47 protein-coding genes and 2 pseudogenes (1 of these 49 cut by a window edge) are annotated in these 57,671 nt (G+C 70.1%); 24 read left to right on the top strand and 25 right to left on the bottom strand.

All coding sequences use genetic code 11. The features are described 5' to 3' along the window. The 3 genes from KY469_02075 to KY469_02065 form a co-directional block, all read right to left on the bottom strand. Positions 1-271 carry the start of a 3'-5' exonuclease gene (locus KY469_02075; protein MBW3661859.1) on the bottom strand. It extends 437 nt beyond the left edge of the window, so only the first 271 of its 708 coding nucleotides appear in the window; its start codon is at positions 269-271; its stop codon lies beyond the left edge, outside the window. A 32-nt stretch (positions 272-303) separates the two neighbouring features. Next, positions 304-2,664: a transglycosylase domain-containing protein gene (locus tag KY469_02070; protein MBW3661858.1), complete on the bottom strand. Its 2,361-nt coding sequence runs from the start codon at positions 2,662-2,664 to the stop codon at positions 304-306. A 167-nt stretch (positions 2,665-2,831) separates the two neighbouring features. Beyond that, the gene (locus KY469_02065; GenBank protein ID MBW3661857.1) at positions 2,832-3,146 is read right to left on the bottom strand and encodes a hypothetical protein; all 315 of its coding nucleotides are present in this window, start codon (positions 3,144-3,146) and stop codon (positions 2,832-2,834) included. A gap of 365 nt (positions 3,147-3,511) precedes the next feature. On the opposite strand from KY469_02065, the gene KY469_02060 reads away from it, so the two are divergent. The 7 genes from KY469_02060 to KY469_02030 all read left to right on the top strand — a co-directional run bounded on the left by KY469_02060 (position 3,512) and on the right by KY469_02030 (position 12,078). Further along, positions 3,512-6,973: an intein-containing recombinase RecA gene (locus KY469_02060; GenBank protein MBW3661856.1), complete on the top strand. Its 3,462-nt coding sequence runs from the start codon at positions 3,512-3,514 to the stop codon at positions 6,971-6,973. 3 nt (positions 6,974-6,976) lie between these two features. After that, entirely contained in the window at positions 6,977-7,723 is a 747-nt protein-coding gene (locus KY469_02055; GenBank protein MBW3661855.1) for a recombination regulator RecX, read from the top strand. 103 nt (positions 7,724-7,826) lie between these two features. Beyond that, positions 7,827-8,126 carry a hypothetical protein gene (locus KY469_02050; GenBank protein ID MBW3661854.1) on the top strand — a complete coding sequence of 100 codons (300 nt, stop codon included), beginning with the start codon at positions 7,827-7,829 and terminating at the stop codon, positions 8,124-8,126. A 66-nt stretch (positions 8,127-8,192) separates the two neighbouring features. Continuing rightward, positions 8,193-9,671 carry a tRNA (N6-isopentenyl adenosine(37)-C2)-methylthiotransferase MiaB gene (gene miaB / locus KY469_02045; GenBank protein MBW3661853.1) on the top strand — a complete coding sequence of 493 codons (1,479 nt, stop codon included), beginning with the start codon at positions 8,193-8,195 and terminating at the stop codon, positions 9,669-9,671. Positions 9,672-9,721: 50 nt separating this feature from the next. Continuing rightward, the gene (locus KY469_02040) at positions 9,722-10,456 is read left to right on the top strand and encodes a hypothetical protein (protein ID MBW3661852.1); all 735 of its coding nucleotides are present in this window, start codon (positions 9,722-9,724) and stop codon (positions 10,454-10,456) included. Then, the gene (gene miaA / locus KY469_02035; GenBank protein ID MBW3661851.1) at positions 10,453-11,343 is read left to right on the top strand and encodes a tRNA (adenosine(37)-N6)-dimethylallyltransferase MiaA; all 891 of its coding nucleotides are present in this window, start codon (positions 10,453-10,455) and stop codon (positions 11,341-11,343) included. Before KY469_02040 ends, miaA begins: the two co-directional genes overlap by 4 nt. Positions 11,344-11,484: 141 nt before the next feature. Then, positions 11,485-12,078 (top strand): sortase, encoded by a 594-nt coding sequence (locus KY469_02030; GenBank protein MBW3661850.1) that lies wholly within the window; start codon positions 11,485-11,487, stop codon positions 12,076-12,078. Between the two features lie 20 nt (positions 12,079-12,098). Here the strand turns inward: KY469_02030 and KY469_02025 are convergent, their stop codons facing one another. After that, positions 12,099-12,455, bottom strand: a complete 357-nt coding sequence (locus tag KY469_02025; protein ID MBW3661849.1) for a hypothetical protein — start codon at positions 12,453-12,455, stop codon at positions 12,099-12,101. 84 nt (positions 12,456-12,539) lie between these two features. After that, entirely contained in the window at positions 12,540-14,447 is a 1,908-nt protein-coding gene (locus tag KY469_02020; GenBank protein ID MBW3661848.1) for a DUF4012 domain-containing protein, read from the bottom strand. A 317-nt stretch (positions 14,448-14,764) separates the two neighbouring features. On the opposite strand from KY469_02020, the gene KY469_02015 reads away from it, so the two are divergent. Next, the gene (locus KY469_02015) at positions 14,765-15,427 is read left to right on the top strand and encodes a sugar transferase (GenBank protein ID MBW3661847.1); all 663 of its coding nucleotides are present in this window, start codon (positions 14,765-14,767) and stop codon (positions 15,425-15,427) included. Here the strand turns inward: KY469_02015 and KY469_02010 are convergent. The 7 genes from KY469_02010 to KY469_01980 are packed head-to-tail and all read right to left on the bottom strand — an operon-like array spanning position 15,417 to position 21,643. Continuing rightward, on the bottom strand, positions 15,417-16,700 hold the full coding sequence (locus KY469_02010; GenBank protein MBW3661846.1) for a Gfo/Idh/MocA family oxidoreductase: 1,284 nt from the start codon (positions 16,698-16,700) through the stop codon (positions 15,417-15,419). The two genes, KY469_02015 and KY469_02010, sit on opposite strands and share 11 nt — an antisense overlap. Beyond that, the gene (locus tag KY469_02005) at positions 16,697-17,263 is read right to left on the bottom strand and encodes a dTDP-4-dehydrorhamnose 3,5-epimerase family protein (protein ID MBW3661845.1); all 567 of its coding nucleotides are present in this window, start codon (positions 17,261-17,263) and stop codon (positions 16,697-16,699) included. Before KY469_02005 ends, KY469_02010 begins: the two co-directional genes overlap by 4 nt. Positions 17,264-17,266: 3 nt before the next feature. Next, entirely contained in the window at positions 17,267-18,280 is a 1,014-nt protein-coding gene (locus KY469_02000) for a GHMP kinase (GenBank protein ID MBW3661844.1), read from the bottom strand. Continuing rightward, complete coding sequence (locus tag KY469_01995) at positions 18,273-18,734, bottom strand: dTDP-4-dehydrorhamnose 3,5-epimerase family protein (protein ID MBW3661843.1); 462 nt, start codon at positions 18,732-18,734, stop codon at positions 18,273-18,275. Before KY469_01995 ends, KY469_02000 begins: the two co-directional genes overlap by 8 nt. Beyond that, positions 18,731-19,774 carry an SDR family oxidoreductase gene (locus KY469_01990; GenBank protein MBW3661842.1) on the bottom strand — a complete coding sequence of 348 codons (1,044 nt, stop codon included), beginning with the start codon at positions 19,772-19,774 and terminating at the stop codon, positions 18,731-18,733. Before KY469_01990 ends, KY469_01995 begins: the two co-directional genes overlap by 4 nt. Positions 19,775-19,820: 46 nt before the next feature. Then, a complete protein-coding gene (locus KY469_01985) occupies positions 19,821-21,056 on the bottom strand; it encodes an HAD-IIIA family hydrolase (protein MBW3661841.1) in 1,236 nt (411 codons plus the stop codon). Beyond that, positions 21,053-21,643 (bottom strand): SIS domain-containing protein, encoded by a 591-nt coding sequence (locus KY469_01980; GenBank protein MBW3661840.1) that lies wholly within the window; start codon positions 21,641-21,643, stop codon positions 21,053-21,055. Before KY469_01980 ends, KY469_01985 begins: the two co-directional genes overlap by 4 nt. Before the next feature lie 175 nt (positions 21,644-21,818). On the opposite strand from KY469_01980, the gene KY469_01975 reads away from it, so the two are divergent. The 3 genes from KY469_01975 to KY469_01965 all read left to right on the top strand — a co-directional run bounded on the left by KY469_01975 (position 21,819) and on the right by KY469_01965 (position 24,091). Continuing rightward, a complete protein-coding gene (locus tag KY469_01975; protein ID MBW3661839.1) occupies positions 21,819-22,448 on the top strand; it encodes a hypothetical protein in 630 nt (209 codons plus the stop codon). A 125-nt stretch (positions 22,449-22,573) separates the two neighbouring features. After that, complete coding sequence (locus KY469_01970) at positions 22,574-23,641, top strand: glycosyltransferase (protein MBW3661838.1); 1,068 nt, start codon at positions 22,574-22,576, stop codon at positions 23,639-23,641. A 99-nt stretch (positions 23,642-23,740) separates the two neighbouring features. Continuing rightward, complete coding sequence (locus KY469_01965) at positions 23,741-24,091, top strand: serine acetyltransferase (protein ID MBW3661837.1); 351 nt, start codon at positions 23,741-23,743, stop codon at positions 24,089-24,091. Between the two features lie 17 nt (positions 24,092-24,108). Here KY469_01965 and KY469_01960 read toward each other — a convergent pair whose 3' ends face one another. Both KY469_01960 and KY469_01955 read right to left on the bottom strand, forming a co-directional pair. Next, entirely contained in the window at positions 24,109-25,674 is a 1,566-nt protein-coding gene (locus KY469_01960) for a lipopolysaccharide biosynthesis protein (GenBank protein MBW3661836.1), read from the bottom strand. Positions 25,675-25,716: 42 nt separating this feature from the next. Continuing rightward, positions 25,717-26,739 (bottom strand): sulfotransferase, encoded by a 1,023-nt coding sequence (locus KY469_01955; GenBank protein ID MBW3661835.1) that lies wholly within the window; start codon positions 26,737-26,739, stop codon positions 25,717-25,719. 96 nt (positions 26,740-26,835) lie between these two features. Between KY469_01955 and KY469_01950 the strand changes: the two genes are divergently transcribed. The 3 genes from KY469_01950 to KY469_01940 are packed head-to-tail and all read left to right on the top strand — an operon-like array spanning position 26,836 to position 31,332. Then, complete coding sequence (locus KY469_01950) at positions 26,836-29,277, top strand: cell wall-binding repeat-containing protein (protein ID MBW3661834.1); 2,442 nt, start codon at positions 26,836-26,838, stop codon at positions 29,275-29,277. A gap of 13 nt (positions 29,278-29,290) precedes the next feature. After that, positions 29,291-30,421 (top strand): glycosyltransferase, encoded by a 1,131-nt coding sequence (locus KY469_01945; GenBank protein MBW3661833.1) that lies wholly within the window; start codon positions 29,291-29,293, stop codon positions 30,419-30,421. Next, the gene (locus KY469_01940; GenBank protein MBW3661832.1) at positions 30,418-31,332 is read left to right on the top strand and encodes a sulfotransferase; all 915 of its coding nucleotides are present in this window, start codon (positions 30,418-30,420) and stop codon (positions 31,330-31,332) included. Before KY469_01945 ends, KY469_01940 begins: the two co-directional genes overlap by 4 nt. Before the next feature lie 9 nt (positions 31,333-31,341). Here the strand turns inward: KY469_01940 and KY469_01935 are convergent, their stop codons facing one another. Then, positions 31,342-32,262: a glycosyltransferase gene (locus KY469_01935; GenBank protein ID MBW3661831.1), complete on the bottom strand. Its 921-nt coding sequence runs from the start codon at positions 32,260-32,262 to the stop codon at positions 31,342-31,344. Positions 32,263-32,328: 66 nt separating this feature from the next. Here KY469_01935 and KY469_01930 point away from each other — a divergent pair, with 66 nt between their 5' ends. Continuing rightward, entirely contained in the window at positions 32,329-33,222 is an 894-nt protein-coding gene (locus tag KY469_01930; protein ID MBW3661830.1) for a hypothetical protein, read from the top strand. On the opposite strand, the gene KY469_01925 is transcribed toward KY469_01930, so the two are convergent. The 6 genes from KY469_01925 to KY469_01900 are packed head-to-tail and all read right to left on the bottom strand — an operon-like array spanning position 33,204 to position 41,390. Then, positions 33,204-34,799 carry a right-handed parallel beta-helix repeat-containing protein gene (locus KY469_01925; protein ID MBW3661829.1) on the bottom strand — a complete coding sequence of 532 codons (1,596 nt, stop codon included), beginning with the start codon at positions 34,797-34,799 and terminating at the stop codon, positions 33,204-33,206. The genes KY469_01930 and KY469_01925 overlap by 19 nt on opposite strands. Continuing rightward, a complete protein-coding gene (locus tag KY469_01920; GenBank protein MBW3661828.1) occupies positions 34,799-36,052 on the bottom strand; it encodes a glycosyltransferase family 4 protein in 1,254 nt (417 codons plus the stop codon). Before KY469_01920 ends, KY469_01925 begins: the two co-directional genes overlap by 1 nt. Beyond that, a complete protein-coding gene (locus tag KY469_01915) occupies positions 36,033-37,358 on the bottom strand; it encodes a hypothetical protein (protein MBW3661827.1) in 1,326 nt (441 codons plus the stop codon). The genes KY469_01920 and KY469_01915 overlap by 20 nt, the downstream gene beginning before the upstream one ends. Continuing rightward, entirely contained in the window at positions 37,358-38,926 is a 1,569-nt protein-coding gene (locus KY469_01910; protein MBW3661826.1) for a lipopolysaccharide biosynthesis protein, read from the bottom strand. Before KY469_01910 ends, KY469_01915 begins: the two co-directional genes overlap by 1 nt. Next, positions 38,923-39,705: a WecB/TagA/CpsF family glycosyltransferase gene (locus KY469_01905; GenBank protein MBW3661825.1), complete on the bottom strand. Its 783-nt coding sequence runs from the start codon at positions 39,703-39,705 to the stop codon at positions 38,923-38,925. Before KY469_01905 ends, KY469_01910 begins: the two co-directional genes overlap by 4 nt. After that, a complete protein-coding gene (locus KY469_01900) occupies positions 39,702-41,390 on the bottom strand; it encodes a hypothetical protein (GenBank protein ID MBW3661824.1) in 1,689 nt (562 codons plus the stop codon). Before KY469_01900 ends, KY469_01905 begins: the two co-directional genes overlap by 4 nt. Positions 41,391-41,491: 101 nt before the next feature. Here KY469_01900 and KY469_01895 point away from each other — a divergent pair, with 101 nt between their 5' ends. The 3 genes from KY469_01895 to hflX are packed head-to-tail and all read left to right on the top strand — an operon-like array spanning position 41,492 to position 46,241. Next, the gene (locus tag KY469_01895) at positions 41,492-43,918 is read left to right on the top strand and encodes a hypothetical protein (protein MBW3661823.1); all 2,427 of its coding nucleotides are present in this window, start codon (positions 41,492-41,494) and stop codon (positions 43,916-43,918) included. Positions 43,919-43,960: 42 nt separating this feature from the next. After that, entirely contained in the window at positions 43,961-44,830 is an 870-nt protein-coding gene (dapF, locus tag KY469_01890; protein MBW3661822.1) for a diaminopimelate epimerase, read from the top strand. Next, on the top strand, positions 44,796-46,241 hold the full coding sequence (gene hflX, locus KY469_01885) for a GTPase HflX (protein ID MBW3661821.1): 1,446 nt from the start codon (positions 44,796-44,798) through the stop codon (positions 46,239-46,241). Before dapF ends, hflX begins: the two co-directional genes overlap by 35 nt. Positions 46,242-46,250: 9 nt before the next feature. On the opposite strand, the gene KY469_01880 is transcribed toward hflX, so the two are convergent. Both KY469_01880 and lexA read right to left on the bottom strand, forming a co-directional pair. Then, on the bottom strand, positions 46,251-47,144 hold the full coding sequence (locus KY469_01880; GenBank protein MBW3661820.1) for a PQQ-like beta-propeller repeat protein: 894 nt from the start codon (positions 47,142-47,144) through the stop codon (positions 46,251-46,253). A 350-nt stretch (positions 47,145-47,494) separates the two neighbouring features. Further along, entirely contained in the window at positions 47,495-48,160 is a 666-nt protein-coding gene (lexA, locus tag KY469_01875; protein MBW3661819.1) for a transcriptional repressor LexA, read from the bottom strand. Between the two features lie 370 nt (positions 48,161-48,530). On the opposite strand from lexA, the gene KY469_01870 reads away from it, so the two are divergent. Further along, positions 48,531-48,965 carry a hypothetical protein gene (locus KY469_01870; GenBank protein MBW3661818.1) on the top strand — a complete coding sequence of 145 codons (435 nt, stop codon included), beginning with the start codon at positions 48,531-48,533 and terminating at the stop codon, positions 48,963-48,965. Between the two features lie 104 nt (positions 48,966-49,069). Here the strand turns inward: KY469_01870 and nrdR are convergent, their stop codons facing one another. Both nrdR and KY469_01860 read right to left on the bottom strand, forming a co-directional pair. Then, entirely contained in the window at positions 49,070-49,519 is a 450-nt protein-coding gene (gene nrdR / locus KY469_01865) for a transcriptional regulator NrdR (protein ID MBW3661817.1), read from the bottom strand. Between the two features lie 131 nt (positions 49,520-49,650). Beyond that, on the bottom strand, positions 49,651-50,526 hold the full coding sequence (locus KY469_01860) for a GNAT family N-acetyltransferase (GenBank protein MBW3661816.1): 876 nt from the start codon (positions 50,524-50,526) through the stop codon (positions 49,651-49,653). On the opposite strand from KY469_01860, the gene KY469_01855 reads away from it, so the two are divergent. From KY469_01855 to KY469_01835, 5 genes and pseudogenes are all read left to right on the top strand, one after another. Then, on the top strand, positions 50,495-51,958 hold the full coding sequence (locus KY469_01855; GenBank protein MBW3661815.1) for an amidase: 1,464 nt from the start codon (positions 50,495-50,497) through the stop codon (positions 51,956-51,958). The two genes, KY469_01860 and KY469_01855, sit on opposite strands and share 32 nt — an antisense overlap. An 11-nt stretch (positions 51,959-51,969) precedes the next feature. Beyond that, the gene (locus KY469_01850) at positions 51,970-52,674 is read left to right on the top strand and encodes a DUF998 domain-containing protein (GenBank protein MBW3661814.1); all 705 of its coding nucleotides are present in this window, start codon (positions 51,970-51,972) and stop codon (positions 52,672-52,674) included. 299 nt (positions 52,675-52,973) lie between these two features. Then, positions 52,974-54,128: pseudogene (locus KY469_01845) on the top strand (vitamin B12-dependent ribonucleotide reductase). Positions 54,129-55,580: 1,452 nt separating this feature from the next. Then, positions 55,581-56,099, top strand: a pseudogene (locus KY469_01840) (ribonucleoside-diphosphate reductase). 138 nt (positions 56,100-56,237) lie between these two features. Continuing rightward, positions 56,238-57,548 carry a hypothetical protein gene (locus KY469_01835; GenBank protein ID MBW3661813.1) on the top strand — a complete coding sequence of 437 codons (1,311 nt, stop codon included), beginning with the start codon at positions 56,238-56,240 and terminating at the stop codon, positions 57,546-57,548. Positions 57,549-57,671: the final 123 nt, after the last annotated feature.

The following is a 57,671-nucleotide window of genomic DNA, read 5'->3' as shown; positions in this document are numbered from 1 at the left end:
CGTCGGCATCCTCGAGGAACTGCGGCAGCCACTGCGACATCGGGGTGCGCGGTTGGTCCGCGATGCGTTCGTGGTAACCGGTGAGCTCCAGCGCGTCGTCGTCCGCACCGTCGAGGGTGTGGTCGGGGAAGTACTGGCGTTGCACCTCGGAACCGTCCTCGAACCGCACGATCCACGCCACCTCGGTCAGCTCATGCCGGTCGAGGTCGAGGCCGGTCGCCTCGGTGTCAAGGAACACGAACCGGGTCCCCTTCGGGGTGTCGTCAGCCACCGTCGCTCCTGTCCGCGTCCACGGTAGCGTCGTCAACTGCCCTGACGCCGCGGGGCGAACCCGATGAGCGCGAACATCGCTGAGGATGCTCCCTCGGTGGGACTCGGCGAGGGCGAGGGTTCCGTGGCCTCCGCCTCCTCGGTGGGGCTCGGTGAGGGCGAGGGTTCCTCGGTGGGGCTGGGTTCGGGTGAGGGCGAGGGATCGTCGGTCGGCTCGGGGAGCGGATCGTCGGGGATCGGTTCGGGATCCGGCTCCGGCGATGGCGATGGGCTCGGCTGGGGCGATGGGCTCGGGCTCGGCTGCGGCGATGGCTCCTCGGGGCGCGTGTCGGTCGGCTCGGGCTCCGGCGCGTCCGTCGGCGGCGGTGGTGGTGACAGCGGGAGGAGCGTCGGCGTGGGTGCCGGGGATGGGGATTCGAGCTCCTCGGGAGGGCCATCGGCCCGTTCGAGCGTCACGCTCGGCAGCGGTAGCGGCTCGACGTCCTCGAGCGCGGCGAGCATCACGTCGTGCCAGATGGCTGCGGGCGCGGTACCGCCGGCGACGCGCCGGTACCCCAGGACCCCGATCATCGGCTCGGGCTGCTCGTAGCCGACCCAGACCGCGGTCGTGAGCTGGGGCACGTAGCCGACGAACCACGCGTCACGCCAGTCGTCCGTGGTCCCCGTCTTGCCGGCGGCGGGGCGACCGATGTCGGCCGCGGTCCCGGTTCCCCCCTCGATCACCCGAGTCAGCATCGTGGTGATCGCATCGGCGTTCTGCGGCTGCAGGACCGGGCGGCAGTCGGGCGCGTTGCGCAGGAGCACCTCGCCGTCCTGGTCCGCGATCGACTCGACGGCGAACGGCTCACACCGTTCGCCCCCGTTGGCGAACGTCGTGTACGCGCTGGCGAGGTCGATCGGGAAGATGTCCGCTGATCCGAGACCGAGCGAGCAGACCGCCGGAAGGTCGCCCCGGATCCCGAGCTGGTGGGCCATGTCGACGACTCGCTCGGGGCCAAGATCGGCAGCCAGGCGTGCGTGGTAGACGTTGTTGGAAACACGGATGGCCTCCGGCATGTCCATCCAGGCGCGCGAGGTCGGGGCGTAGTTCTCCGGCTCCCAGGGCTCGCCGTCGGTCTCGCAGCGCTCGCCCCCGACCTCCTGTCCACCGCGCGTGCGGAACGCGGTGTCCGTCCCGCGGCCGTGCTCCAGCGCGGTCGCGAGGACGACCGGCTTGAACGACGACCCCGCCTGGCGACCCGAGCCACCGGAGCCGGGAACCAGGGGGTTGACGTTGGTCTCCAGGCACGGTTCCTCACCGTCCTCGCACTCGCCGAAGGGCTTCGGGGCGACCGCCATCGCGGCGATGCGGCCGGTACCGGGCTCGATCGAGACCACCCCTCCGAGGGGGTCGGCGAGCGGATCGTCGATGTGGGCGAGCAGTCCCTGCACGGCCGCGCTCTGGACCTTCGGTTGCAGGGTCGTGCTGATGGTCAAGCCGCCGCTGAAGAGCCGACGCGCCCGGTCCTCCCGGGTCTCCCCGAGCCGGTCGTCATCGAGGAGCCGCTGCTTGACGTACTCGACGAAGAACGGTTCGCGGGGCGGCGGGGGAGGTGTGACGGTCAGAGCGAGGGGGGCGCTGGCGAGCCGGTCGGCTTCCTCACGACCGATGACGTCGTAGCGCGCCATCAGGTCGAGCACCACGTTGCGGCGCTCGGTCGCCCGTTCGGGGTGCTCGATCGGGTCGGTCCGTTCCGGGCTCGAGATGAGGCCGGCGAGCAGCGCCGCTTCCTGCGGTTCGAGCTCCTCCAAGGACTTGTCGAAGTAGAACCGTGTCGCGGTGCCGACGCCGTACACGCCGTTGCCGAGGTACACCGCGTTGAGGTAGCGCTCGAGGATCTGCTCCTTCGACAGCCGCCGTTCCAGCTCGACGGCGGTGATGGCCTCGCGGACCTTCCGCGCCACGGTCTGGCGGGCATCGAGGAACAGGTTCTTGACGAGCTGTTGGGTGATGGTCGAACCACCCTGTTGGATCTCGCCGCCGCGCACGTTGGCCGCGAACGCCCGTGCGATGGCGCGGTGATCGACACCGTTGTGGGACTGGAAGTCGCGGTCCTCGGTGACGAGCACGGCGTCGATCAGGATCTGGGGAACCGCCTCGAGCTCGACCCGGACGCGGTGCTCGGCTCCGATGAACAGCCCGAGTCGCGAGCCGTCCGCTGCCAGGACCTCGGACCGCAGCGCCGGTTCCGGGACCTCGTCGGGCAGTTCGATCGGGGCGAGCAGCTGCTCGTCGACCTGATCGGCGATGTCGGAGATGCTCGTCAGGCCGGGGTACGCGAGCGCGCCGACGAAGAGCGGGAAGACGAACACGAACGACAGCAGACGCAGGGCGGGACGGACTCGTTCGGCCACGATCTACGCGGGACCTCTCGGTGGCGGCACCTCCATGGTGCGGTGATGCGGCGGAGTGCGCGTGTGCGGAGCGGGGCCGTTCGGTCAGCGGTCGTCGCGCTGCGTGAGCGTGGCCCGGTCGAACGCGGGGAGCGCCGCGCCGGCGAGGTCACCGCGGGAGTCGCGCGTCAGCGGTGCAGGTCGCGTTGCAGGGAGGCCACCCGGCCCTCGATCTCCTCGGCCGCGTGGGGATCACGCTCGAGGTCGAGACGCATCAGCTCGGCGCGGACGGATTCGACCTGGTCGGCGAACGCCGGATCGATCGGGACGACGCCCGGTACCTCGCGCTCCTGCCCAGCGCTGGTCATGGTGGTCGTCAGGTCCGCGACGAGCGTGCCGCAGGTCACAGCCAGCCGACCGTACGCGTCGTCGGGACGCTCGGATCGGCGCGCGGCCAGCGCCGCGGTGTTCTTCAACGACTGGACGAAGTCCACGGTCCGCATCACCATCCTCGTTCCCCTCGTTCCCAACGCAACACCACACATGCAGGTTGTACTACCGCTTCGCTACTTGAGTACTCAAGGATGCGCCGCTCGAGGGGGTGACAGCCGCAGGTGACCCCTGCCGTTCGTCCGTGGCGCCGTCGGTCGTCGAGGGTGTTCGACTCCGAACACCTGTTCGCGTAGCCTCCCGCCGACGTCCCGTCGGCGCGGTGTCCACAGGCGGCGGGGCGCGGGTCCTGGGAGCTGTCACACCCCGGCCGTAGGGTCCCGACCGAGCACCACGCACCAGCGCCAGATGCACACCCGCCAGATGCACGAAGACCGACGAGCCGCAACAGCGGTACCGCTACCCGGAGGCAGCAGCCGTGTCAGACGTCGACAAGAAGAAGGCCCTCGAGGTCGCCCTCGGCCAGATCGAGAAGCAGTTCGGCAAGGGCTCGCTCATGAAGCTGGGCGACGACGCCGCCATCCCGGTCGCGGCCATCCCCACCGGGGCGCTGGCGCTCGACCTCGCTCTCGGCATCGGCGGCCTCCCGCGCGGCCGCGTGGTCGAGATATACGGACCGGAGAGCAGTGGAAAGTGCATTCCGGCTGGCACCTACGTGTGGAGCGACCACGGCCTCGAGACCATCGAGGAGCTGTTCGCGCGCGTCGGCCAGCCCACCAGTTGCACGTCGCGGGTGACCGACGTGTCGGACCACGGTGTCCGCCTCGTCAACGAGGAGGGCGAACTCGAGCCCATGGCAGCGGTCACGCACAACGACCGTCAGCCGGTCTGGCGTGTCCAACTCCAGTCAGGTCGTCACGTCATGGCGACTGCGAACCACCCTCTTCGTCTCATGAACGAACGTGGGCAGATCGTCTGGCGGACGGTTGAGGAGTTGCAGCTTGGCGACGTATTGGTATCTGCGCTCTTCGGAGCCGATGAATCACCGGGAACGAGCCGGTTGACCGAGGACGAAGCGCTGCTGCTCGGCTACCTCGTCGCTGAGGGCTCTCTCGGCGAGAGCAGTCGCCATGTGGTGGAGTTCATCAACGCCCACGACCCCGATGTATCGGCGGAGTACATCCGTCTTCTGAGAGATGTGTTCGGGGTCGAACGGGATCGGGTCACCATCCAAGGCGGCACTCATCATCGTGTCTTCGATACCCGTCTGCGGCGGCGTCTGCACGACGAGTACGGGCTCGATTTCACCAAATCCGCCGGGAAGACGATCCCGCACCGGGTGCGGACCGGTGGGCCGAAGATCCAGCGGGCGTTCCTGTCGGCGCTGTACGAGGGCGACGGTTGGATCGAGAAGGGTCCCGAGGTCGGCCTGACGACCGCGTCCCGGGAACTCGCCGAGCAGGTCCAGCTCCTGCTCTACGGCTTGGGCATCCCCGCGAGCCTCAACGCCAAGTTCAACAGGAACTACGAGCGGGATTACCACACCGTCCTCGTCTCTCCAGGTGCGGTGCTGCGCTTCCTCGATCTCGTCGGCTTCCGGTCGAAGCGGCGTGAGGAGCAGGTCCGTCGGTACCTCCGTCAGCCGCGTGACTTCACCCAGTTCGAGAACGTGCCCCACGTCGCGGACCTCGTGCGCGATCTGCGTGACGCGATGGGTGGGGACCGCGAGTTCGATCGGCTCGCGGGTGACCTGTTCCGCCGGAACCTGACATCGCGACCCGACGGCGCCATCGACTGCTCGCCCACGCGTCTCGACGCGATCGTGGACTGGGCCGAACGCCGCTTCGTGCCCGGACCCGCCCTGCCCATCCTCGCCCAGCTCCGGGAGCTTCTCCGTCACCGCTACACGTACGAGCGGATCGTCGCCATCGAGGAGGCGGGCGAACAACCCACCTTCGATGTCGTGGTTCCGAAGACCCACAGCTTCCTCGCCAACGGGGTGCTGTCGCACAACACCTCGGTCGCGTTGCACGTGATCGCCGAGGCACAGAAGCTGGGCGGCATCGCGGCGTTCATCGACGCCGAGCACGCCCTCGACCCCGTCTACGCCCGCGCCATCGGCGTCGACATCGACGAGATGCTGGTCAGCCAACCCGACACCGGGGAACAGGCGCTCGAGATCACCGACATGCTCGTGCGGTCCGGGGCGGTCGACATCATCGTGGTTGACTCGGTGGCCGCGCTCGTGCCCCGCGCCGAGATCGAAGGCGAGATGGGCGACACCCACGTCGGCCTCCAGGCGCGCCTCATGAGCCAGGCCCTGCGCAAGCTCGCCGGCTCCATCAAGAAGTCCAACACCTGCACCGTCTTCATCAACCAGCTCCGCGAGAAGGTAGGCGTGATGTTCGGGTGCGCAAGCGGCTCGACCCGGGTCAGCCTGGCCGACGGCTCCCACCTACCCATCGCTGAGATCGTCAAGCAGCAGCTCGACGTCGAGGTGTTGTCCTACGACGACGAGGCTGGCGCGATAGTCCCCAGGCGCGTCACCGGCTGGTTCGACAACGGTCCCACCACGACGTTCCTGCACTTCGCTGTGGAGCGTGCGGGCGGGGGCGTCGGCCACTACGAGTCGCACCTGGAGTTCACGCCGAACCACCTGATCATGACGCCGGAGGGTTGGCTCGAAGCGCAGGAGCTGCAGGTCGGCGATCAGGTCATCCAGGCGGTGCCACACCACCTGTCCGACCAGCAGTGGGAGGTCGTCCTCGGCACCCTGATGGGCGACGGTGCGCTCTCCCCATCACAGTCGGGGCGAGCGGCGCGGCTCCGTTGGGGCCACGGTGCGGCGCAGGCCGAGTACGCGGACTGGAAGGCGTCCCTGTTCGGCAACATCAACGTGAGCCGCAGCACGAACGCGAAGGGTGCGGTCTTCTACGACGGCCAACCGCTCGCGGAACTCGCGGACCTGCGTGACGCCGTCTACTTCGGCAACGGGAAGGTCCTCAGCCACGACTACCTCAAGCGGCTGACTCCGCTGTCTCTGGCGCTGTGGTACATGGACGACGCCACGTTCACGCTGCGATCGAAGGGCATCCAGGGACGGACACGAGGTGGTTCCGGGAGGGTCGAGATCTGCGTCCAGGCCATCGAGGCGACCTCGCGCGTCAGGCTCCAGGAGTACCTGCGCGACACGTGGGGCATCGAGGCCAAGCTGACCCGCCGAGGTAAGCGCCAGATGCACTACCTCGTCTTCTCTCGTGATGAGACCGACAAGCTCCAGGAGCTGGTCGCGCCGTACATCCATCCGTCGATGGACTACAAGCTCCTGCCCCGGTTCCGAGGGCGTTTCGAGGTGGAGTCCGTCTTCGTGCCTGTCCGGTTCGTTCCCACGCCGATGCAGATCCTGCGGATCGATGAGCGAGGGACGCCTCGTGACGATGACCACCGCTACGACATCGAGGTCGAGGGGACGCACAACTACTTCGCTGACGGCGTGATGGTGCACAACAGCCCCGAGACCACGCCGGGTGGGCGGGCGTTGAAGTTCTACTCGTCGGTGCGGCTCGACGTGCGGCGCATCGAGACGCTCAAAGACGGCACCGACGCGGTCGGCAACCGGGTGCGCGTGAAGGTCGTGAAGAACAAGGTGGCGTCTCCCTTCAAGCTCGCCGAGTTCGACATCCTGTACGGCGAGGGGATCTCGCGCGAAGGGTCGCTGCTCGACGTCGGCGTGGACACCGCGATCATCCGCAAGGCAGGTGCTTGGTACACCTACGAGGGCGAGCAGCTCGGCCAGGGCCGCGAGAACGCGCGCACCTTCCTCAAGGAGAACCCAGACATCGCCAACGAGATCGCCAAGCGTGTCCGCGACGAGCTCGGCATCGATCCCATCATCTCCGTCGAGGAGGCCGAGGCCGTCGCCGACGCGGACGAGGAGTAGGCGATGCCGGGCGACGCCGAGACCCCGTTCCGTGACGCGGAGGCGTGGCTGGCGGCTCGCGGGATCGAACGCGAGCCGATCCACGTCGCCCCGCCGCCCCGCCCCAGCGACGAGGAGGCGGGTGACGGACGTGCCCCGGTCAGCGCGACAGAAGCCGTGCGCCTCGCCACCGAGGCCCCCCCACCCGCCGACGGCATCACCGAGACACCGCTGGATGCCGCGCCCGAAGGCCCCGTCGAAGACGTCGTGCGGCGACAACTCAGCGACGAGGTGGCCGAGGCGGTGGCCTACGCCCGCCGCGCCACCGCGAACACGCCCCGCTCCGAGGCTCGCCTACGCGAGGGGATGGAGCGCAAGGGCTTCACCGGCGTGGTCGCCGACCTCGCGATGGAGCGCGCCGTCAAGGAACGCCTCGTCGACGACGCCGCCTTCGCTGTCGCGCTGGTCAGCGAGGGGCGACGCAAGGGCCACGGCCCGTCGCGGCTGCGGCAGACGCTCGCCAAGCGCGGCCTGCCCGACGCCGTGATCGACGCGGCCGTGGCCGAGGCGGAGGACGAGGACCAGGAGGCCGCGGCGTTCGCGGTCGCCAGGCAGCGCGCGGAGCGGCTCCGCAACGTCGACCCCGAGGCGGCCTACCGCCGCCTCGTCGGGTTCGTCTCCCGCCGCGGGTACCCCGAGGCCCTGGCGCGCAAGGTCGCTCGCGACGCCCTCTGGACCGATCGCGAGGGCCAGCGCAGCGCCGAGCGCTAGCGCAGCGATGCTGTGGTTGACACGGGATACCGCGTCAACCAGACATCGATCGAGCGGACGCGGCTCAGCTAGCCTCCGCGGGACCCGGACGGTGAGGACCCGCGTGGACGTGCTGCAGGCCTGGCTCGTGGTCGGCATCCCCGGGCTCGTCGTCGTCGGCTCGCTGTTCGCCGGGCGTTCACCGACCCGCACCGCCATCGGCTACTTCGTGCTCGCGGCGCTGCTCGTGTTCTTCCTCCTCGTCCCCGGCGACACCATCTCCGCGGTGATCGTGGGGACCGCGGGGGTGCTGCTCCTCGCGGTCGGGCGGGGTGGTCCGGTCGAGTCCGAACCCGACCACCACCAACGCCGTCGCGACCTCCAGCACGCCCACACCGAGGACGTCCCCCGCGGCCGACCCTGAGCGGGAGCGGAAGCCCGCGCCTGGCGCAGAGAACTGCTCCCACTCGGGTTGTAGCCTGTCCGCCTCATGTCACGCTCCTACTTCATCCGCACCTACGGGTGCCAGATGAACGTCCACGACTCCGAGCGCGCCGCCGGCCTGCTCGAGACGCTGGGCTACCGGCCGGCTCGGGACGAGCACGCGGCCGACCTCGTGCTGCTCAACACCTGCGCCGTCCGCGAGAACGCCGACAACAAGCTCTACGGGGCGCTGGGGTGGCTGAAGAAGGCCAAGGAGGACCGCCACCGAGAGGGCCGTGACCTCACCATCGCGGTCGGCGGGTGCCTGGCACAGAAGGACGGCGGGGCGATCGCCGAGCGCGCTCCGTGGGTCGACGTCGTCTACGGGACCCACAACCTGGCGGAGCTGCCGACCCTGCTGGCGCAGGCCGACAGCCAGGCCGTTCCGGTCGTCGAGCTGGTCGAGGCCATCGAGGTGTTCCCCTCGGCGCTGCCCGCCAAGCGCGAGGTGCGCCACCACGCCTGGGTGTCGATCAGCGTGGGCTGCAACAACGCCTGCACGTTCTGCATCGTGCCCTCGCTGCGCGGCCCCGAGCAGTCCCGCCGCGTCGGCGACATCGTCACCGAGGTGCGCGCCCTGGTCGCCGACACCGTGCTCGAGGTCACGCTGCTGGGCCAGAACGTCAACAGCTACGGCCGCGACCTCGACGGGCGCTCGCACTTCGCCGAGCTGCTCCGTGAGCTCGGCACGGTCGACGGACTCGAGCGGGTGCGCTTCACCAGCCCCCACCCGCGCGACTTCACCGAGGACGTGCTCCACGCCATGGCCGAGACGCCCAACGTGTGCGAGCACCTGCACCTGCCGCTGCAGTCGGGATCGGACCGGGTCCTGCGGGCCATGCGGCGCAGCTACCGCCAGCGCCGCTACCTCGACCTGATCGAGCGCACCCGCGACCTGCTCCCCGGCGCGGCTCTCACGACCGACATCATCGTTGGCTTCCCGGGCGAGACCGACGCCGACTTCGAGCAGACCCTCGCGGTCGTCGAGCAGGTCGGCTTCGACCAGGCCTACACCTTCCAGTACTCGCCCCGCCCCGGCACACCGGCGGCCGAGCTCACCGACGAGTTCGTTCCCGACGAGGTCGTGCGCGAGCGCTACCTCCTGCTCGAGGAGGTGGTCCGCCGCCACTCCACCGATGCGCACGAGCGCTTGGTCGGCGCCACGCCCGAGCTCCTCGTCGAGTGCCCATCGAAGACCGACCCCACGATGCTGTCGGCGCGCACCCGCGGCAACCACCTCGTGCACCTTCCCGTTGGCAAGGGCTACGCCCCGGGCGATCTCGTGGACGCGACGATCACCGAGGCGCACACGAACTACGCCATCGCCGCCGTCCCGACCTCGATCCGGCGCACCCCCGCCGGCATGGCGACCGAGGAGGCCTGGCGCGCGACGGGGGAGTGGCGGCTGACCGAGCACGCCCCGACCCCCGGCGACCCCAACGCGGTCGCGGCAGGGTCGGGGCGCTCACTGCCGCTCGTCGTCTAGGAGGGTCGTGCGTAACGTGGTGCACCACAGCTGCGCGCGGACCTCCTAACGTGCCGCGCGCCGTCGCAACGGTGTCGGCGTCGCCGCTGCTGCTGCCGGCCCTGACGCCCAACCTCCCCCACGACATCGCCGCGGACATCGCGCGCCTGCGGGCCGCGGCGGCCGACGCGTTGCGCGTCCTCGGTAGCGGCCCGGTGATCGTCCTCGCGCCTGGCGAGCCCGGGATCGCCGACGCGCCCCGCACGGCCTTAGGCGGGTTCGGGCTCGCCGGACTCGACGTCGAGCTGCCCGGCGCGCCTGACCTCGCCTCGACGCTGCGGGGCGCAACAACACCGGACGCGAACCACACCTCGACGCAGCTCGCCACGCTCGACGTGGATGCCAGCGTCCTGGTCCACGCGCTCGCCTCCAGCGACGCCACCGTGCCGACCGTCGTGCGGCAGGTCGGGCCCGGTGACGATGCCGAGGCGCTGCTCGAGCGCCTCGCCGAGGCCGACGCGGCCGTCCTCCTGGCTGGTGACCTCTCCGCCTGCCTGCACGCGGCCAGCCCGGGGTACGTGGTCCACGGGGCGAGCGAGTGGGAGGCCGAGGTGGTGACCGCCCTGAGCCGAGGCGACCTCGATGCCCTGCGACGTGCGGACGCCGATGCGGGCCGTGTCGGCGCCCGCTCGTGGCCGCTGCCCCGCCTCGCCGCCGCACTCGCCTGCGAGCGTGATCTGCAACTGCAGGGGTGCGTCCACATCGATGCCCGCGGGTTGGGGCGCGTGGTGGCGTGGTGGACGTGACCGACCGTGTGCTCGCCCTGGTGGGGCCGACCGCGACCGGCAAGAGCGGCCTGGCGGTCGCGCTGGCGCGCAGCGCCCCGACCCCGATCGAGGTCGTGGCGGCCGACGCGTTCACGGTGTACCGGGGGATGGACGTCGGCACGGCCAAGCCCAGCGCGGACGTGCGCGCCGAGGTGGCGCACCACCTCATCGACGTGCTCGAACCCGAGGACGACGCGTCGGTCAAGTGGTTCCAGACCGAGGCGCGGCGTGCGATCCGATCCATCCACGACCGTGGTCACCTGCCGCTCCTGGTCGGTGGCTCCGGGCTGTACTTCCGCGCCGTGGTGGACGACCTCCGTTTCCCTCCCACCGACCCCGACGTCCGCGCGCACATCCACGAGCGCTTCGTGGACGACCCTCGCGGCGCACACGCGGAGCTGGTCGCGGAGGATCCCGACGCGGCTGCGAAGATCGATCCGATGAACCTCCGGCGCAGCGTGCGCGCGCTCGAGGTCATCGAGCTGACCGGCGAGCCGTTCTCGTCGTTCGCGGACGGCTGGGACGAGCACCGCAGCGTCTACGCGGGCCTCGAGGTGCGTGGGGTCGACCTCGACAGCGTCACGCTCAAGCAGCGCATCCGACACCGTGCGCAGGACATGGTCGCGGCCGGTCTGCTCGAGGAGGCCGCGGAGCTCGGGGGGCGCGAGCTGTCACGGACGGCACGACAGGCGATCGGCTACGCCGAGGCGTTCGCGGTGCTGGCCGGCGAGCTCGCGCAGGACGAGCTCGTCGCGGCCATCGCCGCCCGGACGTGGCGCTACGCACGCCGTCAGCGGTCGTGGTTCCGCAGGGATCCCCGCGTGGCCTGGGCGGACCCCGACACCGTGCTCGACAGGTGGTTCTGACGCGCGCGCCGATCCGAACCTCGGAACGCGGAACGCGGTCGGCTCGTTACCCTTCGGGCAACCCGATCGGAGCTCCCCATCACCGTCGCCAGAGGCCTCCGCGTCGCCGCGTGGACCGCGGCGGGCGTCGCCGTCCTCACGTTGCTCTACATCGTCTACCTGCTCGTGTTCACCAACTACCGCGCCGAGCAGGCGCAGGACGAGCTGCTCGAGGACTTCGAGCTGCGCTACGGCGACATCGGCGCTGCTTTGCCGGGCGAGGAGGTCGAGGTTGCGGCCGAGGATGCCGTCATCGAGCCGGTCTCGGCGGGGGAGGCCTTCGCTGCCCTGTGGTTCGAGCGCGACGGTGAGCGCGTCCTGCACGACGACACGCTGCTCGTCGTCGAGGGCATCAGCGTCCCTGACCTGCGCCGGGGTCCGGGTCACTACCCGGGCACGGCGGAGCCGGGACAGCCGGGCAACGTGGGGATCAGTGGGCACCGCACGACCTACGGCGCGCCGTTCTACGACCTCGACCAGCTCCAGCCGGGCGACGAGGTGCACCTCGTCGATCGAGCGGGGCGCGAGTGGGTCTACGACGTGCTCGAGCAGCGCGTGATCGCCCCGACGGAGTTGTGGGTGGTGGGAGACGATCCGCTCGAGACGGGTGCCCCGATGCTCACTTTGACGACGTGCAACCCGCGGTTCAGTTCCAGCGAGCGGCTCGTGGTGTTCGCCGAGCTACGCGCGGCCTGAGACCCGCGGCCCGCCGGCGCTCAGCTGTCGGTCGACCGCTGACGCGCCTCGACGCGGCGCGATGCCGTGAGCAGCCCGCCAGCAGCGAGCGCGGCTGCGATCGCCACGAGGATGGCGGTGTCGAGGTCGAAGCCGGTCACCGGGTGGGTGCGCTCGACGTCGAGCGGGGCGATCGCGGGTTCTGCGGCGGGCACCGGCGCGGGGTTGCGGTTGAACTGCTCGCCCTGGACCTCAACGCACTCCTCGGGGGGTAGCGGGTAGCACTCGTCGAGTTCCTGAGCGGTCGCGACGCCACTCCCGAGCGCCAGTAGCAGCGCCAGCAGGGCAGCGGCCAGCGCGGCGCGGGTGGCGCGAACGGCGCTCGAGTGCGATCCCACGGTTCGTACCTCCGGAACGTGATGACCCGGCCACGACGGCCACATCGACGACACGGTACCGCTTGCGGGCCCCGGTGACCACTCTCACGAACCGTCCGGCCGCAGAGCGACCTCGAGGACCGCATCGCCACGTTGGAAGCCCTGCCACGTCAGCACCCCGTCAGCGACCGTTGCGTTGCGTGGCAGTTCGACTACGGAGGATGACTCAGGGAGCGCTAGACGCACAGTAACGTTCGTTCCCCGGACCATCGGCTGGTGCTGGTACGTCAGCCGGTAACGGATCAGGCCCTCCTCCACCCTCCACGCCTCGTCCGTCCGCCAGCGGTAGGAGACGGTCGTCTCGTCGCGTGAGGGGATGAGGTGCCACGAGCCCCACACCGGGTGGCCGAGCTCGGCACTGAGACGCGAGTCGCGACCGCTGACCGACGCTGGGCCCCCCTCGATGCTGCACGAGGTGGCGCAGTAGGTGCTGACGAACAGCAGGTTGTCGCCCGCCTCGAGGCCGGGCGCGTTGGGGCCGACGACGCGAGGGACACCGTGGGGAGGCGCGTCGTTGGTGATGGTCACCTCGAGGTGTCCCTCCGCGCCGCCATCCTCGAGGAGACGGACGTCGTAGGTCAGGTTGCGGCGCGCCCAGAAGTCGACCTTGCTCCCGGTCGCGCTGTTCAGGATGACCGCGATGAAGTCGCCGACCGGATCGAGGAGGCGGCCGGCGATGCCCACGTCCTCGAACACAGCCTGGATGTCGGGGTCGGCTGCGTGCACGATGAGGTGACGGTCGGCGAGGAGCTGCCCGAGATCGCGCGCCAGGACCAGCGCGTCCTCGGGCGGGTCGGACAGCAGGGAGCGGAGCGCGACAGCGGCCGCGGACCCCAGCACCTGCTGTCGTACATCCTGCTCGTCGAAGCGCGCGTAGGCCTCGTTGCTCACGAACGAGACGACGTTCTGGGCGTCGAGCGTCTCGTCGATCCCGGGCACCGTCACCGGACCCGTGAGGTCCAACAGCGTCTCGAGCGCGAAGGGATCGACGATGATGGTCCCGTCGACCGGTTCGTCGTGGGTCGCCGCCCACAGGCGCTCGAAGCCCTCGGCGGCGGTCGGGGCGTCGGGTGTGAGGTTGAGGTTCTGCCAGAACGCCGTCCCTCCGAAGGGCGTGTAGCGCTCCTGGTCCGGCGTCGGCGGAGGCAGCTCGTCCGGGTCCACGGGTGGGAGGTCGTAGGTGGGCGTGAAGTCCCCCGGCTCGAACTCGCCGTCGGTGAAGGTCACGACGGCGACGGCGCCGATGTAGCCGCCGGTTCCACGTTGCTCCGCGGGGTTGGCCGCCGCCAACAGGTACCGGCGCGATCCACCCGCACCGAGGAAGATCGGGAGGTGCTCGGCGATCCGCGCGGCGTTGCGTGCCTGCACAGCGGCGTCCGGCAGCACACGCAGGAGGCGGTCGCGTGCATCCGCCACGGGGCGCGCCAGTCCCCCCGTCGGGGCCTCCCTGGCCACGGTGACGGCATGCGCCAACGCGTCGGCGGCACGGTCGAGTGGGGGCTCGAGCTCGGCGATCGCTGCGACGGGTATGCGGCCGTCGCGGGGACGCAGCGACGAGGCCCCGTCGTCGTCACCGAGCAGCGCGTCGAGGGCTCCTGCCGCGGTCGTGGTCACGTCCCGGACGGCCGTGGCGAGATCGCGCGACACCCCGATGCTGGTGCCAATGCCCGGCACGGCGACGGCGAGACGGGTGGTCGGCAGACCCAACCAGCGCGATGCGCCGGCCAGGGCGGCGTCGGCGCTGCCGATCGCGTCCCGGGCGGCGCGCAGGTCCGCGCTGGCCAGGTGCGCTCTGGCCTCGGCGAGCTCGCGCTCGGCGACATCGATCCGCCCCCACGCGAGCGCCACGACGACGGCGGTCGCCACGACCCAAACCCCGACCAGCAAGCCAGCCCCGAGCGCGGCGCGTCGGGCCAGCGTGCGGCGGCTCTCCGCCCCCTCAGTGCTGGTCACTTCAAGTGTTCACTTGCTCACGGTGCGCGAATGTGACATCATGCCTTAGCCATGGCCGCCCGGATGGCCTAGCCGCAGGTGGCTACGACCTGACCGTCCGATCGGCCGACCGAACGGCCTAGGGAGGGCGGGGGTCCACGCGCGTTAGTCTACGCGCCGTTCGGCCCGAGCTGGTAACGGAGCGTAAGAGAGTGACCACAGCACCGACGACCGAGCTGGCGGGGCGTGACCTGACGCACCTCCGGCACGACGGGCGTCCGCTCGCCGCGGACGCAGCGTCGGACCGACACGGGCAGCGCGGACGCTACGAGCGCTGGGTGAAGCCGGTCCTCGATCGCGTGGGCGCGGCGTTGCTGCTGCTCCTGGCTCTGCCGGTGATCGCGACCGTCGCCCTGCTCGTCTTGGTCCGACTCGGGCGACCGATCCTGTTCCGTCAGTCGCGCATCGGCCACCTCGGCGAGCCCATCGAGATGCTGAAGTTCCGCACGATGCACAACAGCCGCCGTCAGCGTCAGCGGCCCTTCGCGGGTCCCGACCGTCGGCAGCGGCACAAGGCGGACGACGATCCGCGCCACACCCCCCTCGGTCGGTTCCTCCGCCGCTTCAGCCTCGACGAGCTCCCGCAGCTGTGGAACGTCGTCCGGGGCGACCTCAGCCTGGTGGGTCCACGCCCCGAGCTCGCCAGCGTCGTCGCGCGCTACGACGACTGGCAGCACCGCCGCCACGCCGTCAAGCCGGGCATCACGGGCCTGTGGCAGGTCACCGAGCGCGACGAGCGGGGCGAGATGCACCTGCACGTCGAGACCGACCTGCGCTACATCCGCTCGCTGTCGTGGCGTGCCGACCTGGCGATCCTGCTGCTGACGATCCCGGCCGTGCTCGGCCGGCGCCCCGAGCGTACGTTCGGCCTGCACGCGCTCGCACGTGAGGGGGACGAGGCGCTCCCGGTGGACGTGGTCCCCGAGCAGCTCAGCGCCTAGGTACCGGCGCGAGCTCGGCCCTCAGCTCGTCCACGAGCCGACCCTCGGGCAGCTCGACGTCCTCGTAGGTCAGGATCGCATCCTGGGCCACCGCCCGGGCCATCCGGCAGCCCTCGGCCACCCCCATCGGCAACAGTCGCTCGTCGGCGACACGGTCGGCGTTCTCGCACTGACCGTAGGTGTCGTACCAGCCGATCCCGTCGAGCACGTCGCCGGGAGACAGGTCGCGTTTCGCGGTCGCCACGACGTCGACGACGTGCCCGACGTGGGGCGTGACCGCGGCGTCACCGAACAGCACGGCACGCGCCACGGTCGTGGGCGCCTCGAGGTGGCAGAGGTGGTAGGGGGCGTAGAACGTGTAGAGCGGCCCGTCGCCCAACTTGTACAGCTCGAGCCACCTCGCCTGGAACTCGGCCTCCACCGTACCCAGGCAGAACACGCCCGGCGCGGGCTCGGCGCCCACGAGGTAGTCGACGAGTCCGACGTCGAGCAGCTGCTCCAACGGGTAGAGCTGCGCCGCGTTGTGCACGTGCGCCGCGTCGAAGCCGTACAGGCCCGTCACACCGGCACGCAGCCCCGTGGCGTTCGCGACGAGCGCCATCTCGAAGCTCATCTTGGTGCCGTCGGCGAAGCTGGCCGCCATGTGGGGGGTCAGCCCCTTGCGGCGGGCGAAGTCCTCCTGGGTCGTGGGGTTGCGGTAGGGGTCGTGGAGGCCCTTGAGGTTGCCCAGCAGCACCGGGCGGACCCCGAGCCCCTGGACGAAGCGGTACAGGTTCATCATCACGCCCGGCTGGTCGCCGTCGGAGTCCGTGACGACCACCCCGGCCTCGTCGCCGCGGCGTTTCAGCGCGGGACCCACGGTGCCCTGCATCTCGGCGTTCATCGTCACCAGGTGCTTGCCGTGCGCGATGGCGTCGAGCGCGACGTGGCACCCGAACTCGACCGCACCGGTCACCTCCCAGATGGCGTCGACGTCGGGCGCCGCGCACAGCAGCGTCGCGTCGTCGGTGACCGCGGGGATGCCGGCGTCGATCGCCCTGGCGAGCGCATCGGCATCGCTGACCTCCTCGATCCGGTCGTGACCGGCGTGCCGGTACGCGTCCATGGCGCGGTCGACGCGTCGGTTGGCGATCGCCACGACCTCCATCCCCGGGACGTGGTGCTTCACCTGGTAGGCGATCGCGCGTCCCATCGCCCCGGCGCCAACCATGGCCACCCTGATGGGCTCGCCCGCGGCCTGTCGTCGGCGGAGGGCGTCATCGACCAGGATCACGTGCTGCTCCTCGCGAAGTCGTGGCGGTGCTCGTCGGGGTGGAAGTCGGGCCACGACGCGTCCCGCTCCGAGATCGTCGTCACCGCAAGCGGCCAGTCGATGGTGAAGAAGGGGTCGTCGTGGCGGAAGCCCGCACCGGCATCGGGGCGGTAGGGGGCCGTGACCTGGTAGGTCAGCTCGGTGTCGTCCACGAGCGTCTGGAAGCCCTGACCGAACCCCTCCGGCACGTACAGCATCCGGTGATCGTCGGCGCGGAGCTCGACCGTCCGCGACTGCAGGTACGTCGGCGAGTCGGTGCGGAGGTCGACGATGGCGTCGTGGATGCCACCACGCGTGACCCGGAAGAGCTTGGCCTCGGTGTGGGGCGGCACCTGGTAGTGCATCCCGCGCACCGTCCCCGCACGGTGGTTGTGGATGACGTTCACCTGCGCGACGGTCGTCGCCAGCCCGGCGGCGGCGAACTCGTCAGCGCACCAGGCCCGGGCGTTGAAGCCGCGCTCGTCCCGCACCGGCTCGAGATCGATGAGGTAGGCGCCGGGCAGATCGAGCTCGTGGAACCGCATCGGTCAGCCGTGGAACGGCACGACGACCTCGGAGCCGTGCGACTCGGGCCGGAACGCGAGCTGGAGCAGATCGTCGAGCGCTTCCCGGACGGCCTGGCGGCGCTCGACCGGCACCACGAACAGCAGGAACCCGCCGCCGCCCGCACCGCAGAGCTTGCCGCCGTACGCCCCGGCGTCGAGCGCGCGTTCGTACCAGGTGTCGATCGGGCCGGTCGAGATGCCCGAGGCGAGCGTGCGCTTGCGGACCCAGCCCTCGTGCAGGACACGGCCGAAGGCCTTGAGGTCGACCTCGGGCTGGCGCACGATCTCGAACAGCTCGTCCGCCTGGTCGCGCATCTCCCGCAGCCGCTCGAGCTTGGACCCGGTGTCCTCCTGCTGCTCGGTGAGCACGGTGCTCGCCGACCGCTGGTGGCCGGTCCAGAACATCAGCAGGTTGTCGAACAGGTGCCACTTCTCGCTTACCCGTGCGTGCTCGGTGGTGACGCGGCCGTCGGGGAGGAACCGGAACAGGTTCATGCCACCGTACGCCGCGGCGTACTGATCCTGCTTGCCGATGGGCTCGCCGAGGATGTCGATCTCGACCTGGCAGGCCTCCTCGGCGAGCTGACCTGGCGAGACACGCTCTCCCACGTACGCGTGGAGGGCGTTCAGCAATCCCACCGTGAACGAGCTCGACCCGCCCAGTCCGGTCGAAGCGGGGACGTCGCCGACGGTGGAGATGTAGATCGGTGGGTGGATGTCGAGCAGCTTGAGGCACTCGCGCGCGATGTTGTTCTCGATCTCGTCGATCCGCTCGACCTCCTCGCTGCGCGAGTAGTTGAGTCGGATGGGCTCGAAGAACAGCTCGCTGTGCCGCTTGACGGTGACGTAGACGTAGCGGTTGATCGCCGTCGACAGGACCGCCCCGCCCTCCAGTTCGTAGTACACCGCGAGGTCGGTCCCGCCACCCGCGAAGCTCACCCGGAGCGGGGTGCGGGTGACGATGAGGGTCGCATCGGTCCGGAGGACCTCACCCATGCTTCAGCGCCCAGTCGTAGGGGATGTCGGGGGAGTCGTAGGGGATGCGCCGCATCTCGTCCGGGCGGTGCGGCTCGGTGGCCGCGTTGGCCATGATGACCAGCTTGTCCCCGTACGCCTTGTAGCCGTTGGCGATCCCGGGGGGGATCTGCACGAGGACGTAGTTGTCCTCGCCGAAGAACACCTCCTGGAGCGTGCCGTGGGTCGGCGAGTCCTCGCGCAGGTCGTACATCACGAGCTTGGCGTGCCCCGACAGCACCGCGTTGTTCACCGTCATCGTCGTGTGCACGTGCCATGCCTTGATCGTGCCCGGCCACGCGCACGAGAAGTAGATCTCGCCGAACGCTATGAAGTGCTCGTCGGTCGCCTTGAGCATGTGCATGATCTTGCCGCGTTCGTCCACGATCTGGCGCAGCGGGACGACCTTCACCCCATCGATGCCTGCCTCCTTCACGCGGCCTCCTCGGTCCAGCGCAGGTCGTCGTCGAGTTTTCGCTCGTCCATCAGGCGGCGGAGCCACCGCAGACGGATGTAGCGGTCCCCGGTGTAGTCCTCGGCACGCACCCCCGCGGCCTCGAGCTCACGCGCGAGCTGCGCGGCCCCGTCCGCTGCGGGCTGCCACGTGAAGTCGGGGAACGTCTCGGCGAACCGCGCGAAGCTCGCGCGGTAGGTGCGACGGTCGGCGCTCGCGCGGTCGAGCACGGCGACCTCCGCGCCGGGGACCGCCGCGGCAGCGAACTCGGCGAGCTCGCGCACCTGGTGGTTGAGGTGGTCGGCGCCGTTGTTGAAGGCGCGGTCGTGGACGACCTCCCGGGGCGCCTCGAGGTAGGCCTGGAACGACCGTGCCACATCGCCGACGTGGATGACGGGGCGCCACGGGGCGCCATCGCCGTGGATCTCGATCCGCCCCGTCGTCAGGGCCTGGGCGACCAGGTCGTTGAGGACGGTGTCGAACCGCATCCGGGGCGAGATGCCGTAGACGGTCCCGTTGCGGACGTAGGTCGGCGAGAACTCGTCGGTCGCGAACTCGCGCAGGGCCTCCTCCGATCGGACCTTCGAGCGGGCGTAGGTCGTCTGCGGGTCGAGCGGCGAGGTCTCGTCGACCACGCCGGCCTCGTTCATGCCGTACATGATGCAGCTCGAGCTGAACAGGAACCGGCGGACTCCGGCCGCGCATGCCAGCTCGGCGAGGCGCACGGTCGCGTCGTGGTTGATCGCCTCGGTCCAGCCCACGTCGAGGTTGCCGATCGGATCGTTGCTCAGGGCTGCGAGGTGGATGACCGCGTACAGGTCCCGGAGGTCGGTCGGAGCCAGATCGCGGATGTCCTTGTCGATAGCGGGGATCCGCACCGGGTCCGGCACCAGCGTGCAGTCGTCGAAGTACCCCGTGTCCAGGCCGATCACGTCGTAGCCGTGGTCGAACAGGTAGGGAGCCATGACGCTACCGAGGTAGCCGCGGTGGCCGGTCACGAGGATCGGTCGGCGCTCGTTCATCATGTCCTCAAGTAGCCGAAGGCGGTAGGACGATCATGTCGTGTCCTCAAGTAGCCGCAGGCGGTAGGACGGTCATGAAGTTCCTCTCGAGCTCGCCAACGAGCAGCCGGCTGGTGATGTCCAGCAGGGAACCGTCCGGGCCTACGAGCGCCCAGTTCGCTCCAGCGGCGAGGGCCGCCTCGGCGTCACGCTCGTCGTCGCCGATGAAGAACGTGCGCGTCAGGTCGAGGTGGTGATCGCGCTGTGCCTGCTCGAGCATGCCCGGCGCGGGCTTGCGGCAGTGGCAGCCCTCGTCCCAGTCGTGGGGGCAGTGGTAGAACGCCTCGATGCGCGCGCCCACCTCCTCGGCCTCAGCGAGCATCTTCGCGGTGACGGCATCGAGGTCGGACTCGGTCATCGCGCCCCGCCCGATCCCCGCCTGGTTCGACACCACGATGATGCGGTAGCCCGCCGACGTCAGCGCCTCGAGCGCTTCGAGCGCACCGGGCAGCCAGCGGAACTCCTCGGGTGCGGTGACGTACTGCGCCCGGGGCGGCCGCTCGTTCAGCGTCCCGTCACGGTCGAGGATGATCGCCGGCTCGCGCCGGAGGAACGCCTCGGTCAGGGGCAGGCGTTCATGGCCGCCGACGCTGTAGTAGCGGTGGCCGGTCCAGAACGCGGCGAGCTCGCCCCGTTCGGCCAGCGTCGGGTAGACCGCCTGCTCGAACAGCTCCTGATGGTCCCTCGGGAGCAGGGGCAGCACGTCGGTCTTCGTCAGGATCGCGTAGCTGATCTCGACCCCGTGCAGTCCCGGGGTCGTGCGCGTGCGGTCGAACACCTCGCACATGCCCTCGCGCACGATCACCGAGTGCCGTGTGTAGCCGTCGTCGTTGGCGTAGACCGTGACCTGGTTGCGCACGCCCTGGCGCTGGAGGTGGTCCCACATCGCGTCCCAGCGCATCGGCCAGTAGTTGTCGCAGTAGAGGAGCAGGAAGGTCTCGTCGATGAGCTCCGCCGCGTCCAACACCCGGTGGGCCGTCAGGTCGTCTGGCTCGGTGGAGCGGTAGGAGATCTGCACGCCGTAGGCGCTGCCGTCGCCGAAGTGCTCCGTGAACGCCTCCGGCAGGTACCCCAGGAGCAGCAGCACACGGTCGAAGCCGTTCTCGGCCAGCATGCGCACGATGTGGCCGAGGAACGGCTCTCCCTCGAACTCCACCATCGCCTTCGGGGTGTGGTCGGTGATCGGGGCGAGGCGCGTCCCGCGTCCGCCAGCGAGCACCACGGCCTGCGTGGGTCGTTTCATGCGGTGGCGGTGTCGCGGATCAGGCAGGTCGTGACGATGTCGGCGAGCACGGCGTGCGCGCTCTCGACGGGACCGTACGCGCCGACCTCGCTCTTCACCCACATCGCGACGTCGACGAGCTCGAGCAGCTGGCCGCCGTCGAAGCCCACGAGCCCGACCGTGACCATGCTGCTGACCTGTGCCAGCTCCACCGCGCGGATGAGGTTGGTCGAGTTACCGCTCGCCGAGATGACGATGAGGACGTCGTCCGGCTGAGCGAAGTTCTCGAGCTGACCCGCGAACACCCGCTCGTAGCCCTCGTCGTTGGCGAGCGCGCTGAACCAGGGGATGTTGTCCGACAGGCACTGGACCCGGATAGGACGCTGACCCGACTGGCGCGTCGCCTTCCCGAGATCGTTGGCGAGGTGGGAGGCGGTCGCGGCGCTCCCACCGTTGCCGGCGATGAAGACGGTGCCTCCATCGTCGCGCACCCGACGAAGCGCGTCGACCGCAGCCTCGATCGCGGTGATGTCCAGCGCATCGAGCAGCGACCGGAACTCGCGCAGGTACTCCGTCGCCACGGCGCGGAAGTCGCCAGCGGTAGTCATCGGTACTCCCTGGACGCCGTGCGAGGCTGGTCCTGCTCCGCCCTACGCCCGCTCGGTGGTGTTAGCCTCGCGCAGCGTCACCGTCGCGGTGCGTGTCGTGAGGGTACCGCCCGACACCGTGCGCCACGGGACGCACCGCCCGCACACGCGGCCCGCACGAACCGCCGGAGGAGCCGTGCGACGTCATCTGCGAGTGGCCCTGGGTGCTTGTGGGGTAGCGGCCGTTGTCTACCTCGTGCCGGTCCTCGCGGCGTACGGCTTCGCCGACGTGCCTGCCCGGCTCCTGGTCGGTGATCCCAGCGAGGTCGCCGGGCTCCCCTACTACATCGGCGTGATCAGCAACGTCGGTGCCCTCGCGTGGGGGATGGGGGCAGCGGTCGCGTTGTTCGCCGGTTGGATAGCTGTGCGAACGCACGAGCGCGCCACAGGACGTTTCCTCATCGCCACGGGTGCGGTCACCCTCCTGCTGGTGCTCGACGATCTCCTGCAGCTGCACGACGGGTTGTTCGACACCGAGCTGGGTGTTCCCGAGGAGGTTGCGTACGCCGCGCTCGGAGCGCTCTTCGTGGCGTACGCGTGGCGCTTCCGCGACCACCTCTGGGACCCCACGAACCGTGGCTGGGTCCTCGTCGCCGTCGGCCTGTTCGCGGTGTCCCTGGTCATCGATCTCGCGGAGCCGAAGATCCGTGGCGCGCTCGTCGTCGAGGAGTTGGCGAAGTTCCTCGGTATCGCTGCGTGGACCGCCGGCATGGTCACCGTCAGCCGTGACGCGTTGATCGGCGAGTGGAACGGCGCGTCGAGATGAGGACATCGGCCATCGTGCGATCGACTCGACGCGCCGCCAGCAAGCTGCGGTGGGTGCTGCGCTCGTACCGCGTGCCGACGGTCCGCCCCTCGGGCCCGAGCGTCGGACGTGCCCTGCTGTCGTATATGAGCGGCGCGCTGCTGGTCGCCCGTCGGGATGGCGCCATGCCCACGGGTCACACCCACTTCTGGGAGACCTGGGCCATGGCGCAGACCCTGCGCGACCTCGGGTTCGTGGTCGACGTCGTGCACTTCCACAACCGCCTGTTCCGTCCCCGCGGCCGCTACGACCTCGTCATCGACGTCCGCTGGAACCTCGAGCGGTGGGCTCCCGAGCTCGACGAGCACTGTGTCAAGGTCATGCACATCGACACCGCGCACACGTTGTTCCAGAACGCTGCTGAGATGCGCCGACTCCTCGAGCTGCAGCAGAGACGGGGGGTGACGTTGCAGCCTCGACACAACGAGCCCCTGAACCATGCCATCGAGCACGCCGATGCGGCCACGATCCTGGGCAACGACTTCACCGAGTCGACGTTCGCGTTCGCTGGCAAGCCGCTGCACCGGGTCCCCGTCGCGACGGCGCGGACCTACGACTGGCCGCAGGAGCGTGATGTCGAGGTGGCGAGGAAGCGGTTCCTCTGGCTGGGTAGCCGCGGGCTGGTCCACAAGGGTCTCGATCTCGTTCTCGAAGTGTTCGCTCGCAACCCCGATCTGCACTTGACCGTCTGCGGCCCGATCGAGGGGGAGCCGGACTTCGTCGCGGCGTACGGACGCGAGCTGTACGAGACATCCAACATCGAGACCCGCGGCTGGATCGACGTGACCGGCCCGGAGTTCGAAGCTCTCGCGACGCGGACGATCGCGCTGGTGTACCCATCGTGTTCCGAGGGACAGGCAGGCTCGGTCGCCACGTGCATGCAGGCCGGCCTGGTACCGGTGTGCAGCTACGAGACCGGGATAGACCTCGGGCCGGACTTCGGTGTGATTCTGGCCGACTCGTCGATCGCAGCCGTCGAGGCGGCGGTCCGGGATCTGAGCCAGAGGGGGCTGGGCGAGCTCGAGAGCATGGCGCGCGGGGCCTGGGAGCAGGCGCGATCGCATCACACGCGTGAGGCGTTCGTGAGCCGTTACCGTGACGCGATGCGCACCATCCTCGCCGACCACGGCGTTCCCACGGACGAGCGGGGCTGATCGATGGCTCCTCGCGCGACGTTCCCGGCAAGCACGAGCCAGGCGGGGCGTCTGCTGCTCTGGCTGGTGCGGCGGAACGTGCCCATCCTCGCCAAGGCCATGCGCGTGGCGCTCGGGTCCGACATCTACTGCCGGCTGCCCAACGAGATCCACCTGCCCCACCCGTATGGGATCGTGATCCACCACGACGTCGTCCTGGGCGAGGGTGTCATCGTCATGCAACAGGTGACGATCGGTCAGCGCCTACCGACGGAGCCACAGGTGCCCGTGATCGAAGACGGTGTCTACATCGGGGCGGGAGCGAAGGTGTTCGGCGACATCCGGATCGGCCACGACGCCGTCATCGGCGCCAACGCGGTCGTCACGATCGATGTCCCGCCGGGGGCGAGGGTCGTTGGGTTCAACCGGCTCCTCCCGCCCCCAGGTGGCGACCCATCTCGAGCCCGGTGACAATCGTTCCTGCGGACTCATCGGGTGGGTCGCGGGCCCAGCATCACCACGACCACGGAGCGGACGACCCCGTGTTGAGCCACCCGCGCCTGGTCGAGCCGGTCGAGCAGTTCGCGACGGACGGATCGCAGAGGCGGGAGTCGCATCGCCGCGGCGAGGGCGATCGCACCAGCGAGCGCCTCGCTGGAGAACCGAACGAGCAGGGGTAGACCCCCGTTCTCCACGAGGACGCGGACGCCGAACACGGCGGGCGCGACCACCGCGACCGTGACGATCGCGGGCACGTACACCGCGGCAAGACCTCGCCGCCCCAGTTCCAGGCTCCGGCGGACGTGGCCGACGATGAGCAAGTGTCGGACGAGCTCCGCCACGATGACGGCCGCTGCGTAGGCCATCAGGCCCCGACTCGAGGCGCCGATCAGCAACGCCACGAAGGCGACGAGGTAGACCGCCTGCCGGGTCAGCAAGGCGTTGAGTTCACCGCGCGCCTCGGCCACCGTGCTGGCGATCTGGGTCAGCAACTTGACGCCGGCGGCGACGACGAACAGTGGCACCAGGGACGCCGCCTCCTCCCAACCCGGACCCAGCAACACGCGCACGATGTCGTCAGCTGCGACCCCGATGCCCGCGAGCAGAGGCAGCACGATCGCGGCGGCGATGGATGAGACCGTCAGGTACGTACGGCCCAGCCGGTCGGCATCACCTTGGATCGCACTGAAGCTGGGGAACAGCACCTGCGAGGCGCTGAGCAACAAGTACTGCATCGGCAGGTTGGCGAGGTAGAAGGCGCGGTTGTACTGACCCAGCAGATCGGCGACCTCGAACCTGCCGACCGCAGCCGTGTCCGCGTTGTTACCGGCGTACTGCGTGAGGCTCAACAGCGAGATCCGGCTCCCGAAGCTGTACAGCGGGCGGTACGCATCGAGCCTGACGGTCGGCCTGATCGAGTGGCGCACGAGGGCGTAGTTCATGACCGTCGAGAGCGCTGTTGCGGACAGGACCGCCCCTACGAGGCTGTAGACGCCCGCCCCGGCCGCGGCCATCGGGATCCCGACACCGAGGTAGCCCACGCCGAACGAGATGATCCCCGCGATGGTCCGCACGCGGAACCGCAGGTAGCGGCGCAGCAGGCTGTCAGCTGTGGCTCCCAGACCGAGTAGGACGAACATCGGAGACAAGGCCCGCAGCACGCCGACGGCGTCGGGTTCGGTGAACAGATCCGCGAAGACCGGGGCCAGGCCCCAGATCACGCCAGCCGCGATCAGGCCCAGACCAACGCTCGAACCGAACGCGGCCCGCACCTCGTCGTCGTGCAGTTCCGGCTTCTGGATCACCGCACGGCCGAGACCGAGCTGGGCGAAGTAGCCGGTCAAGTTGACGACCACGAGCCCGATCGCCATCAACCCGAAGGCCCTGGGCTCGAGTAGGCGCGACATCACCATCGTGTAGACGGTCTGGATGACCGCAGATGCCAGACCTGACAGCGCGGACCACTGCAAACCACTGACGGTGCGGCGAGTGAGATCGTGATCGCGAGCCGCCTCGGCGGAGATCGGACGCGCTACGTCGTCGGGCAACGTCACGCGTGCGTCACGTCCTTCTGGGGCGGTTCGTCCGTCGCGAGGCTAGCCCAGCGGTTCCATCGCACCGCCGTCCCCGGCGGGGGGCGCTGCGGATCCGCGTTCGTGCGCAACGCCGCGTCCCGTCGCGAGGGATCGCACCGTGGAGCGCCATCGCTCACGCCAGCCTGCCCAGGTATCGGGGACCAGCCTCCACGGATCGACGGGAAGCTGATCCACTTGCGCCCGCAGCTCGGCGGCGTCGTAGCCCATGACCGCGAGGCGGTCGTCACCGATCCAGTCCAGGTACGTCCGGGCCCACCGCCGTCTGATGGGTCCGCCCATCGCATCCGCTAGGTCCTGCGACCGCGGGGCTTGCAGTACCCCGTACCGGTTCTGGGTCGGGTCGCCCGCGTACCCCTCGATGCGCAACTCACCGAGCTGGTCGAAGACGGTGTGGTCGAGGTCGAACCCCAGGTGTGCCGTCAGCGACCTCCACACGTCGCGGTCACGCACGAGGTCCTCGTAGCGCACCGCCACCGCTCGCTCGCCGAGCCGTCGCCGTCCGGCGACCAGTGCGGCGAGGCCGTCGTAGAGGTCCAAGGCGTGCCGGTTCGGGTAGAAACGACCGTCGTACCAGGTGCGGATCATCGAGCCCACGATGGCTACGGGGCTGCGCCACACGAAGACGAACCGCGCCTCAGGCAGAAGCTCGATGAGGTCATCGAGGATCAGATGGTAGCGGGGGGTCTTGTCGACGAACCATCGATCGTCAGGACCGGAGAGGGACTCGTAGAGGCGCAGCGCCGTGCCGACCAGCTCCAGCTGGAGCTGCCGCTCGCCCCCCGGTAGCTGGTGCGCGAGATCATCCAGCGTACGCACCAGCGTGCCGTGGTCGTACTCCGCAGCCACGCCACGGTGACGGCGTGTGTAGAGCAGAGGCAGGAGGACCCATGGCTCCGGGGCCGTGGCCACGCCAGGGTGGGCTGCCAGCACGCGCTGGACCAGCGTCGAACCGCTCCGCGGGAGGCTCAGGACGAACACCGGTCGCAGAGCTCGGCGAGGCTCGCCCCGCGTATCTCCCATCATCGCGCGCCTGCTCACGAGTTCGACGACGAGACGGTAGCGTCCCGCCCCGACCCCCCACTGGAGACCTCACCCCTGCACATCTCGGTCGTGCCGCGTGTGCTCCCACGTCCGTTCGCCCTGCTCGCCGCCCTCGCGGTGCTGCTCACGATGGTCTCGGTACCGGTGGCACCTGCCGCCGCCGCCTCGACGACCCGTGTCGCCGGTGCCGACCGGGTCGCGACCTCGGTGGCTGTGGCGACGTTCGGGTGGGACTCCGCCGATGCGGTCGTGGTCGCGCGGGCTGACGATCCCGCCGATGCCCTCTCGGGCTCCGCGCTCGCGGGTGCGTTGGGCGCGCCGATGCTGATCACCCCGACCGCCCAGCTCGACCCTGCTGTGGCCGAGGAGGTGCGACGGCTCGGGGCGCGCCGAGCCTTCGTCCTTGGCGGCACCTCAGCGCTCTCCGACCGGGTGGTGTCCGGGCTCCGCGCGGCCGGTGTCGACACGGTCACGAGGATCGCAGGAAGGGACCGGTTCGACACGGCGGGACGCATCGCCGCACAACTCGACACACCCAGCGGCGGGACGGCGCTGCTCGTCGGCGGCTGGGCTGACGCCCTCGGTGTCTCGGGCTTCGCTGCACAACGGGCTGCGGCAGGCTCCCCCTGGCCGGTGCTCGTCACCGGCGATCACGTGCCCGCCGCCACCCTCGAGGCGCTTCGTGACCTCGACATCCGGCGCGTCGTGATCGTCGGCGGACCGGCAGCGGTGACCCCCGAGGTCGAGATGGCGCTGGCGCACAGCGGCTTCGGTGTCGACCGCGTCGGCGGGCCCACGCGTTACGCGACGTCCCGGGCCGTCGCCGAGCTGGCGGGGACGGGCGGGGCGCTCGTGACCGCGACCGGGGGCGACTTCCCCGACGGCCTCGCCGCAGGACCCCTCGCGGCCAGACTCGGCGGAACCCTCCTGCTGGTGCCGTCGGCACCGACACCGGAGAGCGTGAACGCCTGGTTCGACCTGGCGCGACGGCACGACGAGCCAGTGGTCATCGGTGGTCACGCCGCGGTACCCGCTGACACGGCTGACCGGCTCAGCGCCATCGTGCGGGGCGAGGAGCGACGCCACGTCGTTCGCGTCGAGCCCAGCGACGACCTCGCTGAGGTCGTGGCCGACAACCCACCCGCGACCGTCTACCGCCTGGCCGCGGGCGTCCACCGTGGTGCCAGCGTTCGGCCGGAGGATGGCGATTCCTTCGTGGGCGAGCCCGGCGCGATCCTGTCCGGCGCGGTCGATCTCTCGGTCGGCGCGGTGGACTGGCATCGGTCAGGTGATGCCTGGTACGTCAGCGGCCAGAAGCAGGGCCGTGCCGGTACCGGGGAGATCGCGACCGGTGGGAACCATCGCCACCGACGTCCCGAGGAGCTGTTCGTCGGTGACGTCCGCTACGAGCACGTCGGTTCCCGAGACCGGCTGGGACCAGGTCGGTGGTTCTTCGACTACCCGGCTGACCGCATCTGGATCAGTGAGGACCCGAGAGGCCTGGGCCGCATCGAGGCGAGTGTCACCGAGCAGGCGTTCAGTGGCGAAGAGGTACGTGACGTCGTACTCGACAACGTGATCGTCGAGAAGTACGCCAACCGTACGGGGCGCGGCGCCATCAACGGCCACCGCACGACCAACTGGGTGGTACGCAACTGCACCGCCAGGTGGAACCACGGGCCCGGGGTGAGCATCGGCCCGGGGATGCAGCTGAGCGGCTGCGACATCCACGGGAACGGCCAGATCGGCCTCACCGGCAGCTGCACCTACCGCAGCGGGCCGCGCGAGGGTGCGGCCATCCCCACGGTCATCACCGGCAACCGCATCCACCACAACGCGGTGCTCGACTTCGCCTGGACGTGGGAGGCCGGGGCGCTGAAGATCGCGCGCTGTAGCAACGGTGTCCGCTTCGAGAACAACTGGGTCCACGACAACGACGGCCCCGGACCGTGGTTCGATGGTTCCAACCGGCATGCCGTCGTGCGCTCCAACCTCGTCGAACGCAACGCCCAACGCGGGATCTTCTACGAGATCAGTTCGCAGGGTCGTGTCTTCTGGAACACGGTGCGGGACAACGCGGTCGGGGTGGAACCCGCGGTCGAGGCTCCCGGGATCTTCATCAGCAACAGCGATCACACCTCGGTGTTCCAGAACCTGGTCTCCGGGAGTCCGTCCGGGATCGTCGCTCGGTCGGCTGCTGATCGAGAACCCCGCGTCACGCATCTACGCGTGTACGACAACGACGTGGCGTACACCGGTGGCAGGACCGGGTTGAACGTCGATCGTGGCGAGCCTTTCGATGCCTACACCTCGTGGGGGAACAGCTTCCACGACAACACCTACCGCCTGCCCGATCTGGAGGGCCGGTGGTTCCTCTGGGGCGACGATCTCGCCAAGACCCCCGATCAGTGGCGACGACTGGGTCAGGACCGCGACGGCACGTTCCTCACCGCCACCGAGGCAGGCTCCCTTCCCTCGCACGCGGTGGCTTTCGAGGCTGGGACGTACGGTGCCCGCTAAGGGTTCGCGACCGTTGCGGGTGCTGCTCGTCTACCGCGCGCTGTTCCGAGATCGCGACGAGGCCCTCGAGGTCCGCGAGCTGATCGCCGGCGTCGCCGAGAGCATCCCCAGCAACGCCGTGGTCGAGGTCACCAACGGTCGGGAGCGGTTCGTCCCGAGGGGTCGGGATCTGGAGCCGCTGGGACCTCTGCGTCTGCGCGAAGCACGCTACGACGTCGCGCACGTGCACCTGGCACTGCCCGTCGCACACCTCCTCCTCGCGCTGGCCCTGCGTCTGCGAGGCGCGCGGATCGTGCTGACGCCGATGGCGATGCTGGGGGACGACTTCGCCAGTGGGTCGTGGTTCCGTCCGGTGTCGCCGGTCCGCCGAGCCTTGAAGCCGATGGCCGTGCGTCTGCAGCGGATGCTGTGGTGCTGGATCGCCCGGTCGTTCGTGTGCGCGTCGCGCGAGGAGATCGTGCAGGCGCACCTACCGGCCGAGCGCTGCCTCCTCGTACCGCTGGCGGTGCCCGACTCCCCTCTCGCGGCCGCCGCCGCGAGGGCCGCCCTGCCTGGGGAGCGCGCTCCCGACGGCCCGGTCGCGTTCACGACCCGCTTCGATGTCCATCGCAAGGGCATCGATCGGCTGTGTCGCTGGCTGGACAAGCGTCGGGACGTGCTGCCTCGCCCCGCGGTGCTGTTGCTGGCGCCGTCCGATGATCCCGTCCCGCCGAACCTGGGACAGCTGATCGCTGACGGCGTGCTCGAGTGGGACTCAAGCACGCGCGGTGCGGACCTGCTCCCTCGTCTGGCTGGCTGTCGTGGCCAGATGTTGCTCAGCCGCTACGACGGTCAGCCCCGGGTGCTGAGAGAGGCTGCGGTGCTCGGCCTGCCGACGCTGTCGACCCGCGCCAGCCACTTCGCGGAGGCCGTGGCGGCGCTCGGAACCGGTGCGATCGTCGACGGTGACGACCTCGACGACATCACCGCGGCGTACTCCTCGCTCCCTGGACAGCCACGGAACGCCGAAGCGGCGCGCCGTTTGTTCTCGAGGGGCCGTATCGGCGCGTACCTGTGGAACGCCTACGGTGGGATCGCGCTCGCGGAAAGCAGCGCGCCAAGGAGCTACTACGACGAGGTCGCCGAGGGAGGGGAAGGGTCTTGAGCGGCCTGCCGAACCTCGTCAACGCGGGGGTCACCAAGGCGGGAACGACCTCGCTGTTCGGCTACCTCGCCCAGCATCCCGACGTCTGCGCGGCCGACGAGAAGGACATCAACTACTTCTCGCCCCTCCGGTTCGGTGATGCTCCCGAGGCCACCCTCGACGAGTACGCGGCCCACTTCTCCCACTGCACCGGGCAGCGCTACCGGCTCGATGCCTCCCCCGATTACTTCACCGGGGGCGCAGCGTTGGTGGAGGCACTCGATCGCGCTTTGCCGGATCCACGGGTGATCATCGTGCTGCGGGACCCCGTCGCGCGGCTGTGGTCGAGCTACACGTTCAAGCGGGCACGAGGGGTGCTGCCCGACGGGAGCACCTTCCGCAGCGTCTTCGAAGCCGACCTCGAGGCCCGGCGCACGGGAGCCGACCGGACGCGGGCCGGTGAGCACCACCGCACCCTGTCGACCGGCTTCTACCTCGAGAACCTCCGACCGTGGATGGAGCTGCTCGGGAACCGGCTCTCCATCGTGTTCCTCGAACAGCTCGCGGCCGATCCGGTGGGTCGGATGCGGCAGGTCTTCGGTTGGCTCGGGATCGACACCAGCGTGGCGGACCGCCTGGAGTACAGCGTTCGCAACCCCACCGTCCACGCACGCAGCCAGGGCCTGCGGCGCGTCGCTGAGACCATCAACCGTCGGCTCGATCCGTTCTTCCGCCGCTTCCCGCGGGTCGAGCAGGGCCTGCGATCGCTGTACACCCGCGTGAACGCGGGCGACCTCGGCGAACGGTTCACCGAGGAGGATCGGGAGATGGTGGCCCACCTCTACGGTGCGGCGACCGCGGAACTCGCCGACTACCTGCGCGATCACGGCTACGACGACCTGCCGCACTGGCTCGGACCAGCCGGGAGTTGATCCGAGATGTCATCGACGACGCAGCATCCGTCCGATGAGCGTGGCGATACCGACGACCCCGATCCCCCCGACTGCCAGGATCCCTACCGCCGTTCGCGGCTCGGAACCGGGCGAGACCTGACCGCCGCGGGCGACCCGGAGGGCGTGCTGAAGGGCACGAGCGGGGCCGTCCACCTGGATCCGGCGAGCCAGGCGCGAGCCGCGCACGGCGAGCATCCGCGCGACGCGTTCGCCCGGCCCGTAGACACGGAAGGCGTGAGCGTGCCGCGACTTGACCTGCTCCTCCTCGGCCACGTACGCGCCGATGTCCGCTGACTTCTGCCCCTCGACCACCCGGAACTTGCCGACCCAGGCGGTTAGGTGACGAGGTGGGGCAAGTGCGGCCAGTCGCAGCCAGAGGTCGTAGTCCATCGCGTAGCGCAGTGCCGGATCCACCTCGCCTGCCTGCCGGTACAGGTCAGCCCGGAAGTAGGTGCATTCCTGTGGGAGGTAGAGGTGCAGGTTGTACAGATCATCGGGATCGATCTGGACGTTGGGCCGGTGGATGAGTTCGCGTGAGTCCTCGTCGATCGTGATGCCGTCCCCGTAGAGCCAGCGGATCGAGGGGTCCCGGTGGAAGGCCTCGGCGACGGCCCGCAGGGCACCGCGGCAGAGGACGTCGTCGCTGTTCAGCCACCCCAGCACCTCACCCGTCGCCCGGCGGAACCCCTCGCGGATCGCCATCGTCTGGCCTGCGTCCGGCTGCGAATGCCAGTACGCGATACGGTCTTCGTAACGGCGGATGATGTCCACCGACCCGTCCGTGGAACCACCGTCCATGACGATCAGCTCGACATCGACGTCCTGTTCCAGGATGGAGCGCAGGGCCTCGTCGAGCCACCGGGCCTGGTTGTACGAGGGGACGACGACGCTGATCGTCGGCAGCGCCAAGCTGTCGCCTCCTCGGTCCTCGGGTGCGCGACACTGTACGGCTTGGACCCGATCACGGATGGAGCGGTGGACCCACTCCTCGGCCGTACGCGGTGGATCTCGCCGCTGTGGCAGGCAGCCGATACCGCACTGGCGTGGGCGCGCTGGGTCGGCCCCGGTGTCCGGCTTCCACACCGCATCCTCGTGACGAGCCTGCCGAAAGCCGGGACCAACCTGGTGCGCAAGGCACTGGAGCGGCTTCCGGGAACGGTCACGCTGCGCGCGGCTCTGTTCCGGGAGACCGCCCCGCGGCCACGGGGCGGTCTCGCGCAGGTACCCATCGGGGTGGACTGGCCCGTATCCGCTGACGCGGCACGGGTCCGCCGGCGGCTGCGGTGGGTTCCACCGGGTGGTGTGCTCTCCGGGCACATCCCCCACTCGCCGGGCTTCGCGTCGATCGTCGCGCAGCTCGACGTGCGCGTGGTCGCGGTCGTGCGTGATCCGCGAGCGGTCGCCGCGTCGCTGGTTCCCTTCGTCCTCGAGCGACCACATCACTTCCTCCACGATCGGTTCGCGGCGTTGGCTCCTGAGGAGCGCCTGGTGGCTTCCTTGACCGGGCTTCCAGCGGATGAACGAGGTCTCGGTCTGCTCGACCTGGGAACGCGCTTCGGTTCGATCGCAGCGTGGCGGGAGGATCCGAACGCGATCGTGGTGCGCTTCGAGGACCTGGTGGGTTCCGCTGGCGGTGGCAGTGACGAACGACGACTCGAGGTCCTCGGCCGACTCGCCGTCCACGTCAGCTCACCGCACGATGAGCGGGTCCTCGCGACCGTCGCCGACGGCCTGTTCGGCGGCACGTCGACGTTCCGTCGCGGCTCCGTCGATGCGTGGCGAGCCGACTTCCGCACCGAGGACCACGACCTCGCCCGCGCCACGCTCGGAGGGGTGGGGGCCTCGCTGGGCTACGACCTCGGACCGTAGTCCGCGAGCCGGAACCCTCGCCTGGCCCGCTCTGTCGTTTCTCCCTCACCGACGACCAGGTGGCCGCCCACGTCGTGGCCGAGATCCTGCCACTGAGCCCAGCTCACGTCGCGATCCCAGAACCACCACCGCGCACCCTGGTCCGCCACGCGGTACGTGTTCCCGTCGAAGCGGTTGTCGCCCTCTGGCTGGAGCAGTGCCTTGTCGGCATCCCGCGCGAGGTCGAGTCCTGTCCAGCCCGTCGACATCGTGATGTCGTTGTCGAGCACGACCAGTCGCGTGGTAGCGGGATGACGATCGCCACGCGAGATGGCGGCGACCCCGCGTGCGTTGCCAGCCAGGACGTTGTTGCGGACCGTCACATCGCTGGAGTTGCTGATGACGATCCCGGCAGTGAACCGACCACCGTCGTGGTGACCGTTGTTGCGCACCTCGTTGTGCTCGATCGTCGTCGGCCCCGCACTGATCTCGTAGAAGATGCCCGCCCCCACGTTGTCCTCGATGCGGTTGGCACGGACCACCGCCGCGTGGTTCTCGATGTCGAGCCACAACCCCGGACCGTGGTTGTCGTGCGACCACACGTGCTCGATGAGGCTGCCAGCCGTGGTCCGCTTGATCTTCGTGCCGCCGGCCTCGTGCGTCCACCGGAACCCCAGGACGTTGTTGTGGTGGATGCGGGTACGGAGCACGGCCACGCGCGCGCTGTACCCGGCCTCCTCGGTGCTGCGATCTTCACCGAAGCCGACCAGCCCGATCTGGCCGTTGTGGTGCACGTCTGAGTCCTCGATCGTCACACCGGGGGAGATGCCGATCCCGCCACCGTGGTTGAGGCGTGCCTCGACGCGTCGGATGGTCCAGTCGTAGGGGAACTCCTCGGGTGGTGCGCCACCCACCGCTCCGAACTGTGCCGGGGATGCGTACTTCTCGACCACGATGTCCTCGATCGTCACCCCTCGGACCCCGGTGCCACCGAACGCGAACGAGGTCACGGACGCCTCGATGGAAGCGAAGGCCGTGGGGTCCTCGCCCAGGTAGAGCCGATCGGCGCCGTAGTCGAGGTGGAACGTCCCGGGCGTGAGCTCCCCGAGCGAGAGCACGTGGACGAGCCTGCGGTCACCGTCGACGAAAAGTTCCTCGGGATGGCGTATCGCCTCGGTGGCGCCCTCGTCCGGCTGTCCCCGCTCGAGACCGTCCTGCGTCTGCCCGTCCACGAACCAGCGCCCCTCGTCATCACGATCGAAGCTCTCCGGCGCCAGCAGCCGGGCACCGTTCAGCACTGCTCCCGGCTCGCCACGGAAGACGTCGCCGTCGTGGGGGATCACCTGCTGGAGGCGATGCACGCCGGTCGCGATGACGTAGGTCGAGCCGGGTGGCGTCCGGTCAACGATGCGCTGGAAGTCGTCGCCTACCTCAAGGCGGATCTCCGCCGGGGTCCCGGTGACGACGGGGCGGGGCGTGCGCTCGGGGCGCACGAACGGCGTGCGGTCGGTCCGCGGTCCGTCGCCCTCCGGGGTGCACCCGGCAACGAGCGTGAGCGTCGCAGCGGCGACGGCGCCCAACCTCCGCAGGCGCCGCATCATGGCGTCCAGCCGGTGACGGGCCCGTACAGCCGTGCGATCATGGTCTCGATCGAGGGGGTCGAGCTTGGGTCCAGGGCGTGCGCACGCGCCGCGGCGGAGGCCGCCCACCACGCTCCGTCGTCATCGGTGAGGTGGTCGAGACCTCGCACGAGGTCGCGCACCGTCTGGTCGGGTCGGCGAGGTGTCACTTTCACGCCCGCCGCTGCCGGAACCTGTGCGCCAGGTCCCCCGGTATCCAGACACACGATCGGCAGGCCGGCCGCCTGCGCCTCGATGGTCACGAAGCCGCTGGAGTCGTGCAGGCTCGGGAACAGGAACAGGTTGAAGTCGCTGTACGCCCGTATCAGCTCGGACCGTGGGACGCGTCCGTGGAACTGGACCCGTCCGTCGACGCCGAGCCGTGTCGCCAGCCGCTCCAACCACCGCCGGTTGCGTCCGTCCCCGTAGATGTGCAGCTCCGCATCTGGTCGGCGGTCGGCGTAGGCCGCGAAGGCGTGAAGCGCGAGGCCGCCACCTTTCCAGCCGAGCAACCGACCTGCGTACACCACGCGCAGACCGGAGCGCGGCCCGGGACGGGGCGTGGCACTGGCCAGTTCCTCGAGCGTGTGCCACTGCACGATCGTGGAGGGCAGCACCTGCGCGCGGACACGGGCCGATCGCGGCAGGGCGTCCCGGGTCTGGTCGGTCGTCACGGCGATGACATCCGCGTTCGTGGCCGTCCGACGGACGCGGGGATCGATGCGCACCAGCAGGTTGGACAGGGCTCGCGCGAGCTCCCGAAGCGACTCACGCCAGCCCATCCATCGCGGCAGGTAGAACAGCGGCGAGACGCCTTCCCCTCCACCGACGGGACCCCAGATGAAAGGTGCGTCCAGCTTCCACAGGTACGACGGCAGGCGGTGCGCGCCGAAGGTGACGTGATGGATGACGTCGAAGACGGCCGTGCGCTCCAGCTGGAGGGCCCGGGCCAGCGCCAGCCGCTGCCACGCGCCGTAATAGCGGAGGCGTGGGAGGCCGCGGAGCCCACGTAGGCCGCTCCCGACGTACTCGACGTGGAGCCTCGGCTCTGGCTCCGTGGCGAGTCGCTCCTCGATCGCTGATCGGAAGGAACGGTCGGTCAGCACGACGACCTCGTGATCCTGCGCGAGTCGCTGTGCCCAGGTCCAGCCGTTGCCCCGTTCCGATCCGGCATCGGGTTCACACACGAAGGCGCTGAGGAGGATGCGCACGTCAGGCCTGGCCCGGCTCACCCGTGGTCCATCGGCGAGCGCGATGCCGAACCGCGACGGTCTCGGACCCTCCGAACGCGACCGCCGAGGCCACACCGGTCATGATCCCCTGGTCGAGATCCGGCGGCCAGGCGATCATGAACACGACCTGCATCGCCAGGATGAGCAGCATGGTCTCTCGGGTCAGGAGCAGATCGGCATCCTCGTCGCGACGCCGGGCGAGGTGACGCAGCGTAGGTGCGTACATGAGCGGGAAGACCGCCAGGCCGACGAGCCCGAGGCGCAGGTAGGTCTCGACGTAGAAGTTGTGAGGTGACGTATCGACGACGTTCCCCGAGGTCTCGAGTTCGCGCTCGTACCCGCTGCCGAGCGGACGGCCGATCAGGTACTCCTCCTCGCGTCCAGGCGCCTGTTCCAGCAGCCCTTTCCATCCCTCGAACCGCCACACGAAGGTGCCGGTGTCGGTTGGTGCCTGTGGCAGCGGTGACTCGCTGCTCGTTGACAGGGCGGCCGTCACGACCGTGACCGCGGCTGCTGCCGAGACGAGCGCTGCGGCCGCCCGGCGGCCGAAGTTGGGGTTGCGGGCGACGACCATCGCGCCCGCGGTCAGGACGACAACCCAGATGGTGCGGTGCTGAAGGAACACGACCACGATCAGGAGCACCGCGATGAGCCAGCTTTGGTGTCGGGTGACCGTCTCCCGGATCCACAACGGTACGAGGATGAACAGGGCTTGCGCGACCACGAGGGTGTTCTGGTTGTCGATGACGCGGATGCCGCCGGCCTCGCGCGCACGTGTGAAGATGCCGCTCGGCGGTGCTCCGACGAGGAGGGCGCCCCACCTGAACACGACGATGGCCGCGAAGATCGCGCCTGCGATGAGCCACAGGCGCCCCAGCTGTCGCCTGACCTCGGGTGTGGGATCGACGGTCGAGAAGTACAGGATCCCACCGATGAAGTAGAGGAAGTTGCGGGACTCGCGGAACGTGCTGTCCAGACCGTTCGGGCCGATCCCTCGCAGCGCCGAGAGTGCGACGAGCGCGAACAAGGCGATCACGGCCCGTTGCATCGGGTTGATGCTCTCGAGTCGGAGGAGGCGTAAGACCCCAGCTCCCGCGACGAGGGCGAAGAGCACGTCCTGCGGGAGGACGGTGAACCCTCCGATGACCGGCGTCGGGATGAGACCCCCGAAGAAGGTCGACGTGACGCTGATGGTCACGATCACCGCGGCAGTGAACACGGAGTCGCGCAGGATACGTTCCATCAGCCAAGTGGCGACGAGCGCTGCCGCGACGAGCCCACCGGCGACGAGTCCCGCGGTCAGCATCACGGCCTCCGTCCCAAGAGCAGTTCAGCCCCCACGGTCGTAGCCGATGTGTTGCCTGCGGTGACCGCGCCTGCTCGTTCGAGACGCATCCACATCTCCTCACGGATACGCCCGAGCGGGGGACTACGGAGTGCGGCCACCAGTGCCACGAGTCCGGCAGCCCCTTCGGCGACGAAGCGGACGAACACCGGTGACCCCAGTGCGAGGAGCCCCGAGCGGACGACTCCCACCGCCGTGGCGGTCAGGACGGCCGCGTAGACGGCGGGGCCGTAGATCCGACGCAGGTCGCCAGCATCCACCCCGAGGGTGCGACGTGTCAGTGAGAGGTACAGCCCGTGGCGCGTGAACTCACCGATCGCGAGCGCCAGGCCGTAGGCCCAGATGGCCCGTCCCGCCGCACCCGCGAGGAGCACGCCCAGCACGACGATGTAGACCCCCTGCAGGGTGAGCTTCAGATCGAGCTCGGCGATGGCTTCCGCGGCGATACCAGCGAACCGCGACAGGACGCTGAACGCTGCCGCGAAGGCGAGCAGGGGAACGACCTGGGCCGCACCATCCCACTGCTCACCGATGACGACCTCGACGACATCCGGGGCGGCGACGGCTAGTGCGGCGCAGAGGGGGAAGACGATCGCAGCGGCCACGCTCGTCGCTCCGACGTAGACCCCCCGCAGCCGCGCGCGTTCGTCCTTCAGCTGGCTGAAGCCGGGGAACAGCACCTGCGAGAGGCTGTCACGAAGGTAGTTGAGCGGGAGGTTGACGAGGTAGAAGCCGCGGTTGTACTGGCCGAGGATGGCTGTGGTCGCGTAGCGGCCGACGGCGAACGTGTCGAGGTTGTTGCTGGCGAACTCCAGCAACTGGATCCCGGAGACTCGGATCCCGAAGGCGTACAGGTCCCGGTAGGGGGCCGACCTGGCCGTTGGGCGCAAGGGATGTGGCGCCGCGATGAAGGTCACGATCCCGCCGATGACCCGTGAGCCGAGGTTCGCCCCGACCAGGCTCCACACACCAGCCCCGGCCATCGCCATCGCGATACCGATACCCAGGAACGCGATCAGGAACGCGACGGCCTGAGTGATCGCCAGCACCCGGAAGCGCATCTGGCGCCGAAGCAGACTGCGAGAGGTGAGCTGGAGACCGATGAACAGGAACGACAACGACATGACCTGGAGCACTGGGACCGCATCCGGCTCGTGGAAGACGCCCGCGATGGCAGGAGCCGCGAGCGCGAAGAGCACGGTCATGACGATGCCGAGGACGACGCTCGAGGTCCAGGTGGCACGGATCTCGTCATCATCGATCTCGGACCGCTGGATGAGAGCCTGCCCCAGACCCATGTGTGTGAAGTACTGGCCGAGGGTCACGACGAGCGACGCGATGGCGAAGATGCCGAACAGGCGCGGGGCGAGCAGACGCGACATGACCGCGGTGTAGATCAGCTGCATGACGCCGATGGAGATCGACCCCAGGTAGGTCCACTTCAGACCCCGGACCGTGCGTGTGGTGAGTCCGCTCGTCTCCGTGGGCGGGTCACCGGGACGTTCATCGGGCGCGCCGGTCGAGCTCATCTACGACGCCTGCTGAGGAGCTGACGTCCGAGCAAGGCGAGGAACAACGGGTTGTTCCACAGGTAGCGACGCCAGAGGCGGTGGGGCTCACGCAGAAGTCGGTACAGCCACTCCAAGCCCACGCGCTGCATCCACGCCGGCGCCTGCGGGACCGTGCCAGCCATGAAGTCGAAGGCGGCGCCCACACCCAGAAGGGCCACTCCTGGCAGCCGCGGCGCCAGGCGGCGGATCAGCAGCTCCTGCTTCGGCATGCCCATCCCGACCCACAGCAGATCCGTGTTCGCGGCGATGACGTGGGCGACGATCTCGTCCTCCTCGTCCGGCTCGAGCGGCCGGAAGGGCGGTGCATGCCGTCCCACGATCCGCACTCCCGGCGCGCGCTCGGCGGCGCACTCCTCCAGCCGATCGAGGGTCGCCTCGGTGGTTCCGAGGAGGAAGTGCCGCCAGTCCCTCCCGGTGCCGTGGCGGAGAGCGAGCTCGAACAGGTCGGGTCCGTACACGCGCTGCTGGTCCACGATGCCGAGGCGTCGCAACGCCCAGACCAGAGGCATGCCGTCCGGGGTCGTCACGTCCGCAGCTCGTACGGCAGCCGCAAGGAACGGGTCCCGTCGCGCCGTCATGACGGAGTGAACGTTGCAGAAGTAGACGACGAGTGGAGCGTCAGACGGCTGATTCTCGAGGAGGTAGAGCACCTCGTCGTAGCTCGTCGGCGATATCGGCGTCCCGACGACCTCGACGCGTTGCGGCAGCTCGGGTGCCGTGGCGTCGTGATCCGTCACGACCGCGACGCAGGGCCCGACGGCGACGAGGACCGCGGACGGTCCGGCGGGCGACGGTCACTGGCGGTTCGCGCCGCCGATCGCTCTGGTACCGGCGACCGACGACGTCGCCAGAAGGCCCACCCGCGTCGCCTCGTCGTCGGGTTGACGCCGTACCCGTACGCGTAGCGGTAGATCTCGGCCTGCGGCGTCGCCGTGATGTAGATGAAACCGAGGAGTGGACGGGTGACGAACGCGAGCCGGTCGCGCACTTCCTGCAGGACCCCAGCCGGCGTGTGCTGGGGGAGTACCAGCACGATGCCGTCGACGTGGCCCGCGAGTACCGTGGTATCCGCGACGGCCAGGATGGGGGCGCTGTCGACGACGACAGCCGATGCGAGGTCGCGCAGCTCGTCCATCGCATCGGCGAACGTCGTCGAGCGCAGCAGTTGGGTGGCCTCGGTACGCGGGGTTCCGATACCCACGACACGGAGTCGAACGTCGGGTCGGACGCGGTAGCTGTGGACGCAGTCCTTAAGCGTCGTGACGCCAGCAGCGACGTCCATCAGTCCGGGGAGATCCTGCGCACCGAGCAGACGCGTGAGCCCGTGTGCGCGCAGATCCGCGTCGACGAGCAGGATGTCCCGTCCACCGCTCGCTGCTGCGAGTGCGAGACGGAGGGTCGTCTGGGTCTTGCCGTCGCGGGGCGCCGGGCTGGTGATGAGGACGCGTCCCCCTCCGCGGGCCCGCAACGCGAACTCGATGCTCGCGAGCGCGAACCCGTAGGCCTCGTCGAGCTTCGTGTCGCTGACGATCTCCCCTGGCTCCTGGGGCGTGCGGTGGTCGAAGATGGGGATCTCGGCCAGCATGGGGACGCCCAGGATCCGTTCGGCGTCCTCGTGCGATCGCAGCTCCTGTGACCGCCCCGCACGCCAGTACGCGATCGCCGCTCCGAAGATGAACCCGAGGAGGGCGGCGATCAGCGCCGTCCGCATCGGCTTGGGGGCGACCGGGTTGGCCTGCGGTTCGGCTTCCTCGAACAGTTCGACCCCGGATCCCATGACGATCGCATCGAGGCCTATCTGCTGCTGACGCGACTCGTTGTCGGTGAGCTGTGCGATGCGCACCTCGAGGCGGCTGACGGCCAAAGCATCGTCTGGCTCGAGCGCCAGTTCGTTCTGGAGAATCTCGATCTCGGAACGGATCTGACGGGCAGCCTGCTCGAGTTCGGCGATCGCCTCCTGAGCCTTGGCGACCGTCTGCTCCTCGGTCACCTGCATGTACGCGCGTGCAACCGCGTTCGCGAGGTCGGCGGCCCCCTCAGCGGTGGACGCGCTGGCGGTGACCGTGATGAGGTTCACCTCGGGTTCGCCTTGCACCCGCAGCTGAGCGCGGAGCCGGCTGGGGGGGCGATCCCCTCCGAGCAGCTCGGATGCACGGCTCAGGGCGGTACGGGACTGCACGCGCTCGGTCTGCTGCGGCACGTTGCGTTCGGGGTCGAGCACCCGTGACTGCTGCACCGTCGTCTGGGTGCGAAGATCGGTGAGGAACATCCGCGCCGACGCCTCGTAGGTGGTCGGTTCGAGCTGGGCGAGCACGTAGCCCGCCGCAGCGAGCACGAGCGTGACGGCGAGGACCGTGAGGGGATGGCGACGCACGGAGGCGAGGAGGCCCGGACCCTCGCGCCAGCGTTCGTCGGTCGGCATCCCATCCCTTCGAGCCTGCGGTCGTGCGCACGCCTCCCGTCAGTACCATGCGGCGGTCCGCGCGAGTGGGGCTCGCGCGCAGCGACGAGAGGTGTCCCGGAGTGTGCGCAGCGTACCGCTCAGCGCGAGACACCGAGGGCGACCTCAGCGCCCGTCTCGCGGCGATCGAGGAGCGCGTCACCGATCTGCGCGACCTCTTCGGTGGGACAGCGGGGCGCACGCTCGAGGACCGGGTCACCGCGATCGAGCGTCTGCTCGTGCGGCTCGAAGCTGGCCTCAGCGCCGGTCACCGGCCCGCCCCGCAAGCGGAGCTCGACCTTGCTCCCCTCGAGGCGCGGCTGCGGAGCATCGAGGGCACGTTCGTGGCCGCGATCGACCGGCTCGCCGAGCAGCTCGAGGCGGCGGCCCAGGATCAGGCGGGGCGACTGGAGTCGTGGCGACCGAGCGAAGCCGTGGCGGACGATCTGGCGACGCGGCTCTCCGCCCGTGATCGTCTCGACGACGTCCAACAGCACCTCGATCAGGGACTCCAGCGGCTCCACGACCAGCTGGCGAGCGCGGCGGGGTCGGATGTCGACCTCTCACCGCTCGAGGAGCGCCTCGGCAGCATCGAGGAGACCTTCACCGGTGCGTTCGAGCGTCTCGGGCAACAGCTCGAGGCGGTGGCCCAGGATCAGGCGGGGCGACTGGAGTCGTGGCGTCCGAGCGAGACCGCCGCCGAGGACCTCGCGGCACGGCTGTCCTCGCGCGACCGTATCGACGAGGTCGAGCAGCATCTCACGGAGGCCATCGAACGGCTCCGGGAGCGCCTCACCCAGACGCTCGAGTCCCAGCCGGATCTCACCGCGGACCTCGCGTCCATCGCAACCAGTGTCGAGACGCTCCACGAGCGGCTCGGCCGCGTCGTCGAGGGTAACGACCTGACCGCGCTCGGCGACCGCCTCCAAGCCCGGATCGACGCGTCGGACGCCAGCGGCACGGTGCGCGAGCTGCAGGAGCGGATCGACGCACTGGCCCGGGCCGAGGACCTGGTCGCGCTCACCGAGGCGGTACGGAGCCTCCCCGACGGCGCGGCGCTGGCGGCGATCGAGGCCCGCCTCGGCGAGCTGGCCAGCGCCGACGCGGTCGCTGCAGTGACCGACCACCTCGAACGACTCGACCTCGGGGCGCCGCTCACCGCACTCACCGACCGTGTCGGTGAGCTCGGCGATCGCATCGCCCGGCGCGACGACCTCGCTGCCCTCCGCAAGCAGGTGAGCGAGGTCGCGCGTGCCGAGGATCTGGCGGCGCTCGGGGATCGACTCGAACAGCCGCTGAGCTTCGAAGGGCTCCAGGGCGTGGAGGACCGCCTCGATCTCGTCCTCGCCGAGATGCGCGAGCGCACCGACGAGGAGCTCCAGGCCGACCTGCAACGGCTGCGTGACGTCGTGGGCCGACTCGCCCGGGCCGAGGACATCGAGGCCCTGATCGAGCTCGTCGCGGGCATCGACGGCCGCACGCAGTCGGTGGCTACCGCGCACGACCTCGCCGCCGTCCGTGAGCGCGTCGGGGACCTGCAGCGCGAGCTCGGCCAGCTCGATGTCACCGAGCCGGTGCTGCTCGCCATCCGGGAGGAGCTCGATCGGGTCACCACGACCGTGCTCGAGGCGCGGCGCGACGTCGCCCAGCTCGCCGCTGGTGACGTCAGCGAGCTGCGTGACCGCGTCGCGACGCTGGCGACCTCGAGCGACCTCGAACTGGCCCGAGCGCATGTCACCGAGCTGGGCGGAACTATCAGGACGCTCGAGACCACGATCGGCCGGCTCGGCGGAGTGGACGAGACCCTCTCGGCGTTGCGCGAGCGGGTCGAGGGCCTCGAGTCGCTCGTCGAGGATCGCGCCAAGACCATCGTGGACCCGCTCGACGATCTGCATGACCTGGTCGTGTCGCGGACCGATGCGCTCCTGGAACCCGGCCGTATCCAGGCCGCCCTCGCCCCGATGTGGGAGGGCATCGCGGGGATCGCCGAGGACTTCGCGGTCGCTCGGGAGGCCGCGCAGGGGCAGCAGCAGGTCATCGACGGGCTCGGCGAGGTGGTCGAGCGCGTGGAGCGGGTCGCGAGCCAGCTGCATGCACGGGTGGAGGACGAGCAGGACGCCCTCACGAGCGTCGTCAAGGAGGGCGTCGCCTCCGAGCTGCACGAGGTCGTGGACGAGGTGCGCAAGCTCGGGGCGTCGTACCACCGGGTCGCGACCGATCTGGGTGAGCAGGTCCAGCGGCTGCGCCGGACCAACGACGAGGTGGTCGGAGCGCTGCAACGCCGTGACCGGCTCATCCAGGACGAGGTCGTCGAGCGGCTTGTCACTGCCCTCGACCGCGTCGTCGAGCTCGGCGGTCGCAGCCGACGGAAGGTGAGCAGGGCACTCGCCGACGCGGCGGCGGACGGGGCGGCCAAGGCCGGGGACTGGGAGCGGCCTCCGCCCGATATGGGGCCGACGCGCGTCACCCTCCGTCGGGAGGAAGGCGAGGAGACGACCGAGCTCGAGTGATCGCGCAGGGGAGGGGCCGACCGCCGTCGGTACCCTGACGGCGTGGAGATCACCCTCGCACACGGCAGCGGCAACGACTTCGTCGTCATCGACGATCGCGCTGACGAGCTCGACCTCGACGCGGTGCTCGTGCGCGCTCTGTGCGCTCGCCGGACCGGCCCTGGGGCCGACGGTGTCCTGCGGATCGGTGGGGGCGCGGGTGACGCCGTCGTCCGCATGGATTACCGCAACGCGGACGGGTCGATCGTCGAGATGTGCGGGAACGGGCTGCGCGTCATCGCCAAGTACGTCGTCGACCGTGGACTCGTGCCGCACGACGACGGGGCGTTCGTGATCGCGACCCACTCCGGCGACCGGCCGGTCGTTGCCCGACGCGGGAGCGACGGTCGCGTGACGGAGGTCACCGTCGACATGGGCGAGGCCATCTGGGCCCCAGCGGACGTGCCGTTCGATGCCGACGGATCGGAGGCGCTCGACGTTCCCCTCGATGTCGACGGGGATCAGCTCACCGTGGCCGCGGTCTCGATGGGCAACCCGCACGCGGTTGTGCGGGTCGACGACGTGGATGCCGCCCCGGTCACCACCCTCGGTCCGCGCGTCGAGGTCCACGAGCGGTTCCCCAAACGCACCAACGTCGGGTTCGTCGAGGTGGTCGACCGCGACCACATCCGCCTGCGCGTCTGGGAGCGCGGCGTGGGCGAAACGGCGGCCTGCGGCAGCGCGGCCTGTGCGGCCGGGGCGGCTCTCGAACGGCTCGGCGTGACCGACCGTGCCGTGGCGGTGGACGTCCCGGGAGGACGACTCGATGTCGTGCTGCGCGATGATGGCCACGTGCTGCTTACCGGCCCTGCCGTCGAGATCGTGACGGGCACGATCGATGACGCGTGGCTGCGGACCGCGACCACGAGGTGAGACCCTGACCGACGATCTGCACCTCACGCGTGCCCAGCAGCGTCGCCGCCAGCGCGAGGTCATCGAGGAGGGCGCGCCCCGCGAGGGCGTCGACATCATCCGCCGTGTCGAGCGCGCCGTCGTCGTCGGCGTCCAGCTCCCGGGTCGCACCAGCCTCGACGTCGACGCGAGCCTCGACGAGCTGGAGGCGCTGCTCGACACCGCCGGTGGCGAGATCGTCGGCCGCGTGGTGCAACGGCGCGAGGCCCCGGACCCCGCCACCTTCGTCGGCAAGGGCAAGGTCGGCCAGCTGCAGCGGCTCGTCGACGAGGTCGGCGCCGACGCGGTGGTGTTCGACGACGATCTGTCGCCGGCGCAGCAACGCAACCTCGAGGAAGGGGTACGCCAGAAGGTCCTCGACCGCACGATCGTGATCCTCGACATCTTCGCGCAGCACGCAACCAGCAAGGAGGGCAAGGCCCAGGTCGAGCTCGCCCAGCTGACCTACCTGCTGCCACGGCTACGAGGTTGGGGTGAGGCGCTGTCACGCCAGGCGGGCGGGCGTGCCGCCGGAGGCGTGGGTATCGGTGGTCGTGGACCCGGCGAGACCCAGCTCGAGGTCGACCGCCGCCGCATCCAGCGACGCATGCGCAAGCTGCGCGAGGACCTCGAGTCGTTCGACCGCGTCCGACGCACCAAGGCGCAGGAGCGTGAGCGCCGCAACGTCCCGACCGCCGCCCTGGTCGGCTACACGAACGCGGGGAAGAGCTCGGTGTTGAACCGCCTCACCGGATCCGACGTCTCGGTCAGGAACCGCCTGTTCGAGACCCTCGACGCAACCGTGCGTCGCCTGCCGATCGATGGCCGCGACGTCGTGGTGACCGACACCGTCGGCTTCGTCAAGAAGCTGCCCCACGGGCTCGTCGAGGCGTTCAAGTCCACCCTCGAGGAGACCGCGCGTGCCGATCTGCTCCTGCACGTCGTGGACGCATCGCACCCCGAGGCGGTGGCGCAGATGGCCGCCGTGCGTGACGTGCTCGCCGAGATCGGCGCCGACCGCCTCCCCGAGCTCGTGGTGCTCAACAAGGCCGACGTGGCGGACGAGGCCACCGTGCAGGCGCTCGCGCGCGAGACGCATCGCGAGACCGGCACGGAGCCGGTCATCGTCTCGGCTCGGACGGGGCGGGGTGTCGAGGAGCTGCGCGAACGGCTCGAGCTGCGGCTCCCCGATCACCGCGTGCAGGTCCAGGTGACCGTCCCCTACGACCGGCAGGAGCTGGTGGCGATGGCGCACGCGCGGGGCGAGGTGCACAAGGAGGTCCACGGCGCCGACGGGACCGAGCTGCACGCGAGCGTCGAAGCCGACGTCGCGCTGGCGATGCGCGATCTGCTCGACCCCGACCCGTTCGCGGAGGGGTCCCCGGACGCCTGATCGCCCCGGTCAGCCGACGGCGAGCGCGGGGGTCGAACCGCCCAGCTCGATCTCGGCCACGATCCGCATCGACGACGGATCGATGCGCAGCACCGTCCCCGGATCCTCGCGCAGCACCCAGACGGACCCCGCCCCGACCGCGACGTCGACGGTCACGAAGCCGACCCCCACCTCGCCGGTGGAGCTTCCCGTCGCCTGATCGATGCGGACGAGACGTCCGGATCGTTGGTCGAGCACGAACAGGTTCCCGTCCGTGGCCGCGAGGGCCGCGGGCCCTCCTCCGATGTCGATCGTGCTGAGCTGCCCGCTCGCCGGGTCGACCCGGATGACGGTCCCGTCCGCGTTGGAGGCGATCCACAGCGCTCCACCGGCGGCGAGGACGTCCAGCGGCTGGCTGCCGACGTCGATGGTCCCGCGTGGGCGCAGGTCGCCCTCGTCGTAGCTCTGGAGGATGCCCTGGAAGAAGTCGACGACCCAGACGCGGCCGCCCAGGACGGCGACCCCAGCTGGCTCGGGCTCGATGTCGGCGGTCGACAGAGCCTGACCCGTCACGGGGTCGATCTGGGTCAGGACGCCACCGCCACGTGCGGCGACGAACAGCTCCGACGACCCCGCTCCCATCGGTCCCTGGTGGGTGTCGAGCTCGACGGTGGCGGTCACGGACCCGTCGTGCGGATCGAGCCCGGTGACGCCGGCCTCGTGGGCGACCCAGACCGTGTCGAAGGCGACCGTCACGGCGGCTACATCGGTCGCCTCCACCGATCGCTCGGCGGCGACGGTTCCACTCGCGGGATCGACCACGCTGACGCGGCCGTCGAAGGCGGAGACGATCCACACGAGCGGCCGTGCGGGCAGCTGTTCCTGGCGTGCCTGGGGAGGGGGGGTCCGGCTCGGGGGCGTCACGGTCGTCGCGCCAGGACCGGGGCCGGGGGGTTGCGTCGCCGGCGCCGTGACTCCGTCCGGGGTGGCACCGGGGGCCGTCGGAGCGGCGGTCCCTGGCGTCGTCGCGTCCTCGTCGGGTGCGGCGGTCCCTGACGTGCCGGTGGGGGAGGCGGGAGGCGCGGCCGTGTCCTGCGGACCGGGTACGCCTTGACCGCAGGCGACCAACGAGCCGGCCAGCGCGAGCACGGCCACGCAGACGCGGAGGGACGCCCGGTCCGGTCCATACGCAGACGCCACCCCGCACCTCTCTGGGTCACCCGTGCGCGGCGCGCGACGGGTGTCGTCGGTGCGGGGAGGCTACGTGAGGGCGGTCAGAGCCGCCGGAGGACGGAGACGACCCGACCCATGATCGCGTTCTCGCCGGAGGGGTCGAGCTCGATCGGTTCGTAGCGCTCGTTGGCAGGGTCGAGCATGATCCGCCCGCCGCGCGTGCGCCGGAAGAACTTGACCGTGGCCTCGCCGTCGATCAGCGCCGCGCACATGTCGCCCTGTTCGACCTTGGGCTGCTGGCGGACGACCACGAGGTCGCCGTCGAGCACACCTGCCTCGATCATCGAGTCACCGCGCACGCGCAGCATGAACAGCTCGCCGTCACCAGTGAGGTCCTTCGGCAGGGTGTAGAGCGCATCGACCCGCTCCTCGGCGACGATCGGCCCGCCGGCGGCGATGTCACCGACCAACGGCACGTTGCGGCTGGGGTCGGGGCGCAGCTCGAGGTCAGTGTCGAGGTCGCGCTCGAGCTCGAGCGCGCGCGGCTTGGTGGGATCGCGGCGCAGGTAGCCGCGGATCTCGAGCGCCGACAACTGCGCGTGCACCGAGGAGGGCGACGACAGTCCGACCGCGTCGCCGATCTCGCGCACCGACGGCGGGTAGCCGTACTCGTCGAGGTGCTTGGCCACCACCCCGAGGATCTGGCGTTGTCGCTCGGTCAGATCCTCCTTGTCGTAGCGTGGACGCGGGCGTGGCTTGCGGACCATGGCGTCTCCTCTTGTCCGGAGGTTCTCGTTGTCCGGAGGCTGGCGGCGGGCCGCTCGGGTCTCGTCCCGAGGCGGCACCGCCCCGTCACGAACGGGCGTTCGGCACGGTACTGGCCCCACGGCGCTGGTGCAAACACCCGTTCCCCTGCCAGGTTCGGCCCAACCTCGCACTTGACGCGCGAACACGCGTTCGGCACACTAGGGAACACGTGTTCGGGACAGCCCTGAAGGCCAGCGCCGGAGTCGTGTCACACCCCCTCACTACCGTGGGGCACGAGCAGCTGGACGAAGAGCAGCGCAACGAGCGCACAACGAGCGCACAACGAGCGCACAACGAGCGCACAACGAGCGCACAACGAGGAGGACGCCCGTGACCGCCACCGCCCTGGCCCTGCCGCTGCAGCGACCGTCCGAACCGCTTCCCGCCCCCGTGTCCGACCGACCGCTCGCGCCGGTCATCGATCTCGGTCCGGTCCAGTACCACCCGGACACGGCGCCGGTTCTGCGCCTGACGCGGCGCGGGAAGCTGGCCATCGGGGCGCTGCTCGCCGGCGCGGCGCTGGGCCTGCTCGCACTGCTCGGCGTCGGCACGGGGACGGCTGAGCCCGCCGCCGCGGTCGCGGGTCACGTCGTCGTCGAACCCGGTCAGACGCTGTGGGACGTCGCCGTCGCGGCGGCGCCCGCGGGCTCCGACCCGCGCGCGTACCTCGCCGACCTGCTCGTGCTCAACGGGTTCGACGGTGCTGGCGTCCCCGCCTGGACGGTCGTGCTGCTGCCCACCGAACCGTCCTCGGTGGCTCCCTGACCCGTCCCGGCACCGAGGGGGGCCCGCGGACTCCGCCCCGCGGGCCCCCCTCGCTCCTCGACCCGGCGGAGACCCGCGGTCAGGTGTCGGACTCCCTCCGGCGGCTACTCCTTGCGTAGCTGGTACAGCTCCTTCTCGAAGTCCTCCGGACCCTGGAAGTCCTTGTAGACCGAGGCGAAGCGCACGTAGGCCACCTCGTCGAGCGTGCGGAGCTGGGCGAGCACCTGGAGGCCCACCTGCTCCGAGGTGACCTCCCGGCGGCCCAGCTCGCGCACCGCTCGCTCCACCGCGGCGGCGGCGAGGTCGAGCTCCTCGTCGGGGACGCGATCCTTGGTCGCGCGGACCATGCCCTCGCGCACCTTGGCGCGGTCGAACGGGGCGACGGCGCCGCTGCGCTTGCGGACCACCAGCTCGGGCAGCTCGAGGCGCTCGAAGGTGGTGAACCGCTGCTTGCACGCGCGGCACTCGCGCCGGCGCCGGATCGCCTCGCCGTCGACGCTGGGACGGGAATCGACGACGCGGTCGTCGTCCTCGCCACACGCGGGACAGCGCACGGACCCTCCTCCTCGACCACGACCCCAACATCTTGTGGTCGCGCGACCGTACCGCCACCCCGCAGGGCCACCGAGCACCCCCGCAGCCACTCCGCTGGCGGGTCGATCTGCACCCACTCGGCCCTGCCGGGTCAGCGGCACTCGACGAGGACCTGACGGCCGTGCCGGCCGTCGTCGCCGTTCCACTCGTTGACGAGTTCGAGGCGGCTGTCCTGGCGGCGCTGGAGCCGGCTCCGCCCGCCGCCGGTCACCGTGCGCAACCCGCGTTCCGTCTCGAGGTCGTGCACGTAGCGGTACACGAGCAGATCGTTCACGAGCGTTCCGGCGAGCTCACCCTCGACGATGTCCCCTGCCGCGTAGCGCGCCAGGATGCGGCGCCCCTCCTGGAGGAACTTGTAGATGGTGCCCTCGACGACGTGGGGTTCCTGGCCGGTGATCTCCTCGACCTCGAACTGCAGGCCGTGCAGGTCGTAGCCGTGTTCGTCGGCACGGTGGCGCCCCGCCTGCCAGTCGGCTCGCGTCAGGGCGTAGCCCCACTCCGACGCCGGGCCGCCGTCGGGGAGCGCGAACGAGTCCCGGTAGCGGGCCTCCATCCGGAAGCCGGCCGCGTTGAACGCGCGCTGCATCGGCACGTTCTGCTCGTGGGTCCGCCCAGAGAGGCGCGTCAGCTCGGCGTGTTCGGCGAAGTGGTGGTCGGCGAGCTGGCGCAGCACCTCCCGACCGATACCCCGTCCACGGTGTGTCGCCGACACCCGCAGGTCGATGACCGCGTCGCCGCTGCGGATGTCGTTGACCAGTGCGAACCCGGCGGGCTCTCCATCGGCCAGGACCCCCCACCCCCACCGGTCGTCGCTGGCCCAGTCGCCGGCCTCGAGCTGGCCCGCAAGCGCCTCCGGTTCCCACCCGATCGGACCTGCGAACGGCGTGGTCTCGCGATCGACCTCGACGACCCAGTCCACGTCTCCGGCGGTGAGCATGCGCAGCCGGACCTCGGCGCCATCGGACACGCGGTGTCTCCCCTGGTCGGGGGTGTGGGGGCGGCTAGCGTGCCAGAACACCGTGACGGCGGCGCGGACGGAGAGGGTGAAGGTGAGTTCGGTCGGGGAGGGGGCCACCACGATCGCGGCGCGAGTGCGTGCGGGTGAGCTCGACCCGGTCGTCGTCGTGGAGGACCACCTCGATCACATCGATTCGCTCGACGCCCGGGTGGGCGCGTTCGAGGTCGTCGATGCGGACGGGGCGCTCGAGACCGCCCGAGCGTTGAAGGACCGGCCGGACCTGGCCGACCTCGCGCTGGCGGGGGTCCCCATCGCGGTGAAGGACAACGTCCCCGTCGCGGGGCTGGCGTTCCGCAACGGGTCGGACGCCAGCTCGCCGGCACCTGCCCGCGCCGATGGGCCGATCGCCACCGCGCTGCGCGCAGCGGGAGCGGTGATCGTCGGCAAGACGCGCGTCCCGGAGCTCGACATCTGGCCGATGTGCGACAACGCGTTCGGAACGACCCGCAACCCCTGGGATCTCTCGCGTGTCCCTGGCGGGTCGTCGGGCGGCTCCGCAGCGTCCGTCGCGAGCGCCATGACGCCGGTCGCGCACGGAGCGGACGGGGCGGGATCGATCCGGATACCCGCGGCGTGCTGCGGGGTGTTCGGCATCAAACCCGGCCCCGGCGTGGTCCCCGGCGACGGCAACGACTGGATGGGGATGAGCGAGCACGGCCCCCTGGCGACGACGGTGGCCGACGCCGCGCTGCTGCTCGATGCTCTGGCCGGGACCGACCGCCACCGCCAGGCCCGCCTGCCCGACTCACCGCTGCGCGTGGCCGTCTCGGCCGCCCCGCCGGGACCTGGCATCGCGATCGCCGACCAGTGGGCGCGAGCGGTGGGCGATGCCGGCGAGGCGCTGGCCGGGGCGGGGCACCACGTCGCCACCGACGATCCGCCCGCGCCCCCACGAAACATCCTCGCCATCGCCGCTCGCTGGACCGGCGGCCCTGCCGAGGAGGCGGAGGGGTTGGACCGCAGCCGGCTCGAGAGGCGCACCCGTGTCCACGTGCGCATCGGGGCGCTCCTGCGTCGCGGGGCGCGGGAGTCCGCGGTGGAGCGCTGGGCCGCCCAGGCCGACGGGTTCTTCTCCGACCACGACGTGCTGATCACGCCACCGCTCGCGCACGACCCTCTCCCGGCCGATGCCTGGAGGGACCGCGGGTGGGTCCGCAACTTCCTCGCGGCGTTCCGGTTCGCCCCGATGACCTCGCCGTGGAACCTCGCCCGGTTCCCAGCCGCGAGCGTGCCGGCCGCCCGCGGGCCGAGCCGGCTGCCAGTCGCGGTCCAGCTCATCGCCCCGCGCGGCGAGGAGGCGCGCGTGCTCGAGGTCGCGCGTCTGCTCGAGGAGCTCGCCCCGTGGCCCCGCCACGCCCCGCTCGCGCGGGTCCCCGGTTGACCGAGGTCCCCGTGCGCACCCTCGCGGGCGTCGATCGCGCCGTCGCCTGGGCGGGTATCGGCGGCGTCGCCGCCTACGTCGCGACGTGGGCGGTGCTGGGGGCGACGCGACGCGGCTACGACCCGCTGCGGCAGGCGATCTCGGAGCTGTACGCCGTCGGGGCGCCGGTCCAGCAGGCGCGGACGATGACCGCCGTGCTGGTCATCACCGGGGTGCTGCTGGTGCCCTTCGCCTGGACGCTGCACCGCCGACTCCCGGGGAGGGGGGCCCTCGGGGCGTGGCTGGTGGTCTACTCCGGGGTCATGACCGCGGCGGTCGCGTTCTTCCCGTGCTCGGCCGCGTGTCCGGGGTACGGCACGACGTTCGACGACTCGGTGCACGTGATCACCGCCGGCAGCGGCTACCTGGCGCTCGTGCTCGCCCCGCTGGCGTTCGGCTACCGCGTGCGCCACAAGGAGCCGGGCTTCGCCGCCTGGTCGTGGCTGCTCGGGGCGATCGCCACGGCCGGCTTCGTCATCCGCACCGCCGGCGTCACCGATGCGCTCGGTGGCCTGCAGCAGCGGTTCTTCAACACCACGGCGGACCTGTGGCTCGCGCTAGCCGCGGCCGTCGTGCTGCGCGGACTCGCTCGGGGCGCCTCACCGGAGCGTGTCACAGCGCGGGGCGACACTGCTCCCGCGCCTCGCGCACCGACGCCGCCGCAGGATCGCCGGTGACGACGCCTCCGTGCGTACGGGGGAGGGCTGCCTTCCGGCAGCCCGGTGGGCGGTGGGACGAGCCGAACGTGCGCCAGGCGCGCTGCTAGCGAAGGGCAAGCGGTGGACAACCCGGCCCCGATGGCGTGGATGCGCCTGTGGATGGCCTGCGGACAACCCTGTGGAACCACAACATGTTGTGGTTGACCCGGTGGAGTGAGCCCTAGGTGTAGTGGTTACCCTCGTAGGAGCTCGTTGACATGCCGGGATGCCGTCGCTGTAATCACACGACCGCAACTCGACCGGAGCCGGAGCCTCAGATGGCCAAGAAGACCGACGACACCCCCAACCCCGCCGCCGACGGGTCGACCGACCCCATCGTGCTGGCCGAACACGCGCCGCTGCACACCGCCCCGCGAGGGGGGGACGGTGGCCTCGGGCTGCGCCTGAACCGCTACTTCTCGACCGAGGGCGTCCACCCCTACGACGAGATCGAGTGGGAGCTGCGCGACGCGGTCATCAAGAACTGGCGGGACGGGACGGTCAACTTCGAGCAGCGGGGCGTCGAGTTCCCCACCACGTGGTCGATGAACGCCACCACCATCGTCGCGCAGAAGTACTTCCGCGGTCAGCTCGGCACGCCCGAGCGCGAGCGCTCCGTGCGCCAGATCGTCGACCGCGTCGCCGACACCATCACCGCCTGGGGGCTCAAGGACGGCTACTTCGCCGACGCCGAGTCGGCCGAGATCTACAACGCCGAGCTCAAGCACCTGCTGGTCAACCAGAAGGCCGCGTTCAACTCCCCGGTGTGGTTCAACATCGGCGTCCCCGGCGTCCCCCAGCAGGCGAGCGCGTGTTTCATCCTGTCGGTCGAGGACACGATGAGCTCGATCCTCAACTGGTACCGCGAAGAGGGGATCATCTTCAAGGGCGGCTCCGGTGCAGGCGTGAACCTGTCGGCCATCCGCTCGTCGAAGGAGCCCTTGCAGGGTGGAGGTTCCGCGTCGGGACCGGTCAGCTTCATGCGGGGCGCGGACGCCTCTGCGGGAACGATCAAGTCCGGAGGAAAGACCCGCAGAGCGGCCAAGATGGTGATCCTGAACGTCGACCACCCTGACGTTGAGGACTTCATCTGGTGCAAGGCGTCCGAGGAGCGCAAGGCCCGGGTGCTGCGTGAGGCCGGGTTCGACATGGACCTCGACGGTGCCGACAGCCACTCGATCCAGTACCAGAACGCCAACAACTCGGTGCGTGTCACCGACGAGTTCATGAAGGCGTACGAGGACGAGACCGACTACGACGTGCGTGCCGTCACCACCGGTGAGGCCCTCGACCAGCGCAGCGCTCGCGACGTCATGCGACAGATCGCCGAGGCCGCCTGGGAGTGCGCCGACCCCGGCATGCAGTACGACACCACCATCAACGACTGGCACACCGCGCCCGAGTCGGGGCGCATCAACGGCTCCAACCCGTGCTGCTTCGTCGGCGAGACGCTGGTCGACACCACGGATGGCCTCATCGAGTTCGAGCGCCTCGAGAAGCTCGCAAGCGCGGGCCAGCCTCTGCCCGAGGTCCGCGCGTTCGACCGTGTGACCGGCAAGCACGTTCTGCGGCCGATGATGAACGTGTGGGTGGCCGGCGAGACGACGTCGCTCGTCGAGGTCCGCACGGTCGGCGGGCTGGCGCTCGTGTGCACGCCCGAGCACCGGTTCCTGACGGCTGCGGGCGCGTACGTCGAAGCTCGACTGCTCGACGTCGGAACGGAACTGCGTGCCGTCGATGAGCACGGTGACGACGCAACCGACGTGGTGGAACGGGTACGTCGGCAGGAGGAGGCCGAGCCCGTGCGGGTCTACGACCTCGAGGTCGATGACACGCACAACTTCGCGGTTACGAGTGCGAGCATCTCGCTCGGCCAGAGCGTGATCGTGCACAACAGCGAGTACATGCACCTCGACAACTCCGCCTGCAACCTCGCGTCGCTGAACCTCAAGAAGTTCTACGACTACGAGACGGGGCGTTTCGACGTCGAGGCGTTCAAGCGCGCGGTCGAGGTCGTGTTCCTCGGCCAGGAGATCCTGGTCGGCAACTCCAGCTACCCGACCGAGAAGATCGGCGAGAACGCGCGGGCGTTCCGCGAGCTGGGCCTCGGCTACGCCAACCTCGGTGGGCTGCTGATGTCGATCGGGCTGCCCTACGACTCCGACGAGGGTCGCGCCTGGGCGGGCGCCATCACGGCGCTGATGACCGGGCACGCCTACCGCAGCTCGGCCGAGTTCGCGCGCGTCGTGGGTGCCTTCGACGGCTACAAGAAGAACGAGAAGCCGATGCTGCGCGTCATCGGCAAGCACCGCGATGCGGTCGACGACATCGACCCGCGCAGGGTCCCAGAGGATCTGCTCGAAGCGGCCCGCACCGCCTGGGACGAGGCGCTGACGCTCGGCGAGCGTCACGGCTACCGCAACAGCCAGGCCTCAGTGCTCGCTCCTACCGGCTGCCTCGTCGGTGGCACGTTGGTGCCGACCGAGCGCGGACTCGTCCGCCTGACCTCGCTGGGGGATCCGGCGGGGGAGCAGTGGCAGGACCTCGGCATCGACGTCGCGACGGACGAGGGCGTCCGCGAGGCGAGCAAGTTCTACGTCAACGGGCTCGAGTCCGTGGTGACGGTCAACACCGGGCGCGGCTACCGCATCCAGGGCACGCCCAAGCACCGCATCAAAGTCGTACGGCCCGACGGCACGTGGGAGTGGAAGCGCTTCGGCGACATCGCTGCCGGTGATCGCGTGCCGCTGTCGCTGGACCAGCTCGTCGGCGAGCCGCAGAGCGTGAGCCTGTCGCCGCTCGGCGAGGGCTACTGGACCGGCGAGCGTCACGCCGTCGCGCCCCGCGAGGTGACGCCGCAGCTCGCCGAGCTGGTCGGTTATTTCATGGGTGACGGTTCGTTGCACGCGCGTGGCATCCGCCTGTGCGTCGCGGCGGAGGACTGGGATGTCATCGAGCGCCTCAAGGTCCTCGGCAAGGAGCTGTTCAACCTCGAGGCGCACGTCACCGAGCAGGTCGGCTACACCGAGGTGGCGTTCCACTCGGTCCGGCTGGTCGAGTGGTGGGAGGCGGTCGGCTTCGCCAAGCGCGTGCCGCAGCCGGGCCACAGCGGGAAGGGCTGGGAGCCGCACATCCCGGACGCGATCCTGTACACCAACGACCGCGCGGTCTACTCCGCCTTCGTGCGCGGCCTGTTCGAGGCGGATGGCACCGTGGCCGGGGGCGGGTACCCGAGCTGGTCGACGACGTCGCTCCAGCTGTCCCACGACGTGCAGTCGCTGCTGCTCGCGATGGGCTACCCGACCACCCGCAAGATGGACCGCTCCGGCTGGGGCGATTCCGATCTCGCGGTCCTGCGGATCCTCAACTCGTCCTACAACGAGCCGTGGCTGGAGGAGGTCGGGTTCATCTCGGACCGCAAGAACGCCGGCGTTGCGATCAAGGGCAGTCAACAGAGCGCGCGCTACGACCACATCCCGATAACGCGCGAACTCATCGACCGTGTCGCCCCGCACAACGGCCGCTTCCGAAAGCTGCTCCTGATGGCGCTCGGCCGGACGGCCTCGGTGTCGCGTCGCCTGGCCAGCGAGGTGTTCGACGCCACGGCGGACGCGGAGTTGGGTCACCTGCTGGGCTTCTTCTACGACGAGGTCGCCTCGGCAGAGCTCGGCGAGGACGAGCTGACCTACGACCTGTCGGTGCCGGACAACGTCACCTACATCGCCAACGGGTTCGTGAGCCACAACACCATCGGGCTCATGATGGACTGCGACACGACCGGGATCGAGCCCGACCTGGCGCTGGTCAAGACCAAGAAGCTGGTCGGCGGTGGCTCGATGCAGATCGTCAACCAGTCGATCCCCGCGGCGCTCGAGCACCTGGGCTACAACGCCGAGCAGGCCGAGGCGATCATCGCCCACATCGATGAGAACAAGACCATCGACGGGGCACCGGCCCTGCGTGAGGAGCACCGCGCCGTCTTCCAGTGCGCCATGGGCGACAACGCCATCCACTACATGGGGCACGTGAAGATGATGGCTGCCTGCCAGCCAGCCCTCAGCGGAGCAATCTCGAAAACCGTGAATGTTCCGGAAGAGGCGACGGTCGAGGACGTCGAGCAGTTGTTCTACGAGGGCTGGAAGCTCGGCCTGAAGGCGATCGCGATCTACCGCGACAACTGCAAGGTCGGCCAGCCCCTGTCGGTCACGAAGAAGGCTGGGGGGGTGGCGGGCGAGACCGGCGGCATCCAGGTCAAAGAAGGGATGATCCGGCGCAAGCTGCCCAGGCAGCGCCCCAGCCAGACCATCTCGTTCCAGGTCGGCGACGCGCAGGGCTACCTGACGGCCGGGGAGTACCCCGGCGACGGTCTCGGCGAGATCTTCCTCAAGCTGGGCAAGCAGGGCTCGACCCTGTCGGGTGTCATGGACGCGTTCGCGATAAGCGTGTCGCTCGGCCTGCAGTACGGGGTCCCGCTCGACGCGTACATCGAGAAGTTCATGAACATGCGCTTCGAGCCCGCCGGCATGACCGACGATCCCGACGTGCGGTTCGCGACCTCGATCGTCGACTTCATCGCGCGCAAGCTCGCGATCGAGTACCTGCCCGCCGACAAGCGCGCGGCGCTCCGCATCGCGACGACGAGCGAGCGCACCGAGGCGCTCGACGCCGATGGCTACGGTGATTCCGCGGAAGCAGCGGTGCCGGAGGCAGCGACCGAGCTGCCCCAGTCGCCCGCCCCGACCAACCGCGTCGACGTCGACGCCCCGATGTGCTTCAACTGCGGCATCAAGATGAAGCGGGCCGGGGCGTGCCACGTGTGCGAGTCCTGCGGCACTACGAGCGGCTGCTCGTGACAGGTCACCTCACTGGGTGAAGGAGGGGCGCCCCGCGGGGCGCCCCTCCGCATGGTTCGGCGCGTCGGTGTGTAGCGGTGCTCGGTCATGACCGAGCGGACCGGCACACGGACTCGGTAGCGT

This window comes from Actinomycetota bacterium, from assembly GCA_019347575.1.
Classification (GTDB): Bacteria; Actinomycetota; Nitriliruptoria; order Nitriliruptorales; family Nitriliruptoraceae; genus JAHWKY01.
The sequence above is the reverse complement of the archived record's forward strand: the minus strand, read 5'-3'. Positions and strand labels throughout refer to the sequence as shown.

Bases quoted from the DNA above. Each gene is read 5' to 3' on its own strand.
- KY469_02065 (MBW3661857.1), bottom strand. From the start codon at position 3,146: ATGCGGACCGTGGACTTCGTCCAGTCGTTGAAGAACACCGCGGCGCTG.
- KY469_02055 (MBW3661855.1), top strand. From the start codon at position 6,977: ATGCCGGGCGACGCCGAGACCCCGTTCCGTGACGCGGAGGCGTGGCTG.
- miaB (MBW3661853.1), top strand. From the start codon at position 8,193: ATGTCACGCTCCTACTTCATCCGCACCTACGGGTGCCAGATGAACGTC.
- KY469_02005 (MBW3661845.1), bottom strand. From the start codon at position 17,263: ATGCGGTTCCACGAGCTCGATCTGCCCGGCGCCTACCTCATCGATCTC.
- KY469_02000 (MBW3661844.1), bottom strand. From the start codon at position 18,280: ATGGGTGAGGTCCTCCGGACCGATGCGACCCTCATCGTCACCCGCACC.
- KY469_01990 (MBW3661842.1), bottom strand. From the start codon at position 19,774: ATGAACGAGCGCCGACCGATCCTCGTGACCGGCCACCGCGGCTACCTC.
- KY469_01985 (MBW3661841.1), bottom strand. From the start codon at position 21,056: ATGAAACGACCCACGCAGGCCGTGGTGCTCGCTGGCGGACGCGGGACG.
- KY469_01980 (MBW3661840.1), bottom strand. From the start codon at position 21,643: ATGACTACCGCTGGCGACTTCCGCGCCGTGGCGACGGAGTACCTGCGC.
- KY469_01970 (MBW3661838.1), top strand. From the start codon at position 22,574: ATGAGCGGCGCGCTGCTGGTCGCCCGTCGGGATGGCGCCATGCCCACG.
- KY469_01965 (MBW3661837.1), top strand. From the start codon at position 23,741: ATGCGCGTGGCGCTCGGGTCCGACATCTACTGCCGGCTGCCCAACGAG.
- KY469_01955 (MBW3661835.1), bottom strand. From the start codon at position 26,739: ATGATGGGAGATACGCGGGGCGAGCCTCGCCGAGCTCTGCGACCGGTG.
- KY469_01925 (MBW3661829.1), bottom strand. From the start codon at position 34,799: ATGCGGCGCCTGCGGAGGTTGGGCGCCGTCGCCGCTGCGACGCTCACG.
- KY469_01915 (MBW3661827.1), bottom strand. From the start codon at position 37,358: ATGCTGACCGCGGGACTCGTCGCCGGTGGGCTCGTCGCGGCAGCGCTC.
- KY469_01910 (MBW3661826.1), bottom strand. From the start codon at position 38,926: ATGAGCTCGACCGGCGCGCCCGATGAACGTCCCGGTGACCCGCCCACG.
- KY469_01900 (MBW3661824.1), bottom strand. From the start codon at position 41,390: ATGCCGACCGACGAACGCTGGCGCGAGGGTCCGGGCCTCCTCGCCTCC.
- hflX (MBW3661821.1), top strand. From the start codon at position 44,796: ATGACGCGTGGCTGCGGACCGCGACCACGAGGTGAGACCCTGACCGAC.
- lexA (MBW3661819.1), bottom strand. From the start codon at position 48,160: ATGGTCCGCAAGCCACGCCCGCGTCCACGCTACGACAAGGAGGATCTG.
- KY469_01855 (MBW3661815.1), top strand. From the start codon at position 50,495: ATGCGCAGCCGGACCTCGGCGCCATCGGACACGCGGTGTCTCCCCTGG.
- KY469_01835 (MBW3661813.1), top strand. From the start codon at position 56,238: ATGGCGCTCGGCCGGACGGCCTCGGTGTCGCGTCGCCTGGCCAGCGAG.